This is a genomic window from Streptomyces sp. NPDC033221 (assembly GCF_055577005.1).
In genome coordinates, this window is record NZ_JBVIQN010000004.1 from 280,084 (window position 1) to 337,754 (window position 57,671).

At 71.3% G+C, this 57,671-nt stretch carries 48 protein-coding genes (2 of these 48 only partly in view); 15 read left to right on the forward strand and 33 right to left on the reverse strand.

Going from position 1 to position 57,671, the window contains the following annotated elements:
- From ACZ53K_RS07175 to ACZ53K_RS07200, 6 genes are all read right to left on the reverse strand, one after another.
- Nucleotides 1-1,075, reverse strand: partial view of an NADH-quinone oxidoreductase subunit C gene (locus tag ACZ53K_RS07175; protein WP_468832667.1) — the 5' portion only. It extends 425 nt beyond the left edge of the window; 1,075 of the gene's 1,500 nt are visible here — the first part of the coding sequence; it begins with the start codon at nt 1,073-1,075; its stop codon lies off the left edge, out of view.
- Complete coding sequence (locus tag ACZ53K_RS07180; protein WP_468832668.1) at nt 1,072-1,866, reverse strand: NADH-quinone oxidoreductase subunit B; 795 nt, start codon at nt 1,864-1,866, stop codon at nt 1,072-1,074. Before ACZ53K_RS07180 ends, ACZ53K_RS07175 begins: the two co-directional genes overlap by 4 nt.
- A complete protein-coding gene (locus tag ACZ53K_RS07185; RefSeq protein ID WP_031002969.1) occupies nt 1,857-2,258 on the reverse strand; it encodes an NADH-quinone oxidoreductase subunit A in 402 nt (133 codons plus the stop codon). Before ACZ53K_RS07185 ends, ACZ53K_RS07180 begins: the two co-directional genes overlap by 10 nt.
- Before the next feature lie 197 nt (nt 2,259-2,455).
- The gene (locus ACZ53K_RS07190; protein ID WP_468832669.1) at nt 2,456-3,439 is read right to left on the reverse strand and encodes a hypothetical protein; all 984 of its coding nucleotides are present in this window, start codon (nt 3,437-3,439) and stop codon (nt 2,456-2,458) included.
- Between the two features lie 482 nt (nt 3,440-3,921).
- Nucleotides 3,922-5,298, reverse strand: coding sequence for an EsaB/YukD family protein (locus tag ACZ53K_RS07195; protein WP_468832671.1), 1,377 nt, complete (start codon nt 5,296-5,298; stop codon nt 3,922-3,924).
- Between the two features lie 136 nt (nt 5,299-5,434).
- Complete coding sequence (locus tag ACZ53K_RS07200) at nt 5,435-6,097, reverse strand: RDD family protein (protein ID WP_468832672.1); 663 nt, start codon at nt 6,095-6,097, stop codon at nt 5,435-5,437.
- A 172-nt stretch (nt 6,098-6,269) separates the two neighbouring features.
- Between ACZ53K_RS07200 and ACZ53K_RS07205 the strand changes: the two genes are divergently transcribed.
- The 7 genes from ACZ53K_RS07205 to ACZ53K_RS07235 all read left to right on the forward strand — a co-directional run bounded on the left by ACZ53K_RS07205 (nt 6,270) and on the right by ACZ53K_RS07235 (nt 16,983).
- Nucleotides 6,270-7,673, forward strand: a complete 1,404-nt coding sequence (locus tag ACZ53K_RS07205) for a sensor histidine kinase (RefSeq protein WP_468832673.1) — start codon at nt 6,270-6,272, stop codon at nt 7,671-7,673.
- Between the two features lie 321 nt (nt 7,674-7,994).
- Nucleotides 7,995-9,314 (forward strand): sensor histidine kinase, encoded by a 1,320-nt coding sequence (locus ACZ53K_RS07210; protein ID WP_468832674.1) that lies wholly within the window; start codon nt 7,995-7,997, stop codon nt 9,312-9,314.
- A 642-nt stretch (nt 9,315-9,956) separates the two neighbouring features.
- The gene (locus tag ACZ53K_RS07215; protein ID WP_468832806.1) at nt 9,957-10,616 is read left to right on the forward strand and encodes a LuxR C-terminal-related transcriptional regulator; all 660 of its coding nucleotides are present in this window, start codon (nt 9,957-9,959) and stop codon (nt 10,614-10,616) included.
- A gap of 275 nt (nt 10,617-10,891) precedes the next feature.
- Nucleotides 10,892-12,889 carry a 2-oxoacid:acceptor oxidoreductase subunit alpha gene (locus ACZ53K_RS07220; RefSeq protein ID WP_468832676.1) on the forward strand — a complete coding sequence of 666 codons (1,998 nt, stop codon included), beginning with the start codon at nt 10,892-10,894 and terminating at the stop codon, nt 12,887-12,889.
- Nucleotides 12,882-13,976, forward strand: a complete 1,095-nt coding sequence (locus ACZ53K_RS07225) for a 2-oxoacid:ferredoxin oxidoreductase subunit beta (RefSeq protein ID WP_468832677.1) — start codon at nt 12,882-12,884, stop codon at nt 13,974-13,976. The genes ACZ53K_RS07220 and ACZ53K_RS07225 overlap by 8 nt, the downstream gene beginning before the upstream one ends.
- Nucleotides 13,977-14,310: 334 nt before the next feature.
- Nucleotides 14,311-15,450 (forward strand): EamA family transporter RarD, encoded by a 1,140-nt coding sequence (gene rarD, locus ACZ53K_RS07230; protein WP_468832678.1) that lies wholly within the window; start codon nt 14,311-14,313, stop codon nt 15,448-15,450.
- 129 nt (nt 15,451-15,579) lie between these two features.
- On the forward strand, nt 15,580-16,983 hold the full coding sequence (locus ACZ53K_RS07235; RefSeq protein ID WP_468832680.1) for a M28 family metallopeptidase: 1,404 nt from the start codon (nt 15,580-15,582) through the stop codon (nt 16,981-16,983).
- An 84-nt stretch (nt 16,984-17,067) separates the two neighbouring features.
- Here the strand turns inward: ACZ53K_RS07235 and ACZ53K_RS07240 are convergent, their stop codons facing one another.
- The 6 genes from ACZ53K_RS07240 to ACZ53K_RS07265 all read right to left on the reverse strand — a co-directional run bounded on the left by ACZ53K_RS07240 (nt 17,068) and on the right by ACZ53K_RS07265 (nt 24,558).
- Nucleotides 17,068-18,015, reverse strand: a complete 948-nt coding sequence (locus ACZ53K_RS07240; protein ID WP_468832681.1) for an ABC transporter permease — start codon at nt 18,013-18,015, stop codon at nt 17,068-17,070.
- Nucleotides 18,002-18,967: an ABC transporter ATP-binding protein gene (locus tag ACZ53K_RS07245; protein ID WP_468832682.1), complete on the reverse strand. Its 966-nt coding sequence runs from the start codon at nt 18,965-18,967 to the stop codon at nt 18,002-18,004. The genes ACZ53K_RS07240 and ACZ53K_RS07245 overlap by 14 nt, the downstream gene beginning before the upstream one ends.
- A gap of 96 nt (nt 18,968-19,063) precedes the next feature.
- Complete coding sequence (locus tag ACZ53K_RS07250; protein WP_468832684.1) at nt 19,064-20,404, reverse strand: LolA family protein; 1,341 nt, start codon at nt 20,402-20,404, stop codon at nt 19,064-19,066.
- A gap of 244 nt (nt 20,405-20,648) precedes the next feature.
- A complete protein-coding gene (locus tag ACZ53K_RS07255) occupies nt 20,649-21,662 on the reverse strand; it encodes a polyprenyl synthetase family protein (protein ID WP_468832685.1) in 1,014 nt (337 codons plus the stop codon).
- A gap of 324 nt (nt 21,663-21,986) precedes the next feature.
- The gene (locus tag ACZ53K_RS07260; RefSeq protein WP_468832686.1) at nt 21,987-23,207 is read right to left on the reverse strand and encodes an FAD-dependent oxidoreductase; all 1,221 of its coding nucleotides are present in this window, start codon (nt 23,205-23,207) and stop codon (nt 21,987-21,989) included.
- A gap of 70 nt (nt 23,208-23,277) precedes the next feature.
- Complete coding sequence (locus tag ACZ53K_RS07265; RefSeq protein WP_468832688.1) at nt 23,278-24,558, reverse strand: carboxylate--amine ligase; 1,281 nt, start codon at nt 24,556-24,558, stop codon at nt 23,278-23,280.
- Nucleotides 24,559-24,889: 331 nt separating this feature from the next.
- Between ACZ53K_RS07265 and fahA the strand changes: the two genes are divergently transcribed.
- The 4 genes from fahA (at nt 24,890) to ACZ53K_RS07285 (ending at nt 28,117) form a co-directional block, all read left to right on the forward strand.
- Nucleotides 24,890-26,089 (forward strand): fumarylacetoacetase, encoded by a 1,200-nt coding sequence (fahA, locus tag ACZ53K_RS07270; protein ID WP_468832689.1) that lies wholly within the window; start codon nt 24,890-24,892, stop codon nt 26,087-26,089.
- Nucleotides 26,086-26,793 carry a GOLPH3/VPS74 family protein gene (locus tag ACZ53K_RS07275; protein ID WP_468832691.1) on the forward strand — a complete coding sequence of 236 codons (708 nt, stop codon included), beginning with the start codon at nt 26,086-26,088 and terminating at the stop codon, nt 26,791-26,793. The genes fahA and ACZ53K_RS07275 overlap by 4 nt, the downstream gene beginning before the upstream one ends.
- 196 nt (nt 26,794-26,989) lie before the next feature.
- On the forward strand, nt 26,990-27,481 hold the full coding sequence (locus tag ACZ53K_RS07280) for a hypothetical protein (protein ID WP_468832692.1): 492 nt from the start codon (nt 26,990-26,992) through the stop codon (nt 27,479-27,481).
- A gap of 294 nt (nt 27,482-27,775) precedes the next feature.
- Nucleotides 27,776-28,117: a hypothetical protein gene (locus ACZ53K_RS07285; RefSeq protein ID WP_468832693.1), complete on the forward strand. Its 342-nt coding sequence runs from the start codon at nt 27,776-27,778 to the stop codon at nt 28,115-28,117.
- Between the two features lie 175 nt (nt 28,118-28,292).
- Here the strand turns inward: ACZ53K_RS07285 and nuoN are convergent, their stop codons facing one another.
- The 14 genes from nuoN to ACZ53K_RS07355 all read right to left on the reverse strand — a co-directional run bounded on the left by nuoN (nt 28,293) and on the right by ACZ53K_RS07355 (nt 44,475).
- On the reverse strand, nt 28,293-29,945 hold the full coding sequence (gene nuoN, locus ACZ53K_RS07290; protein ID WP_468832695.1) for an NADH-quinone oxidoreductase subunit NuoN: 1,653 nt from the start codon (nt 29,943-29,945) through the stop codon (nt 28,293-28,295).
- Complete coding sequence (locus ACZ53K_RS07295) at nt 29,942-31,558, reverse strand: NADH-quinone oxidoreductase subunit M (protein ID WP_468832696.1); 1,617 nt, start codon at nt 31,556-31,558, stop codon at nt 29,942-29,944. The genes nuoN and ACZ53K_RS07295 overlap by 4 nt, the downstream gene beginning before the upstream one ends.
- 3 nt (nt 31,559-31,561) lie before the next feature.
- Nucleotides 31,562-33,508 (reverse strand): NADH-quinone oxidoreductase subunit L, encoded by a 1,947-nt coding sequence (nuoL, locus tag ACZ53K_RS07300; protein WP_468832697.1) that lies wholly within the window; start codon nt 33,506-33,508, stop codon nt 31,562-31,564.
- 12 nt (nt 33,509-33,520) lie between these two features.
- Nucleotides 33,521-33,820 carry an NADH-quinone oxidoreductase subunit NuoK gene (nuoK, locus tag ACZ53K_RS07305; protein WP_468832699.1) on the reverse strand — a complete coding sequence of 100 codons (300 nt, stop codon included), beginning with the start codon at nt 33,818-33,820 and terminating at the stop codon, nt 33,521-33,523.
- The gene (locus tag ACZ53K_RS07310) at nt 33,817-34,626 is read right to left on the reverse strand and encodes an NADH-quinone oxidoreductase subunit J (protein WP_468832700.1); all 810 of its coding nucleotides are present in this window, start codon (nt 34,624-34,626) and stop codon (nt 33,817-33,819) included. The genes nuoK and ACZ53K_RS07310 overlap by 4 nt, the downstream gene beginning before the upstream one ends.
- The gene (gene nuoI, locus ACZ53K_RS07315) at nt 34,626-35,273 is read right to left on the reverse strand and encodes an NADH-quinone oxidoreductase subunit NuoI (RefSeq protein WP_468832701.1); all 648 of its coding nucleotides are present in this window, start codon (nt 35,271-35,273) and stop codon (nt 34,626-34,628) included. Before nuoI ends, ACZ53K_RS07310 begins: the two co-directional genes overlap by 1 nt.
- Nucleotides 35,266-36,642, reverse strand: a complete 1,377-nt coding sequence (nuoH, locus tag ACZ53K_RS07320; RefSeq protein WP_468832807.1) for an NADH-quinone oxidoreductase subunit NuoH — start codon at nt 36,640-36,642, stop codon at nt 35,266-35,268. The genes nuoI and nuoH overlap by 8 nt, the downstream gene beginning before the upstream one ends.
- Nucleotides 36,642-39,191, reverse strand: a complete 2,550-nt coding sequence (locus ACZ53K_RS07325) for an NADH-quinone oxidoreductase subunit G (protein WP_468832703.1) — start codon at nt 39,189-39,191, stop codon at nt 36,642-36,644. The genes nuoH and ACZ53K_RS07325 overlap by 1 nt, the downstream gene beginning before the upstream one ends.
- Nucleotides 39,188-40,543, reverse strand: coding sequence for an NADH-quinone oxidoreductase subunit NuoF (gene nuoF, locus ACZ53K_RS07330; protein WP_468832704.1), 1,356 nt, complete (start codon nt 40,541-40,543; stop codon nt 39,188-39,190). The genes ACZ53K_RS07325 and nuoF overlap by 4 nt, the downstream gene beginning before the upstream one ends.
- Nucleotides 40,543-41,418: an NADH-quinone oxidoreductase subunit NuoE gene (nuoE, locus tag ACZ53K_RS07335; RefSeq protein ID WP_468832705.1), complete on the reverse strand. Its 876-nt coding sequence runs from the start codon at nt 41,416-41,418 to the stop codon at nt 40,543-40,545. The genes nuoF and nuoE overlap by 1 nt, the downstream gene beginning before the upstream one ends.
- The gene (locus ACZ53K_RS07340) at nt 41,415-42,737 is read right to left on the reverse strand and encodes an NADH-quinone oxidoreductase subunit D (protein ID WP_468832706.1); all 1,323 of its coding nucleotides are present in this window, start codon (nt 42,735-42,737) and stop codon (nt 41,415-41,417) included. The genes nuoE and ACZ53K_RS07340 overlap by 4 nt, the downstream gene beginning before the upstream one ends.
- Nucleotides 42,737-43,435, reverse strand: a complete 699-nt coding sequence (locus tag ACZ53K_RS07345; RefSeq protein WP_468832809.1) for an NADH-quinone oxidoreductase subunit C — start codon at nt 43,433-43,435, stop codon at nt 42,737-42,739. The genes ACZ53K_RS07340 and ACZ53K_RS07345 overlap by 1 nt, the downstream gene beginning before the upstream one ends.
- A gap of 116 nt (nt 43,436-43,551) precedes the next feature.
- Nucleotides 43,552-44,106: a NuoB/complex I 20 kDa subunit family protein gene (locus tag ACZ53K_RS07350; protein ID WP_031002905.1), complete on the reverse strand. Its 555-nt coding sequence runs from the start codon at nt 44,104-44,106 to the stop codon at nt 43,552-43,554.
- Nucleotides 44,107-44,115: 9 nt separating this feature from the next.
- Nucleotides 44,116-44,475, reverse strand: a complete 360-nt coding sequence (locus ACZ53K_RS07355) for an NADH-quinone oxidoreductase subunit A (RefSeq protein ID WP_030022241.1) — start codon at nt 44,473-44,475, stop codon at nt 44,116-44,118.
- Between the two features lie 760 nt (nt 44,476-45,235).
- Here ACZ53K_RS07355 and ACZ53K_RS07360 point away from each other — a divergent pair.
- The 3 genes from ACZ53K_RS07360 (at nt 45,236) to ACZ53K_RS07370 (ending at nt 49,262) form a co-directional block, all read left to right on the forward strand.
- Nucleotides 45,236-46,057, forward strand: coding sequence for a C40 family peptidase (locus ACZ53K_RS07360; RefSeq protein ID WP_468832708.1), 822 nt, complete (start codon nt 45,236-45,238; stop codon nt 46,055-46,057).
- A 281-nt stretch (nt 46,058-46,338) separates the two neighbouring features.
- Nucleotides 46,339-47,652, forward strand: a complete 1,314-nt coding sequence (locus tag ACZ53K_RS07365) for a hypothetical protein (RefSeq protein WP_468832709.1) — start codon at nt 46,339-46,341, stop codon at nt 47,650-47,652.
- Nucleotides 47,653-48,050: 398 nt separating this feature from the next.
- Nucleotides 48,051-49,262, forward strand: coding sequence for a hypothetical protein (locus ACZ53K_RS07370; RefSeq protein WP_468832711.1), 1,212 nt, complete (start codon nt 48,051-48,053; stop codon nt 49,260-49,262).
- Here ACZ53K_RS07370 and ACZ53K_RS07375 read toward each other — a convergent pair.
- Nucleotides 49,183-50,406 (reverse strand): DUF418 domain-containing protein, encoded by a 1,224-nt coding sequence (locus tag ACZ53K_RS07375; protein WP_468832712.1) that lies wholly within the window; start codon nt 50,404-50,406, stop codon nt 49,183-49,185. The two genes, ACZ53K_RS07370 and ACZ53K_RS07375, sit on opposite strands and share 80 nt — an antisense overlap.
- Before the next feature lie 140 nt (nt 50,407-50,546).
- Nucleotides 50,547-51,854, reverse strand: a complete 1,308-nt coding sequence (locus ACZ53K_RS07380) for a geranylgeranyl reductase family protein (RefSeq protein WP_468832810.1) — start codon at nt 51,852-51,854, stop codon at nt 50,547-50,549.
- Between the two features lie 126 nt (nt 51,855-51,980).
- On the opposite strand from ACZ53K_RS07380, the gene ACZ53K_RS07385 reads away from it, so the two are divergent.
- Nucleotides 51,981-52,520, forward strand: coding sequence for a GNAT family N-acetyltransferase (locus tag ACZ53K_RS07385; RefSeq protein WP_468832713.1), 540 nt, complete (start codon nt 51,981-51,983; stop codon nt 52,518-52,520).
- A gap of 68 nt (nt 52,521-52,588) precedes the next feature.
- Here the strand turns inward: ACZ53K_RS07385 and ACZ53K_RS07390 are convergent, their stop codons facing one another.
- From ACZ53K_RS07390 to ACZ53K_RS07410, 5 genes are all read right to left on the reverse strand, one after another.
- Nucleotides 52,589-53,287, reverse strand: coding sequence for a demethylmenaquinone methyltransferase (locus ACZ53K_RS07390; RefSeq protein ID WP_468832715.1), 699 nt, complete (start codon nt 53,285-53,287; stop codon nt 52,589-52,591).
- Nucleotides 53,288-53,518: 231 nt separating this feature from the next.
- Complete coding sequence (locus tag ACZ53K_RS07395) at nt 53,519-54,124, reverse strand: Uma2 family endonuclease (RefSeq protein WP_468832716.1); 606 nt, start codon at nt 54,122-54,124, stop codon at nt 53,519-53,521.
- A 116-nt stretch (nt 54,125-54,240) separates the two neighbouring features.
- On the reverse strand, nt 54,241-54,786 hold the full coding sequence (locus ACZ53K_RS07400; RefSeq protein WP_468832717.1) for a hypothetical protein: 546 nt from the start codon (nt 54,784-54,786) through the stop codon (nt 54,241-54,243).
- Between the two features lie 25 nt (nt 54,787-54,811).
- Nucleotides 54,812-56,011, reverse strand: a complete 1,200-nt coding sequence (gene mqnC / locus ACZ53K_RS07405; RefSeq protein WP_468832719.1) for a cyclic dehypoxanthinyl futalosine synthase — start codon at nt 56,009-56,011, stop codon at nt 54,812-54,814.
- 119 nt (nt 56,012-56,130) lie between these two features.
- Nucleotides 56,131-57,671: the 3' portion of a serine/threonine-protein kinase gene (locus ACZ53K_RS07410; RefSeq protein ID WP_468832720.1), read on the reverse strand. It continues 310 nt past the right edge of the window; 1,541 of the gene's 1,851 nt are visible here — the last part of the coding sequence; its start codon lies beyond the right edge, outside the window — the gene reads right to left on this strand; the stop codon is at nt 56,131-56,133.

The following is a 57,671-nucleotide window of genomic DNA, read 5'->3' on the forward strand; positions in this document are numbered from 1 at the left end:
CTGCTTGGCCGGTCGCTTGCTGATCGGCCGCCGGCTGGCCGGCCGGCTGCTGACTGGCTGACTGCTGGCTGGCGGAGCCCTGGCTCGCGCTGCGCGTCCGGCGGGCGGGACGTTCCGGCCGGGTGGCCGGCGCCGCGTTCCCGGCCGAAGCCGACGCGTCCGTGGCCGGCACGTCCGTGGCCGGTGTCTGCGCGCTGTCCGCCGCGCCCTGCTGGCTGGCCGATCCCGCACCCGCCGTACGCGTACGGCGGGCAGGCCGCTCCCCCGCAGCCCCGCCGGTCGCACGGGCCCCACCGGCCGCACGTGCACCACGCGCAGGCCGGGCCGGGGCGGGCGGCAGCTGGCCCTTCAGCGGACCCCACTCGTTCGGGTCGGGCACACCGGGCGGCAGCATCTGGCGGCGCTTGGGCCCGCCGTGCTCGGACTCGCCCGGCTCCTTCGCGCCCGGCCACGCCTTGGCGACCCGCGCGGCGAGGACGAAGTCCTTGCGCAGCGGGTGGCCCTCGAAGTTCTCGGGGAGCAGCAGCGGTTCGAGGTACGGGTGGCCGGTGAAGTCCACGCCGAACATCTCGTGCGTCTCGCGCTCGTGCCAGCCCGCGCCCGCGTACACATCCGTGGCGGTGGGCAGTACGGCCGCCGCGTGCGGGACGGTGGTGCGCAGCACCAGGCGCCGTACGGGGCCGGGCCGGGAGATGTCGGCGAGGTGGGCGCAGACGCGGAAGCCGGTACCGGGCTCGTCGACCGCGCTCAGCCAGTCGAAGTAGCTGCACCCGAGGTCGTCGCGGGCGGCGGTGAGCGCCGGGATCCAGGCGTCGGCGGGCACGTCGACGGTCAGCAGCGCGTACGCCTCTTCGGCGGTCGCGCCGGGGCCGAAGAGTTCGGTCGCGGGACCGGGCAGCCAGCCGACGGGCGGCGCGGGCGCCACCTCGGCGGGCTCGGTCGCGTCGGCGGGTGTGGAAGCGTCGGCCGTTTCGGAAGCGTCGGCGGGCTCAGCCGCCTCGGCAGCCCCGGCCGCTCCTGTCGTACCGCCCGGCGTCTCCTCGGCCTTCGGGACCGGAGGCTGTTCGTCGCTCACTGGTCCCCCGCTCCCTTCGGCTTCCCGTCACCGGTATCAGCTCCGGCCCCGGACGCCTCAGCCTCACCCGACGCACCGGGCCCACTAGCCCTACCGGACCCGCCCGACGCACTGGCCGCATCAGCCTCACCCGACGCACCCGGCACAGGCGCCGTCACCAGCCCGCTGCGCAGCGCGGCAGCCGACGGCCCCGCAGGCGCGGCGCCGGTGCCCGCGGCGCCGTTGCCCGCGTCCCCGTACCGCTCCCCCAGCGACTCGCGGGCGATCTTCTCCTGGAGCTTGAGAATGCCCTGCAGCAGCGCCTCGGGCCGCGGCGGGCAGCCCGGTACGTACACATCGACGGGAATGATCTGGTCGACGCCCTTCGTGACCGCGTACGAGTCCCAGTAGGGCCCTCCGCAGTTCGAGCAGGCGCCAAAGGAGATGACGTACTTCGGTTCCGGCATCTGCTCGTAGAGCCGTTTGACCGCGGGCGCCATCTTGTCCGTCACCGTGCCGGAGACGATCATGAGGTCCGCCTGCCGAGGGCCCGGCGCGAACGGGATCACGCCCAGCCGGATGAAGTCGTGCCGCGCCATCGACGCGGCGATGAACTCGATCGCGCAGCAGGCGAGCCCGAAGTTGAAGACCCACAGGCTGTAGCGGCGGCCCCAGTTCAGGACCACCTTCATGGGTTCGGGAGCCAGGCGGGCGAGCGGGCCCAGCCGGCGTCGTTCGACGGCACCGCCGGCGGACACGACAGGCAGTTCGGTGCCCGTCGCGGTGGCCGGCTTCGGGTTCGTCACGTCCATTCCAGGACGCCCTTCTTCCATGCGTAGAGCAGGCCGACGGCGAGGAAGCCGAGGAAGATGAACATCTCCACCAGCGTGACGCCGCCGAAACCGGGGGCGGCGAAGACCGTCGCCCAGGGGAACAGGAAGATCGAGTCGACGGCGAAGATCACGTACAGGAAGGCATAGACGTAGTAGCGGACCTGGGTGTGCGCCCACCCCTCGCCCACCGGGTCCACGCCGCATTCGTAGGTGAGCAGTTTCTCCGGGGTGGGCACCACGGGCCGCAGCAGCCGCCCGGCACCGAAGGCCACGGCCACGAAGAGCACACCGATCACGGCGATGAGCCCGACGACCGAGTACCCCTGGAAATAGTCCGCGGCAAGGCTGGTGCGTACGGTCGCGTCCGGCACGTCCGCCCTCGCTCCCTGACTGCTCTTGTTCAACGACTTCGACGATCTGTACGCACGGGAGTCTAGGCCCTGGCCCGCCCCAGGTGAGCAGTCGCGTCACATGGCGGGCAGCTATGGCCCGACTTCGCCCCACCTGGCCCCCTCGCCGCGGGCCCGCACACATCCCCCACGGCCCTCGCGGATCGCCTGCGGCGGCGTCAGTCCCCGCGCGGCCTGCCCGGCCCGCGCGACACCGCGCGGTCCATCACCTCGGCGGCGAGCCGCGCCGCCGCCTCCCGGGTCCGTTCGCCCAGCAGCTCCGTACGGACGGCCCCGCCGCCGGCCAGATGCCGGTCGTACGGCAGCGGAAGCACCGCGGCGCCGCCCGCTCCCAGGTGCTCGACGGTCTTGCGTACGTCGATGCCTCCGTCGGGCGACGTGTGGTTGAGCACGACGACGGTGGTCGGCAGCAGCCCGCGGTGCACCCCGCCCATCCACTCCAGCACGGACTTGGTCGCCAGCACACCCTCCACCGTCGCCGGCGTCACCAGGACCCGCGCCTGCGTGGTGACCAGCGCGGTACGCGCCACCTCGGCCGGCAGCGTCTCGCAGTCCACGACCGTGGTCGCGAAGTGGCGGCGCAGGGAGGTCATGACGATGCGGTACGTGTCGAGGTCGAGCCGGGTGCCGATCGAGCCCTGGCTGCCGGGCAGCAGCCAGCCGCCGCCCGTGAACGGCAGGAGGTAGCCGGTCAGATCAGTGATCAGCATGGACGGGTCGACGATCTGCGCCAGATCGCTGCTCGACCAGCGCACCTCCCGCACGCCCAGCCGGTGCGGCAGGGTGCCCAGCGCCGGGTCGGCCTCCACGGCGAGCACCGGATCCGAGCGGTAGTGCGCGTACGTGAGGGCCAACAGGGCGGCGACGGTGGACTTGCCCGCGCCACCGCGGATGCTGGAGACGGCCAGCTGGCGGCCGGTGGTCACCGGCTGCTGAATGGCGTGCGCGGCGCGCGTGACGGCCTCGGTCTCGGCCGCCGCCGAGGAGGCGAACACGCGCCGCAGCGCCCGGCCCGCCCGCCGGGCGGCGGACTCGCCGTGCCGGGGCTTGCCCTGTACACCGTCGAGTTCGGGTGGGAGAACGGGGACGGAGACGGGGGTGGGGGTGAGGGCGAGGCCGGTACCGGGGGCTCGCGGGGCCACGGGGGCGGGGACCGGAGCGGGAGCCGGAGCGGGGGTGGGGACGGGTGCCGCAGCGGGAGCCGGAGCGGGTGCCTGAGCGGAAGCGGAGGGCGAGAGGTATGCCTGCTGCGTTTGCTTCTGCATATTATCTACCGAGGGCTCGACGGACCTCGGTACGGGCCCGGGGGCACCCCCGGGGACGGGCGCGCCCCCGGTCAGCGGCATGGCCCCCGCCGCAGGTGCCATCCCGGACGCCCTCGGCGCCGCCCCGCCTCCAGTCGCCCCAGGCGCGTATCCAGGCGCATATCCAGGCATCGGCGGCACCGTATGCCCCGACTGGCCCGCCTCTCCCGACCGCCCTTGCTGCCCCGCCCGGCCCGCTTGCCCCGCCTGTCCCGACATGAACCCTCCGCCGCCCCTTCTGGTCGGACTGATCGCTGTGGCCGACCGTCGCGGCCGATCATTTTCGTCGACTCGACCGACCCTTCCGGTCGGCCGACCGGTCAGAACATGTCCAGCAGACCGCCGTACACCCCGAACGCCCCGAAGGCGACCGGAACCAGCGCCACCACACTCACCGACTCGACCAGGTTCAGCAGACCCCGCAGCCGCAGCCGCGCGTGCTCCGGCAGCCGTACCGCGAGAGCCGCGAGCGGCACCGCCGTCAGCAGGCACAGTACGGTCAGCGCGGCCGCCGGGCTGCCGCCGTCGGAGGCCCACCGCAGGACGAGCCGTACGCAGACCGCCGCGCCGGCCGCCAGCAGCGCCACGACTTCCAGGACCAGCGGGTACGCCCGCGCCCGCGAGAACAGCACGATGCACAGCAGCACCGCGGCCGCCACCGCCCAGCCGTCCGCCCCGCCGGACGCGTCCGCGACCCCGCCCACGGCCAGCAGACCGGCCGCCCCGGCCGACACGGCCGTCGTGACGGCGGCCAGGGTGAGCCCGCGGTGCGTGGCACCCAGCGCCGCGGCGGCCCGGTGTTTGCTGACCGGCACGCCGCCGGAGTGGCGGTCGTCCAGTCGTGTCAGCCCGGCCGACGCCAGGGCGAGCCGCGGCAAATATCCCAGTACCAGCACCGAGAGCACGCCCACCGCGACGCCGGTACGGACCGGGTTGGCGACCGCCAGCCCCGCTTCCCACACGCCGACCGCGGCCACGACGGCCGCCGCGCCGACGAGTCCGCCGCGCCCCAGGCCCGTACAGAGCCCGAGCAGGGCGAGGACGGCCGCCACCGTCAGCCCGGCCGCGGCCAGACGCGGGGCGCCGCCCGACGTCACGCCCCAGGAGGCGAGTATGCCGAGGGCTCCGCCCATCAGGAGCAACGCCGTACCCAACGCCCTCTTGGTGAGCAGCGGGCCGGCCGCGGTCCCGGCTCCGGCCGTGACCAGCGCGGCCAGGCCGAGCCATGGTCCGGCCCGGTCGAGTCCGTACCGGCTGCCGGCGAACACGCCGATGACGACCGCGAGCAGCACGACGGCCACGACGGCCGCCCACATGCGGCTCCGCTCGTCCCACCGCCACGCGTAGCCGCCCAGGGCGCCTACCGCGTCACCTGCCGCCGTGCCGGGCGCGCCGTGCACGCCGGGCGCGGCCGGAGTCTCCGGCCTGCCGTGCTCCCGGACCAGCCGCAGCACAGCCCCATCGGCCACCTTTGCGGAAGCAAGCGTCTCGCTCTGTGCGAGTACGGCTCCGCCCGCCGTGACCAGACGGCATGTCAGGGGTTCGTCCGCCGACCGGTCGCCGATCGTCCGCAGCATCTCGGGCAGCAGTGCGCCGACCGGTTCGTGCGCGGGCAACACCAGGTCGACCCGCCGCCGTTCGCCCGCAAGCACCACGCGTCGCAACGCCATCCGCTGCCCGGTCTCTGCGTTCACCATGCCGACTCTGCCCCCGTACTGGAACCGGAACCCACCCCACCCCACCGCACCGCGACACGATACGGCTCGCCTTCTCCCACCCCTGCACCACCCGCCCCCGGGCGCTCCCCGGCTTCGCCGACGTCCTGCCGGGCGCCTACACGCGCTTGACCACCACCGTGCCGGCCACCTTGTCGTGCAGGCACTGTCGGAACGGTTCGTCCCAGCAGCACCACAGCACGTTGAGCAGCCCCAGGAACGGGACGAAGCCCATGGGGAACACCACGGCCCAACGCCCCAGCGCCTGCCCGAAGGACAGGTTCGCCCCGTCCTTCAGCCGGGCGATCCGCAGCCCGCAGATCCGCTTGCCGAACGTGGCGCCGTACTTCCAGTTCATGAACGGCTCGTAGAACAGCACCGCGACGACCAGCACGATCCCGGTCAGGGCGCTCGGAATGCCCACCCCGGCGCCGCGCGGCAGCACGGCCTGGACCAGGCCGACCACCGCGATCACGATGAAGACCGCGCCGGCCTGGAAGAGCCCGTCGAGCAGACGCGCCCCGAGCCGCGCACCCTGACCTGCCAGCATGCCTATGGGCGGGCCGCCCATCTGCGGTGTTGCGTACGGGTGGTATCCCTGCTGTCCCGGCGCCCCGTACCCTGGCGCCCCGTATCCCGGTGCCTGTCCGTTTCCGTACGCCTCGTAAGGCGGCTGCTGTCCGTAGGACGGCTGCTGACCGTACGGTGCCTGCTGCCCGTAAGGCGGCTGCTGACCGTACGGGCCCTGCTGTCCGTGCGGCCCCTGCTGGTACTCACTCATGCCCGAGATCCAAGCTGGCCGGTCCGCCTCCGCACAAGCCGCGACCGTCGCGGGCCGCTTCCGTCCGGCCCGCGACGGGGCCGGGCAAGGCGGCGGAGGTGAGGAAAACCCCACCCCCGGTCACCGACGTTCCCCATGGTCACTACGGGCGGTGACCGGCAAGCTAGGGCGTATGACCGTACGTTCCGCTCATGATCGACGCCGCGATCACCTCTCCGGACGGGCCTCGCCGGCGCCGGCCGCCGCCGGCCGCGGGGACGGCCACGGTTCCGGCGCCGCCGGGCCCCTGCCGCCCCCGCGGGCCGCGCTCGCCGGCGCGACCTGGCGGGAGGTCGTCCACCTGCTGACCAACCTGCCGCTGGGCGTCCTGGCCTTCGCCGTGCTGATGGTGTGGCTGGTGGCGGGCATCGGGCTGTCCGTCACCGTCGTCGGGCTGCCGCTGCTCGCGGTGGGGCTCCTGGTGTGCCGTCAGTACGGAAAGCTGGAGCGCGCCCGCGCGCGGCGCCTGCTGGGCGTACGGGTGGACGAGCCCACTCCGCTGCACACCGCGGGGAACGGTTTCTTCGCCTGGCTGTGGCTGCGGCTGAAGGACCCGGTCGGGTGGCGGCACGCGCTGTACGTGTTCATCCGGCTGCCGTGGTCGATCCTGACCCTCCCGCTGACGCTCGTCTCGTTCTTCCTGATCTGGCCGGCCCTGCCCTGGATCGCACGCGGGCTGGCCAACGTCGACCGGATGATGGTGCGCGGCCTGCTGTCACCCTCCGACGAGCTGGAACGGCGGATCGCCGAGCTGAAGACGGACCGCGCGACGGTCTCCGACACCGCCGCCGCCGACCTGCGCCGCATCGAACGTGACCTGCACGACGGCGCGCAGGCCCGGCTCGTCGCCCTGGCGATGGGGCTGGGCCTGGCGAAGGAGAAGCTGCTGGAGGACCCGGACGCGGCGGCGCAGATGGTCGACGAGGCGCACGGCGAGGTGAAACTCGCCCTCCAGGAACTGCGCGACCTCGCACGCGGCATCCACCCGGCGATCCTCACCGACCGCGGGCTGGGCCCGGCCCTCACCTCACTCGCGGGGCGCTGCACGGTTCCGGTGACGGTGACGGTGGACGTGGCGCAGCGACCCGCGCCCGCGATCGAGGGCATTGCGTACTTCACCGTCTCGGAACTGCTGCAGAACGTCTCCAAGCACAGTGGCGCGCGCTCGGCCCGGGTGGAGATCTGGCGCGCCGAGGACCGGCTGCTGATCCAGGTCCACGACGACGGGCGGGGCGGAGCGCGGCTGGACGGCGGCAGCGGGATGGCCGGGCTCGCGGAGCGGTTGGGGTCGGTGGACGGGGTATTCGTCCTCGACTCACCGGCCGGCGGACCGACACGGGTGACGGCCGAACTGCCGTGGCGGGACCGGGCCTGCGAAGAGGGCGGACGGACGGCCGCCGGGAAGGGCTCGGGATCGGGGGCGGGTCCCGGGGCGAGGCCGGGGGTGGCGGCAGCGGCGCGCGGTGGCGGGAAGGCGCGGAGACGGGGCCGGGAGGAGCGCGCGTCTCGGCGGAAGGGCGCGGACGCGAGCGGGTGAACGCCGGGGCGCCTGCGGAGCGGGGGCCGTGGGGTGGGAGCGGGGGCCCCGCGCGGCAGCAGACACCCCGATCTACGGGAACTGGGGGAACTGGGGGAACCCACAGACCGGAAGCACGGGGCACGGGGGTGGGGAAAACCCCAGCATGAAGACTGCGCTTTCCCTCATGGTGCGGACGGCGCCGAGCGCGGAGTCTGGAGGTAGTCGGCAGAGCCGGAGACAGCGGGTCTGACGACGACGGCAGCAGCCGGACCTTGCCGCAGGTGTGCGAACGCGCCGGCGGCATGCCGACCCGGACCTGGCAGAACGGACGACGAGACCATGGACACCGCCACCGCCTACGAACCCCACCCACCAGCCCCGCGCGTGCCCGTCGCCCTGCGCGCCCCGTTCTCGGGCCGCACCTGGCGGGAGTTCCTCTACCTCCTCCTGAGCCTGCCGGTGGCCTGCGTGATGTTCAGCTACGCCGTCACCATGGTCTCGGTGGGCGCGGGCCTGCTGATCACGTTCCTGGGCATACCGGTGCTCGCGGTCGGCCTGATCGGCTGCCGGGGGCTAGGTGCCCTGGAGCGTCTCCGAGCGCGCGCCCTGCTGGACCTGGACGTGGACCACCCGGAGCCGGTGCGCGCCGCCAAGCCGGGGCTGATGAGCTGGATCGGCGCCGTCTTCAAGAGCGGCGTCTCCTGGCGCCACCTCCTGTACTCGATACTGCACTTCCCCTGGGCGGTCTTCGCCTTCTGCTTCTCGGTGACGTTCTGGACCGTGGGCTGGTCCCTGCTCCTCTACCCGCTGTGGCAATGGGTGTTCCCCGCCTACCTTGACCAGCCGGGTATCCAGCTGTGGGGCGACGGCCGGGGTGACGGCCTCTACCTGGACTCCCCTCCCGGCATGGCGATAGCCAGCGCGGCCGGCCTGCTGACGGTGCTGGCCGGACCGTGGGTGATACGCGGGCTGACGCACGTGGACCGCGTCCTGGTGTACGGGCTGCTGGGCCCCTCCACGCTCGCCACCCGCGTCTCGGAGCTGGAGTCGGACCGCGGGGTGGTCGTGGACACCGCCGCCGCCGACCTGCGGCGCATCGAGCGCGATCTGCACGACGGCGCGCAGGCCCGGCTCGTATCGCTCGCGATGGACCTGGGCCTGGCGAAGGAGAAGCTGGCGGAGGACCCGGAAGCCGCGGCGAAGATGGTGGACGAGGCGCACGGCGAGGTGAAGACGGCCCTGCGGGAGCTGCGGGACCTCGCGCGGGGCATCCACCCGGCGATCCTCACGGACCGCGGACTGGGCCCGGCGCTCACCTCACTTGCGGGGCGCTGCACGGTCCCGGTGAAGATATCCGTGGACCTGGACCACCGCCCGGCCGCGGCCATCGAAGGCATCGCCTACTTCACCGTCTCCGAACTCCTCCAGAACGTCTCCAAGCACGCCCGGGCGACCAACGCCACCGTCGACGTGTGGCGGGTGACGGACCGGCTCATGGTGCTCGTCACGGACAACGGACAGGGAGGCGCGAACACGGAAACGGGCAGCGGCCTGGCGGGCCTGGCGGAACGGCTCAGCGCGGTGGACGGCCTCCTCGTCGTCGACTCCCCGGTGGGCGGCCCGACCACCATCACGGCAGACCTGCCTTGGCGGGGCTGAGACGGCGGGGCCGACCGGGGAGGGTGGAAGCGTCGGGACCAGCCGGGCGGAGCTGTGGCGCCCGGGCCGGGCGGAGCTGTGGCGCCCGAGCCGGCCGGGCAGGGCTGACGCGCCCGGCCCGGAAAGGCGTATCCGGCTCGCGGCGATCTGCCCCGGCTGGTTGGCCCAGGACAGGGCAGGGAGGGGAAGGGGGGAGGGACAGTCGCGCTCCAGGGGCCCAGCCCCGTCCGGCCCCGTCCGGCCCAGCCCAGCCCAGCCCAGCCCAGCCCCAGGAGCATCCGCCCCCGTCCCACACCTCCCTCCACCCCGCACTCGCCTCCCCACCCACGACCCTGCCTCCACCGCACGACCATGCCTCCACCCCACAACCACCCCTCCACCCCACAACCACTCCCCCCCTCTCACCTCCCGTCCGCCTCCCTCACCCCACCCCCACCCACAGCCGCCTCCTTCCCACCCCTTCTCACCCCTCTCCGGCCCGTCCCGGCCCGCCCCGCCCTCTCCCCTCCCCCGTCCCTGTCCGGAGTGGTGTTCGTCGATTCTTGGCAGGTGGGAGCGGTCGGGTTCGGATGCTGGGATGCTGGGGGCGCAGGGGTGGGGAAGAAACGGAACGTGGGGGCTGGAAGAGTCGTGGAGGACAGGGTGCGGGTGGTCATCGCCGAGGACTCGGTGCTGCTTCGGGAGGGCCTGACCCGGTTGCTGACCGACCGTGGGCACGACGTCGTGGCTGGGGTGGGTGACGCCGAGGCGTTGCTCAAGGTCATCGGGGAGCTGGCCGCCGAGGGGGAGCTGCCGGACGTGGTGGTGGCGGACGTACGGATGCCGCCGACGCACACGGACGAAGGGGTGCGGGCCGCGGTGCGGCTGCGACGTGATCACCCGGGGCTGGGGGTGCTGGTGCTGTCGCAGTACGTGGAGGAGCAGTACGCGACGGAATTGCTGGCGGGATCCAGTCATGGCGTCGGCTATCTCCTCAAGGACCGGGTAGCCGAAGTGCGGGAGTTCGTCGACGCGGTGGTCCGGGTCGCCGAGGGGGGCACCGCGCTGGACCCCGAAGTGGTCGCGCAGCTCCTGGGCCGCAGCCGTAAGCAGGACGTGCTGGCGAACCTCACGCCACGGGAGCGGGAGGTCCTGGGGCTGATGGCCGAGGGGCGGACGAACTCCGCGATCGCACGGCAGCTGGTGGTGAGCGACGGTGCGGTGGAGAAGCACGTCAGCAACATCTTCCTCAAGCTGGGCCTGTCGCCGAGTGACGGGGATCACCGCCGGGTGCTGGCCGTACTCACGTATCTCAACTCCTGAAAAAACCGACACGCCGTCAGTCGTGCAGGTTGGGGGCGGCCCGCGGGGCCGACCGGGACCTGAGGAGTAGAACCAATGGCCGAGGCGCGAGCGTCTTGGAGAAGGGGGCCGGGGGGCGGTTGTTCCATGACAAATTCTGACAGAACGCTGTCTCATGTCCACGTCCATCATGTGATCGGCCCAGGGAAGGCGACCCTTACCCACGTACGATGTTCGTGGGACGACCGGTCGGCACGACGAGTCCCGAGCCACCGCCCCGAGGGAGGTCCGAAGCAGTGACCAGCCAGGTCAGCAGCCAAGCCGAGCAGGCCGACGGAGCGCTCACCGGGGAGCCGCAGGCTCCCGGGACCGGCGCCGACGGCGGGAATGACGGCGGTAAAGAGGTACGTCGCCTGGACCGGGTGATCATCCGGTTCGCGGGCGACTCCGGTGACGGTATGCAGCTCACGGGTGACCGGTTCACCTCCGAGACGGCGACCTTCGGCAACGACCTCTCGACGCTGCCGAACTTCCCCGCCGAGATCCGGGCCCCCGCCGGCACCCTGCCGGGTGTCTCCAGCTTCCAGCTGCACTTCGCGGACCACGACATCCTCACCCCGGGTGACGCGCCCAACGTGCTGGTGGCGATGAATCCGGCCGCGCTGAAGGCAAACCTGGCGGATGTGCCGCGGGGCGCGGAGATCATCGTCAACACGGACGAGTTCACCAAGCGGCCGATGGCGAAGGTGGGCTACGAGGTCAGCCCGCTGGAGGACGGGACGCTGGAGGCGTACAGCGTGCATCCGGTGCCGCTGACGACGCTGACGATCGAGGCGCTCAAGGAGTACGGGCTCTCCCGCAAGGAGGCCGAGCGTTCGAAGAACATGTTCGCGCTGGGTCTGCTGTCGTGGATGTACCACCGGCCGACCGAGGGCACCGAAGCGTTTCTGCGGCAGAAGTTCGCCAAGAAGCCGGACATCGCCGAGGCGAACGTGGCGGCGTTCCGGGCGGGCTGGAACTTCGGTGAGACCACCGAGGACTTCGCGGTCTCCTACGAGGTGGCGCCGGCCACCCAGGCGTTCCCGACGGGCACGTACCGCAACATCTCCGGCAACCTGGCCCTGTCCTACGGGCTGATCGCCGCCGGGCAGCAGGCCGATCTGCCGCTGTACCTGGGCTCGTACCCGATCACGCCGGCCTCGGACATCCTGCACGAGCTGAGCAAGCACAAGAACTTCGGCGTGCGCACCTTCCAGGCCGAGGACGAGATCGCGGGCATCGGCGCGGCGCTGGGCGCGGCGTTCGGCGGCGCGCTGGCGGTGACCACCACCTCGGGCCCCGGTGTGGCGCTGAAGTCGGAGACCATCGGGCTCGCGGTCTCCCTGGAACTGCCGCTGCTGATCGTGGACATCCAGCGCGGCGGCCCGTCCACCGGCCTGCCCACCAAGACCGAGCAGGCCGACCTGCTGCAGGCGATGTACGGGCGCAACGGCGAGGCGCCGGTACCGATCGTGGCGCCGAAGACGCCCGCGGACTGTTTCGACGCGGCGCTGGACGCGGCGCGTATCGCGCTGACGTACCGTACGCCGGTCTTCCTGCTCTCCGACGGTTACCTGGCCAATGGCTCCGAGCCGTGGCGTATCCCGGAGGTCGACCAACTGCCCGATCTGCGCACTCAGTTCGCCTCCGGCCCGAACCACACGCTGGCGGACGGCACCGAGGTGTTCTGGCCGTACAAGCGCGACGAGCAGACCCTGGCCCGCCCGTGGGCGGTGCCCGGCACGCCCGGCCTGGAGCACCGGATCGGCGGCATCGAGAAGCAGGACGGCACGGGCAACATCTCCTACGACCCGGCCAACCACGACTTCATGGTGCGCACCCGCCAGGCGAAGATCGACGGCATCGAGGTCCCCGACCTGGAGGTCGACGACCCGACGGCGGACGCGGCCGTCCGCGACGGGCAGAGCGCGGCCGCCGCGCAGGGCGCCGACACCCTCGTACTGGGCTGGGGCTCGACGTACGGGCCGATCACCGCGGCGGTGCGGCGCGTACGGCGCGACGGGGGGCGCGTCGCACAGGCCCATCTGCGCCACCTCAACCCCTTCCCGCGGAATCTCGGCGCGGTGCTGGCGCGTTACGACAAGGTGGTCGTACCGGAGATGAACCTCGGCCAGCTCGCGACCCTGCTGCGGGCGAAGTACCTCGTCGACGCCCGCTCCTACACCCAGGTCAGCGGGATGCCGTTCAAGGCCGAGCAGCTTGCGGAGGTCTTTAAGGAGGCCATCAATGACTGAGACGATCGCGGAGGGGACCTCGACGATCGAGGCGCTTTCCCTGGTGCCCAAGGCCGAGGCCAAGCAGTCCATGAAGGACTTCAAGTCCGATCAGGAAGTGCGCTGGTGCCCCGGCTGCGGTGATTACGCGGTTCTCGCCGCCGTGCAGGGCTTCATGCCCGAGCTCGGTCTGGCGAAGGAGAACATCGTCTTCGTCTCGGGCATCGGCTGCTCGTCCCGGTTCCCGTACTACATGAACACCTACGGGATGCACTCCATCCACGGCCGCGCCCCGGCCATCGCCTCCGGCCTGGCCTCCTCGCGCCGTGACCTGTCGGTGTGGGTGGTCACCGGCGACGGCGACGCGCTGTCCATCGGCGGCAACCACCTGATCCACGCGCTGCGCCGCAACGTCAACCTCAAGATCCTGCTGTTCAACAACCGGATCTACGGTCTGACCAAGGGCCAGTACAGCCCCACCTCCGAGGTCGGCAAGATCACCAAGTCGACGCCGATGGGCTCACTGGACGCGCCCTTCAACCCGGTGTCGCTGGCCATCGGCGCCGAGGCGTCCTTCGTGGCCCGTACGGTCGACTCCGACCGCAAGCACCTGACCAGCGTGCTGCGCGCGGCCGCCGCCCACCCGGGCACGGCGCTGGTGGAGATCTACCAGAACTGCAACATCTTCAACGACGGCGCCTTCGAGGTCCTCAAGGACAAGCAGCAGGCCGAGGAAGCCGTGATCCGTCTGGAGCACGGGCAGCCGATCCGCTTCGGCGCGCCCGCCGAGGACGGCCTCGGCTCCAAGGGCGTGGTACGGGATCCGGCCACCGGCGACCTCAGGGTCATCGACGTGACGGCGGAGGGCGCGGACGCGGTGCTCGTCCACGACGCGCACAACCCCTCCCCGACCACCGCCTTCGCCCTGTCCCGCCTCGCCGACCCGGACACGCTGCACCACACCCCCATCGGAGTGCTGCGCAACGTGGACCGCCCGGTCTACGACACGCTCATGGGCGACCAGCTGGACACCGCCATCGAGCAGAAGGGCAAGGGCGACCTCGCCTCCCTGCTCGCCGGCAACGACACCTGGACCGTGGTCGGCTGAGCAGCAGCCGGTCACGGGCCTTCCGGTGCCCGTACGGAGCGTCTTCGGACGTCCCGTACGGGCACCGTCGCTTTTGGCCGTTGATTTCGACCGCCGTTCTCGGCCGCCCGTTTCCAGCCGCCGTTCTCGGCCGTCGAGTGCGACTGCCGGGTTCGGCCGTCTCGTCCGGCCGCGTTTTCAGCCGTCGATTTCGGCTGGTTCCTAGCGCCGCCGGGCCCCCTGTCATGACCGTATCTCGGAACGGGCATGACAGTAGGGCTGTCCGGCGTTACCTTCAGAACGCGACCCGCACCACCGCCGGCGCAGTTGGAGCACCATTCCACCGGAGGGCCCCTTGCCACCCCAGACCGACCAGCGCACCGGACTCGTCTACGGCACGGCCGCATACGTGGTGTGGGGCCTGCTCCCTCTCTACTGGCACCTGCTGGGCGACCTGGCACCCGCCGAGATCCTGGCCCACCGGATGGTGTGGTCGCTGCCGGTCGCCGTCCTCATCCTGGCCGCGCTGCGCCGCTGGTCCTGGGTACGGGAGCTGGTGCGGCAGCCCAAGCGGCTCGGCCTGATCCTGATCTGCGCCGCGGTCATCTCCGTCAACTGGTTCCTGTACATCTGGGCCGTCAACGCCGGGCACGTACTCGAAGCGTCCCTGGGCTACTTCATCAATCCGCTGGTCAGCATCGCCTTCGGTGTCCTGGTGCTGCGCGAACGGCTGCGGCCGCTGCAGTGGACCGCCGTGGGCGTCGGCGTCGCCGCGGTGATCGTGATGGCCGTGGCGTACGGCAAGGTGCCCTGGATCTCCCTCGCGCTGGCGTTCACGTTCGCCACGTACGGCCTGGTCAAGAAGGGCGTGAAGCTGGGCGGCATCGAGGGCTTCAGCGCCGAGACGGTGATGCAGTTCCTGCCCGCGCTCGGCATTCTGGTCTTTCTCGGCGCGCGCGGCGAGGCCGGGTTCCTGACCGGCGGGGTGGGGCAGATGCTGCTCCTCATGGGCTGCGGCGTGGCCACCGCGCTGCCGCTGATCGCCTTCGGGGCGGCGGCGGTGCGCCTGCCGCTGAGCGTGCTCGGGATGCTCCAGTACCTGGCGCCGACCTTCCAGTTCGTCCTCGGCCTGCTGGTCTTCCACGAGGAGATGCCGGTGGAGCGCTGGGCGGGCTTCGGCCTCGTCTGGCTGGCGCTGGTGGTGCTGACGTACGACGCGATCCGTACCGCCCGCTCCGGGCGTACGGCGCTGGCCGCGGCCCGGAAGGCGGCTGCGGGAGTGGTCGAGGAGACGGCCGCGGCGCTGGCACCGGACAACGCAGCCCAGCCCACCGCGCAGTCCACCGCCCAGAGCCGCCGCCCCGCCCCGGCGGCCACTCGGTCCGCCCCGGAAGCCGCCTCGGCATCCCCCGCAGCCCCGGAAGCCGTCCCCGCAACCGCGGCAACCCCGGCAACCCCGGAAACCACCCCGGGATCAGGCACCGCCAAGCCCTGACCCGCCGCGGAACGATATGCGGGCCGGGGTGTCCGGATTCCGCCTTGCCTCCGGAGCGTGGCGCGCCCAGCATCAGCTTCGCGCCATGCACGGTCCGTTCACTCCACGTTCGGAATCCGGAGACCCCTCATGTCATGGAACGCCGCAAGACGCAGTACGACCAGGCGTTTTCGAAGATCCGGCAGTAGCGGCGGCAGTGGTCCCGGCGGCCTCGGGCTGACCGCCGCCGGTGCCGTACTCGGCCTGATCGTTGCGATACCCGGGGCGGCCGGTGCGGCCACCGCCGCGCCCGCCGCCGCCCGCTCCACCACCCCCACCGTCAGCACCGCCGCCGCCCCCGACATACCGGTGGCCAACGTCAAAGCGCATCTGAGCCAGCTCCAGTCGATAGCCACCGCCAACGGCGGCAACCGGGCCCACGGCCGGCCCGGCTACCGGGCCTCGCTCGACTACATCAAGGGCAAGCTGGACGCCGCGGGCTTCACCACCAGCGTGCAGCAGTTCACCACCAGCGGCGCCACCGGCTACAACCTGATCGCCGACTGGCCCGGCGGCGACCCGAACCAGGTCCTGATGGCCGGCGCGCACCTGGACTCCGTCAGCGCGGGCCCCGGTATCAACGACAACGGCTCCGGCTCGGCCGCGGTCCTCGAAACCGCGCTGGCCGTCGCCCGCGCCGGCGCCAAGCCCGCCAAGCACCTGCGGTTCGGCTGGTGGGGCGCCGAAGAGCTGGGGATGCGCGGCTCGCAGTACTACGTGAGCCGGCTGGCCGCGGCGGACCGTGCGAAGTTCAGCGGCTATCTGAACTTCGACATGGTGGGCTCGCCGAACCCCGGCTATTTCGTCTACGACGACGACCGTGCCATCGAGGCCGTGTTCAAGGCCTATTACGCCTCGCTGAACGTCCCCACGGAGATCGAGACCGAGGGTGACGGCCGCAGTGACCACGCGCCGTTCAAGAATGTCGGCATTCCCGTGGGCGGCCTGTTCTCCGGCGCCGATTACACCAAGACGGCCGCCCAGGCGCAGAAGTGGGGCGGTACGGCCGGCCAGCCCTTCGACCGGTGCTACCACCGCTCCTGCGACACGTCGTCGAACATCGACGACACCGCCCTGGACCGCAGCAGCGACGCCATCGCGCACGCGGTGTGGGAGCTGGGCGTCGGCACGACAACCCCGCCCGACGGCGCCGTCTTCGAGAACACCGATGACGTGCAGATCCCGGACGCGGGCGCCGCGGTGACCTCGGCGGTGACGGTCTCCGGGCGGACCGGCAACGCGCCGGCCACGCTGAAGGCCGGTGTGGACATCAAGCACAGTTACCGCGGTGACCTGGTCATCGACCTCGTGGGGCCGAGCGGGCAGGCGTACCGGCTGAAGAACTCCAGCGGCTCGGACTCGGCACCGGACGTGAACACCACGTACACGGTCGACGCGTCCGCCGAGACCGCCAACGGCACCTGGCGGCTGCGGGTGCAGGACGTCGGCCCGCAGGACACCGGCTACATCGACAGCTGGAAGCTCACTTTCTGACGGCCGGCCGCACCGGCGGCCCATGACACGTACGGCTCACGATGCGTACGGCTCATGCCCCGTAACGGCGCGGGCGTCACGGCATCAGACCGTGATGTCCCGCGCCGTGAAGCGGGCCCAGGCGGCGGAGCCGAAGATCGCCGCGTACAGCGCCTGGAGGACGAAGTTCTTCTGGAGCTGGTCCCAGTAGACGGGCTCGCGCAGCACGTCGGCGAAGGACAGCCAGTGGTGCGAGAAGAGGTACGGCTGGATCGCGTGCAGCTGCGGGATGGTGTCCAGGATCTGGACCACGATCAGCAGCCCGACGGTGGTGGCCATGGCCGCGATGCCGCTGTTGGTGAGCGTCGAGATGAACAGGCCGATCGCCGCGACCCCCACCAGGGACAGCGCCACGACGACCGCGATGGCCAGCGCCCGCAGCAGCCCTTCGCTGAACGGCACGGTGGTCCCGGACAGCAGCGTCACCTCGCCGACCGGGAACAGCAGCGCGCCGGTCACCAGCGCCGACACGGCCACGACCAGTGTCGCCGCCAGGCAGAACGTCAGCGTCGTCGCGTACTTGACCAGCAGCAGCCTGGTCCGGCCGGCCGGCGCGACGAGCAGATAGCGCAGCGTCCCGGCGTGCGCCTCACCGGCGATGGCGTCCCCCGCGACCACGCCGACGGCCAGCGGCAGGAAGACCGGCAGGGTGACGGCCAGCGCGGTGAAGACCAGGAAGAGACCGTTGTTGGTGATCTGCGAGACGAACGCGGCGCCGCCGCCGGAGCCGCCTGATCCGCCGCCTTCACCCCCCGTCTCGATCTTTACGGCGACACCGATCAGGACCGGCACGGCGGCGAGGACGGCGAACAGCGCGAGGGTGCGCCAGCGCCGGAAGGTCGTACCGATCTCGTTGCGCAGCAGGCCGAGCGACCACAGCGGCCGCGGCGCACGGCGCACGGCCTCGCTCCCCGCCCCCGCGCCCCCGGCGCCTTCGGAAGAACCCGCGCCCCCGGAGGCCCCCGCGCCCCCGGCCGTCTCAGCCCGCGACATCGAAGCCCTCCCCGGTCAGCTGTACGAAGACGTCCTCCAGAGAGGCCCGTTCCACGCCGAAGGCCCGTACCCGCACCCCGGCCCCCACGAGAGCGGCGTTGACCTCCGCCAGGTCGGGCGGCCCGCCGGCCGGCGCCGGCAGCTCGCCGGTCACCCGCTCCTCCGCAACCACGAGGTCGGTCACCCCGTACTCCTTGAGCACCCGCACCGCGTCGGCGGTGTCGGGTGTGCCGACCGCCAGCCGCCCGCGGGTGCCGGCGGACAGCGCGGCGACCGTGCCCTGGGTGACGAGCCGGCCGCGCGCCATCACCGCGGCGTGGGTGCAGACCTGCTCGATCTCGTCGAGGAGGTGGGACGAGAGGAAGACGGTGGTGCCGTCGCCCGCCAGCTCTCTGACGAGCGCGCGGATCTCGCGCATCCCCTGCGGGTCCAGGCCGTTGGTCGGCTCGTCCAGTACGAGCAGTTCGCGGGGCTGCAGGAGCGCCGCGGCCAGTCCCAGGCGCTGCTTCATGCCCAGCGAGTAGGCGCGTGCCTTCTTGCGGGCGGCGGCGGCCAGCCCGACCCGTTCCAGCGCGTGGTCCACGCGGTGGGCGCGGGTGCGGGGGTCGGCAGCCGGGTCGGCCGCGTCGTACCGGACGAGGTTGTCGCGCCCGCTCAGAAAGCCGTACAGAGCCGGTCCCTCGATGAGGGCACCGACCCTGGGGAGCACCCGGCGGGCCGCCCGCGGCATCGGCTCGCCGAGCAGCCGGGCCCCGCCGGCGGAGGGTTCGATCAGGCCGAGCAGCATCCGGATGGTGGTGGTCTTGCCCGAGCCGTTCGGGCCGAGGAAGCCGAAGACGCTGCCGCGCGGTACGGCGAGGTCGAGACGGTCGACGGCGAGCTGCCCGCCGCGGTAGGTCTTCGTCAGGCCCCGGGTCTCGATCACCCGGTCCCCGGCGGGCGACTGCGTCATCGGCTCCCCCATGTGGTCGCGCCTGTGACCGCGGCCGGTCCTGCCGGCGGCCGGGGCGCGGGGCGGGGCCGTTCGGCCCGCCCCGCGCCGTATGCGTTACTTGGCGGACTCGGCCGCCTTGATCAGGGTCTCCTTGTCCACGGCGCCGGCGTAGACCGAGCCGTCGTCCGTCACCAGGGCGTTGACCAGGCGGGTGCTGAAGAGCCGGCCGGAGCCGAACTTTCCGTTCACCTTCTCGCCCAGGCTGTCCAGCAGCTTGGCCGCCTCACCGGACGCGCCCTTGCCGGTGGCCGAGGAGAGGCCGGAGCCGGTGCCCTTGAGGTGGGCGATCGAGGTCCAGCCGGAGCCGATGACGTCGAGGCCCTTGCCCTTGCCGGCGTTCTTGCCGTCCAGGCCGTACTGCCCCAGGATGCCCTGGAGGTCCTGGGCGGTCCGCTGCCCCTTGGCGTGCTGCTGTGCGCGGGCCTTGTCGCCGTCCACGACCTTGGCGCCCTTCGGCGGCTTGAAGTCGAAGGTGCCGGCCGCGGGCTTGGCGAAGTCGACGGAGGTGAAGCCGACGTCGATCGCGGCGGCGCCGCCGCTCTTGGGCGTGAGGGTGAACTTCAGCGGTACGCCGGTCTCGGCGTCCACCGCTATGCGGATCGCGTCGACCGTGGAGCCGGCCTGCTTGGGCTTGATGGAGAGCTGGTACGCGTCCCGGCCGGCGACCTTGGCCGTGCCGTCGACGGTCACCGAGGTGGTGTCGCCGACCGCGGCCAGCGCCTTCTTGGCCAGTTCCTGGGGGGTGGCGTTCTTCAGGTCGCCGGACTCACCGGCCGCACCACCGGACTTGTCGGCTTTGCCGGACTTGTCCGAGCCGTGCTTCCCGCCCTTGCCCGCTTCGTCCGGGACGGTGCTGTGGTAAGCGGTGTTGCTCTTGCTGTCGTAGCCCCAGATGTCCCGGCCGTTGTGCACGAGGTTGTACTCGGCGGCCTTGCCGACGACCGAGACCCGCTGCTTGTCGGGCCCGTCGGCGGCGACGCGCAGGGTGTGCGACCCGGACGCCAGGTCCTTGAGCTGGTTCTGCGGGCTGGCGGAGGAGTCCGCGTCGCCGCTCTTGTCCGCCGCGCCCTTACCGCTCTGGCCCGACGAGCCGCCGAAGGCACCGGCGCCGCTGCCCGACAGGGACGGCAGCCCCAGGTCGGTGCTCGTACGGACCGTGCCGGACAGCTGCTGCACGTCGGAGGAGGCGACCTTGGCCAGCAGGTCCTGCGCGGATATCTTCGGCAGGTCCGGGGAGCCGGAGCCGGCGAACGCCGGGACCAGCCCGATCGAGGCCGCCGTGACGCCCACGACGGCGGCCGGGATGGCGTACCGCATCGTCCTGCGGCGCTTCGCGGAGCGCCCCCCGTCCCCGTCCCATTCGTCGGTGACCTGTGTCGGTTGGTTCCGTGGCATGTGCCTTACCTCCGTCGTAAGCGGCGGTCTGCTACGCGACGCACTCGTCCCACCCCCGGGCTCATTGTGACCCGTTCCGCCGTGGCGTGGTGGTCTCAATCCCACCAAATTGGCCAGCCGTGCGCATCAGCCCCGGGGGCCAACTCCTCGTACTCCGGTGGGATGACCCCACCTCACCACAGGAGGGAAACGGTACGACCGAAGGCAGAGGGGCCCCGGAGCGGACCCTAGGGGTTACCGGAGGTCACCCCGCCCGGTGCACCACCGAGTCGCACAGCCCCTCCAGGGCCTCCTTCGCCCTGCACTCCGGCAGCGGCGCCAGCGTGGCCCGCGCCTCCTCCGCGTAGCGCACCGTGTCGCGGCGGGCCTGCTCCAGCGCCGGGTGGGCGCGCAGCCCGGCCAGCGCCTCGGCGTGCCGGGCGTCGTCGGTCAGGTCGCCGGCCAGCAGGTCGCGCAGTTCGCGGTCCTTGTCGGTGCCGTGCTCGCCGTCGGCCAGGGCGCGCAGGTGCAGGACCGGCAGCGTCGGGATGCCCTCGCGCAGGTCCGTGCCGGGCGTCTTGCCGGACTCGTGGGAGTCGCTGGCGATGTCCAGGACGTCGTCGGCGAGCTGGAAGGCGGTGCCGAGGCGTTCGCCGTACTGGGTCAGGATGTTGACGGTGGTCTCGCCGGCGCCGGACATCATCGCGCCGAAGCGGCCGGCCACGGCGATCAGCGAGCCGGTCTTGCCCGCGATGACGTCCAGGTAGTGGTCGATCGGGTCGCGTCCGTCGCGCGGGCCCGCGGTCTCCAGGATCTGGCCGGTGACGAGGCGTTCGAACGCCTCGGCCTGGATGCGTACGGCCTCCGGGCCGAGGTCGGCCAGTATGTGCGAGGCACGCGCGAAGAGGAAGTCGCCGGTCAGCACGGCCACGGAGTTGCCCCAGCGGGCGTTGGCGCTGGCCACCCCGCGGCGCACGTCCGCCTCGTCCATGACGTCGTCGTGGTACAGCGTCGCCAGGTGGGTCAGCTCCACGACGACGGCCGAGGGCACGACGCCCGGGGTGTGCGGGTCGCCGAACTGCGCGGCGAGCATCACCAGCAGCGGGCGGAACCGCTTGCCACCTGCGCGGACGAGGTGCTGCGCGGCCTCGGTGATGAACGGCACGTCGCTTTTGGTGGCCTCCAGCAGGCCCTCCTCGACAGCCGCCAACCCGGCCTGGACATCGGCCTCGAGAGCCTGGTCCCGCACGCTCAGCCCGAAGGGCCCGACGACGGTCACGAGGGGTACTCCTGTCTGCTGACGATCAAACGTATTGTCGATCTGTCGCTGTCTCCACCATTGGCCAGCGTATCCGGTCGCCGTTGGATCACCGTGAGCGCCCGCCCCTCCGGCGCACTCGAACGATGTGCGGCCCGTCCGGTGCTCCGCGCGGGCGCGGCAGGCAGCCGTACGGAATGCCCGTGATCCACCAATGATGCGGGTTTGCCGCAGCAGAAAAAGAGCGGAGCACCCGGCCGTTCCCGCGGCAGGGTGCTCCTCCCGGCCGTCCCGGCCAGGGCATCCGGTCTCAGCGCGTTCCGGCCACCGGCCAGGACCCTCGGATCAGCGCGTTCCGGCCACCGCCTCCGCCACCCGAGCCGACGCGAACTCCGTACCGCAGACGAAGCGCATCACGGGCCCGAAGGACGCCGCCGCCGGAAGGCCCGTGAAGTGCAGGCCCGGGACCGAGGAGCCGAAGCCCGCGTCCAGCCGCGGGCCGCCGCCGCTCACGGTGATGCCGGTGCGCAGGCCCTGGCCCATGAAATCCATCGCCGCCAGGTCGACCCGGTAGCCGGTGGCGGCCAGGACGTGGTCGGCGGCGAGTTCGCCGGTCCGGCCGTCGGGGCCGCGCAGCGTCAGGACGGGACGGCCGTCCTCGACGCGCGCCCGGACGATCCGCCGCCCGGCCGTGACCTGGACGCGCCCCACGAAGCGCTCCCGCAGCCACCAGGCGCCCAGCGGCCCCAGCACCCGGCGGACCAGGTAGCGCCGGGCCGGTGCGGGCAGGTGGCGGAATCCGCCCGCGTAGTACGTGAACGCGTACAGTGACCAGGCGTTGCCGAACGGCGTCACGGGCCGCAGCCTGGGCTGCCGGTCAGGCGGCGCGCCGAAGCCCACCGCCGCCCGCCCGCGCGCCACGACCCGGACGGACCGGGCGCCGGACTCGGCGAGCAGCACCGCGCTCTCCAGCGCCGACTGCCCGGCGCCGACCACCACCACGTCCCGGCCGGCGAAGGCTGACAGGTCGCTGTGCTGGGAGCTGTGCGAGACCGGTCCGGTGCGGGACGGTCCGTCCGGTACCGCCGCGGCCAGTTCACGCGGCAGTCGGGCGAACCCGGTCAGCCCGGTGGCCACGACGACAGCCCGTGCCCGGAATTGTTCGCCACTGTCCAATTTCAGCTCAAAATCGCCGGTCTGTGGCCCGGCTCCACCGGACCGCCGGTCGACCGAGACCACCCGTACCTGCTCCAGGTCGGGCACCAGCCTCTCCTGGAGCCACTCCCCGTACCGCACGAAGGTCTCGACAGGCACGATGTCCCAGTCGGACTCGTAGCGCTGCCCGCCGGTCGCGCCGCAGAAGTCCTGGAGCGTGTGTCCGGCCTGCGGGGTGTCGATGCTGGACGCCGTCGGCGTCGACTTGAGCAGCATTCCTGCGGGCATGTGCTCCCGCCAGCTCACCATCGGCCGGCCGAAGACGCGTACGGGCACCCCCCGCGCGCGCAGGTGCGCCGCCGTCGACAGGCCGTACGGACCGGCTCCGATGACTGCTACCGGAGTGTTCACGTGCGTTCCCCTCCCCAGGGTGGTGCTGAACCGGCAGTGCTGTGTGGCGCCCATGTCCGGCAGTGCTGTGTCACGGCCGCGTCCGCCTGAGCGCCCCGCCGTCCGCCGCCGTCCGCGCGCGTCGGCTCGCGCGCCGCAGCTCGACCAGGTGCCGGGCCCCCGGGCCGACGCAGCGGGCCAGCATCGTGAAGAACGGCTTGATGTCGTCGGCGGCCAGCCATGCCAGCTCGGTGCCGGTGGCGCGGTCCGGCGCGTGCGGTGTCGTGTAGCCGCTGCGGTGGTACGCAATCATCGCCGGCAGGTCGATGTTCTCCACGACGAACCGCTGCCCGGCACGCTGCTCCGCCTCCGGGACCCGGCGGCCGGTCAGGTCCAGATGCTGGGCCCGTACGACATCGATGCCCGCCTCGTTCTCGAACAGCCGGAACTGGGCGCCCATCCGCGGGTTGAAGTCCAGCAGCTTGTACTCCCCGTCCCGCCGGTCGTAGCGCCAGTCCAGGTCCACGATGCCGCTGAAGCCGATGCGCTTGACGAACTGGGCGGTCAGTTCGGCCAGTTCGGGGTTGTCGACGACGTACGCGCAGGCCGTCATGCCGGCGTGCGGTGGCCAGGAACGCACCTTGACGCCGGTGAACAGACTCAGCGCGGCGCTGTCCGCGTCGAAGTACGCGTGCACGATCCAGTCCTCGGCCTCCTCCCGCGGCAGGTATTCCTGGAGGATCACGTCCGGCCGCGGCCCCCAGTCCCGGGCCAGGCCGATCAGCTGGTCGGGGCCCGCGATCCGGGTGGTGCCGGCGACCGTGGGGTGCCGTCGCCGCTGGAACGCCTCGCGGTTCTTGGCCACGACCGGAAAACGCGCCTGCGCGGCGAAGTGCTCGATGTCCGCCAGGGACTCCGGGAAGGCCGCCGCCGGTGACGGGATGCCGTGCTCGACGCAGAGTTCGTGCAGACCCTGTTTGCTGGCCAGGCGGCGCGGTAAACCCGCCTCGGTGCGGGGGAACAGGAAGTGGTCGCGCAGGTCGTCGGCGAATTCCCCTATCAGGACGGCGGCCTCTTCATCGGTCGGTATCAGGACCGTGGGCCGGCCGATCCGTTCGCCGATGCGCAGCAGCACCTCGGCGAGCCGCTGCGGGTCCTCGCGTCCGGTGGTCGGCCAGACACAGCACCCGTGCAGATAGCGCGAGGCGGCGGCGGGCGTGAACCTGTCCTCGGTGATCGCGTACATGGGCACGCCGAGGCGCCCCAGGCTGCGGATCGCCCCCACTCCGCCATGGTGCAGCGGATAGTCGCCGATCTTCACGATGAGCCCCGGAACGGTCCGGTCCACCGCGAACGATGTGCTGCGAGCCACCTGACCCCCCAACGGCACGCGTCCCGCCCCGGCCGCGTCCCGCAAGGAAGTTAGGGGCCGGACCGACCGTTCCGGCACCGCTTTTCAGGACATTGCGAACTCTTTAGACTGCTTTGCCAACGCCTTTCGCGCGGTTCCGTACCTCCTTTGTCACCACGCCTCTTCGGTCCTCCTCCGCCCCCGCCGCGACCGCGGCGGTCCCCGGCGCCCGACTGCCCATCCCCTCGCGCCCTGTTGGGCCGTAATCTGATCGACGAGCCCGCCGGTCCACCGGCCGGGCCCGCGGTCACAGGTGATGACGCACGCGAGACGACCACGCGAGGAGCCGTACATGCCCGAGCACCACCCGCTCGACCTGCCCGAGGGCCACCCCTTCGGGCCGCACACCCTCCCCTACGGCGTCTTCAGTACGGCGGACGAGCCGGACCGGCGCCGCATCGGCGTCCGCTACGGCGACCACGTACTCGACCTGAACGCCCTCGCCGCCACCTCCGGGTCACCGCACACCGACCTGCTCGCCGCGCCCACCCTCAACCCGCTGCTCGCCGCGGGCCGCGACATCTGGCGGGCGGTGCGGGAGGCCGTCCGTACGGCCGTCACCGACCCCGCGCACCGCGACACCACCGCGTCGCTGCTGCGCCCGCTGACCACGGTGACGCTGCACCTGCCGTTCGAGGTCGCGGACTATGTCGACTTCTACGCCAGCGAGCACCACGCCACCAACGTCGGCCGGATCTTCCGCCCGAACGCCGACGCGCTCACCCCCAACTGGAAGCACCTGCCCATCGGCTACCACGGCCGGACCGGCACGGTCGTGGTCTCCGGCACCCCGGTCGTACGGCCCAGCGGCCAGCGCAAGGCCCCGGCCGACGCGGCGCCCGTCTTCGGGCCCTCCACGCGGCTGGACATCGAGGCGGAGATCGGCTTCGTCGTCGGTACGCCGTCCGCGCTCGGCGAACCGGTCGGCCTGGCCGGCTTCCGCGACCACGTCTTCGGCGTCTGCCTGGTCAACGACTGGTCGGCGCGGGACATCCAGGCATGGGAGTACGTGCCGCTCGGCCCCTTCCTCGGCAAGTCCTTCGCGACCTCCGTGTCCGCGTGGATCACGCCGCTGGACGCGCTGGACCACGCCCGTACCGCGCCACCCGCCCGTGACGTCCCCGTACTCCCCTATCTGGATGACACGGACGCCGAGCCGGGCGGTATCGACCTGCGCATCCAGGTGGACATCAACGGCGAGACGGTCGCCCGCCCGCCCTTCTCCGCCATGTACTGGACGGCCGCCCAGCAGCTCACCCACATGACCGTCAACGGCGCCTCGCTGCGCACCGGCGACCTCTACGCCTCCGGCACAGTCTCCGGACCGGAGCCGGACCAGCTCGGCTGCCTCCTCGAACTCACCCAGGGCAAGGGCCCGTTCCTGGCGGACGGCGACGAGGTCACCCTGACCGCCTGGGCGCCGGGGCCCGAGGGCTCCCGGATCGGTCTGGGCGAGGTCACCGGACGTATCCGGCCCGCGCGAACGTCATGACCGGGCACGGGGCGGGGAGCGGGCGGGGCGGCACGCCGGAAGGCCCGTACGGGTACGGGAGCGGCGCGGACCGGGGGCCCACCCTGCCCGAGGAGTTGCTGCTCCTCGCCCTGGACCCGAAGCACGGCAAGCCGCTGAACGACCCGTCCCACCTGCGGTACGGCCTGGCCGGCGCCGCCCTCGCGGAGCTGGAGCGGGCCGGCCGGGTCAGCGAGGGCCGCGGCGGACGGATCATCGTGCACAGTCCGCTGCCGCTCGGCGACCTGGTGCTGGACGCCGCACTGGCCACCCTGCCGGCCGGCGGCAAGGGCAGTGGCGAGAAGGCCCAGCGCTGGCTGCGGCGCGCGGCGCGCGGCATCGACGAGGTGTGCCGGCAGCGGCTGGAACAGCGCGGCGCGGTCCGCCGGGAGTCCCGGCGCGCGCTGGGCCTGTTCCGGTACGAGCGGCTGGCGGCCGGCCCGGCGGATCTCGCCGGACCGGCCCGCGCCCGCTTCAAGGGCGCGCTGGCCACCGGCTTCGCGGACCCCCGCGACCGGCTGTTCGCCGCCCTGGTCTCGGCCACCCACCTGGACCGCAAGCTGGAGCTGGGCCGCGACCGGCGCACCACACGCCGCGAACTGAAAGCGCTGACCCGCGAGCACTGGATCACCCGCGCGGTCGCGTCCGCGGTCTTCCAGGACGAGGCGGCGGCCGGCAGCGTGTGAGGCGCCGGGGCGGGGGACGGGAGGCCTCGGGGGCAGATCCCCGCAATTCCCCCGCCCGGCCGCCGGAAGGTCACGGCAGCGCGCCAACTTCGTAGCGGCGCTGCCGCAATCCCTCCCACCCCACCCGTTACGGGACCGGGCCGCGCCCCGCGTTGCTAGCCTCTCGGCTCCCTGTCCCACAACGGAGGAGACGTACGTGCGCAAGGCAGCGCAGATCGCCGGGACGGCCACCATCGCCGCACTGCTGCTCAGCGGCTGCGGCAGCAGCGGCAAGAGCGGCGCCGCGGGCGGGACACCGGCCGCCACCCCGTCGCAGACCGCCGGTGACCAGCCCGCCGGCGACCGGCCCGCGGACGGCGCCGGCAGTCTCGACGGCGCCTGGATCGCCAAGACCGGCGACTCCCACCTGACCCTGGTGATCTACCGGGGCACCGCGTCGATGGGCCTCGGCGCGGACGCCGGGACGGCCTGTCAGGGCAAGGTGGAGACGATGGGCACCACGGTCATCGCCCTGAAATGCATGGGCGGCCACACCACCCGCACCGTCGGCACCGTCAAGCCGGGCGCCGACGGCAAGACGCTGAAGGTGAGCTGGAAGGGCGGGCCCACCGACGCCTTCGCCAAGGCCGAGGGCAAGCTGAAGCTGCCGGGCATGCCGAGCCTGCCCGCGGACGTACCGAAATCCTGACGGCCGGGGCCGCACCGGGCCTGCGAAGAGGTCCTGGCGACCAGGCCCGCACCGGGCCCGCCGGGGTTCTGACGACCGGGCCCGCACCGGCCCCGCCGGGCGCCTGACGACCGGTCAGCCCCCGGGCCGCACCGGGGCGCCGGCCCGCGCGAACGGCCCTGAGCCGCCGCGAACGGCTCAGGGCCGCTACGCCACCAGGGGTGTTTCCGGGGCGGCGCCGGGAAAGACGTCAGACGCTGAGCCATATTCACTCCGAGTAGTTGCTCGACACCGACAACCACGAGGAGTCACGAGATGCGCCTGCGCACGTCCGTCGCCGCCGCCTTCGGAGCGGCCGTACTCGCCCTGACCACCCCCACCTCCGCCTACGCCGCCGACGGCATCTTCTCCTACGGCTTCAACACCGGCGACAAGCTGGACCAGCGCGCGGCCCTCTTCAACCCGCCGGGCAAGGAGTGCGTCACCCTCGCGCTGCCGGACGGTGCCGACTTCGCCTACGGGGCGGTGAACCGGACGAACGCCACCGTGACCCTCTTCGCCGACGACGACTGCAGCAGCGACGCCTTCTTCGTCGTCCCGCCCGGCAAGGCCGCCCCGAAGAAGGTCCTGGTCCGCTCGGTGCTGTTCTCCCGCTGACCCGGCCCGCCCCGCGCTGACCCGCGCCTTTCGCACTCCGGCCGGCCCTCCTCGCAGGTTGCTTCAGGCCGCGCCGGCCTCCTTCGCCCGAGTGGCGCAACGGCCGCCGTCCGGCACCCCCGCAAGGGCGCCGGACGGCGGCCGTGGAGCGTGCGCCGTACGCCGGCGTCGCCGCTCAGCGCACGAACACCCCCGCCTGACCCGCCAGGTCGAGGAAGTACTGCGGCGCCAGGCCCAGGACCAGCGTGACCGCGACACCGACCGCGATGGCCGTCATGGTCAGCGGGCTGGGCACCGCCACCGTCGGGCCGTCCGCCTTCGGCTCGTCGAAGAACATCAGCACGATGACGCGGATGTAGAAGAACGCGGCGATGGCGGACGAGATGACACCGACCACCACCAGCCAGCCCGCGCCGCTCTCCGCCGCCGCCTTGAACACCGCGAACTTTCCGGCGAAGCCCGAGGTCAGCGGGATGCCGGCGAAGGCGAGGAGGAAGATGGCGAAGACCGCCGCGGTCAGCGGTGAGCGCCGGCCCAGCCCTGCCCACTTCGACAGGTGGGTCGCCTCGCCGCCCGCGTCCCGTACGAGCGTGACCACCGCGAACGCGCCGAGCGTCACGAAGGAGTACGCCGCCAGGTAGAACAGGACGGAGGAGATGCCGTCCTTGTTGGTGGCGATCACACCGGCAAGGATGAAGCCGGCGTGCGCGATGGAGCTGTACGCCAGCAGCCGCTTGATGTCGGTCTGGGTGATGGCGACGATCGCGCCGCCCAGCATCGTGACGATCGCGACGCCCCACATGACCGGCCGCCAGTCCCAGCGCAGCCCCGGCAGGACGACGTACAGCAGACGCAGCAGCGCGCCGAACGCGGCGACCTTGGTGGCCGCGGCCATGAATCCGGTCACCGGGGTCGGCGCGCCCTGGTACACGTCCGGCGTCCACATGTGGAACGGCACCGCGCCGACCTTGAACAGCAGCCCCATCAGCACCAGCGCCGCGCCGATCAGCAGCAGCGCGTCGTTGCCCATGGTGTCGGCCAGCGCCGGGTTGATCTGCTTGGCGCCGTCGCTGACGACCTCGGCGATACCGGAGTACGTGACCGTGCCCGCGTAGCCGTACAGCAGGGCGATGCCGAACAGCAGGAACGCCGACGAGAACGCGCCGAGCAGGAAGTACTTCACCGCGGCCTCCTGCGACAGCAGCCGCTGGCGGCGGGCCAGCGCGCACAGGAGGTACAGCGGGAGGGAGAAGACCTCCAGCGCGACGAAGAGGGTCAGCAGGTCGTTGGCGGCGGGGAAGACCAGCATCCCGCCGACTGCGAACAGTGCGATCGGGAACACCTCGGTCGTGGTGAAACCGGCCTTGACCGCGGCCCGTTCGGCTTCCCCCCCGGGCACCGCCGCGGCCTGCGCCGCGAAGGAGTCCACCTTCCTGCCATGTGCGGCCGGGTCGAGCCGGCGTTCGGCGAAGGTGAAGGTGGCGACCAGCGCCACCAGCAGAATCGTGCCCTGGAGGAAGAGCGCCGGGCCGTCCACGGCGATGGCGCCCATCGCCGCGATCTTCGCCTTGGTGGTGCCGAAGCCGCCCGCCGCCAGGCCCACGACGGCCGCGAACCCGGCGGCCAGCGCGAGCACGGACAGCAGCAGCTGGGCGTAGTAGCGGCTGCGTCGCGGCAGGAACGCCTCCAGTACGACACCGATGACCGCGGCCCCCAGCACGATCAGCGCCGGGGCCAGCTGGGCATACTCGATCTTCGGCGCCGGGATCTTGCCCGGTGCCTCGGCCGCAATGGTCCACAGGCTGTGGACGCTCGCCACGGAACTCACTTCGCGGCCTCCGCATCTGCCTTCACGGGTACGTCGGGGCGGGGATCGTGCTGGTCGACGACGGACAGGGTGTGGTCCACCGCCGGATTGACGAGGTCCGTCAGCGGCTTCGGGTAGACGCCGAGGAAGAGCAGCAGCGCGATCAGCGGGGCGACGACCGCCAGCTCCCGCGCCTTGAGGTCGGGCATCGTCCGCACCTCGGCCTTCACCGGGCCGGTCATCGTCCGCTGGTAGAGGACCAGGACGTACAGCGCGGCGAGCACGATGCCGGCGGTGGCCACGATGCCCACGGCCGGGTAGCGGCTGAACGTGCCGACCAGCACCAGGAATTCGCTGATGAACGGCGCCAGGCCCGGCAGCGACAGGGTCGCCAGGCCGCCGACCAGGAACGTGCCGGCCAGCACCGGCGCGACCTTCTGCACCCCGCCGTAGTCGGAGATCAGCCGGGAGCCGCGCCGCGAGATCAGGAACCCGGCGACCAGCATCAGCGCCGCCGTGGAGATGCCGTGGTTGACCATGTACAGCGTCGCACCGCCCTGGCCCTGGCTCGTCATCGCGAAGATGCCCATGATGATGAAGCCGAAGTGGGAGATGGACGCGTACGCGATCAGGCGCTTGATGTCCCGCTGGCCGACCGCGAGCAGCGCGCCGTACAGGATGCTGATCAGCGCGAGGACGAGGATCACCGGCGTCGCCCAGCTGCTGGCCTCCGGGAAGAGCTGGAGGCAGAAGCGCAGCATCGCGAAGGTGCCGACCTTGTCGACCACCGCGGTGATCAGTACGGCCACGGGCGCGGTGGACTCGCCCATCGCACCCGGCAGCCAGGTGTGCAGCGGCCACAGCGGCGCCTTCACCGCGAAGGCGAAGAAGAAGCCGAGGAACAGCAGGCGTTCGGTGCCGGTGCCCAGCGTCAGCTTGCCGTCCGCCCGGGCCTGGACGATCTCCGTCAGGGAGAAGGTGCCGCTGCCGAGCTGGTCGGCGGTGGCCGCGTACAGTCCGATCACCGCGGCCAGCATGATCAGTCCGCCGGCCAGGTTGTAGAGCAGGAACTTCACGGCGGCCTGCGAGCGCAGCGTCGCACTGCGCTCCTCGCCGCCCGGCCCGGCCCGGTCCCCGAAGCCGCCGATGAGGAAGTACATCGGGATGAGCATGGCTTCGAAGAAGATGTAGAAGAGGAAGACGTCGGTGGCCTCGAAGGAGAGGACCACCATCGCCTCGACGGCGAGGATCAGCGCGAAGAAGCCCTGGGTGGGGCGCCAGCGCCGGTTCGGCTCGGCCTCTTCCATGGGGTCGGCGTCGCGCCAGCCCGCCAGGATGACGAACGGGATCAGCAGTGCGGTCAGCGCGATCAGCGCCACCGCGATGCCGTCCACGCCCAGTTCGTAACGGACGCCGAAGTCCCTGATCCAGGAGTGCGACTCGGTGAGCTGGAACGGGCCTTTCGCGCCCGTGTCGAAGCGGACCGCGACCACCGCGGCCGGCACCAGGGTGGCCAGCGAGAAGAGCAGCGCCAGCCACTTGGCGGCGGTGCGCCGGGCGGCGGGCACCGCGGCGGTGGCGATCGCGCCGATCGCCGGGACCGCCGCGGTGGCCGTCAGAAGGGGAAACGACATGGCTCAGACACCCCTCATCAGCAGGGTCGCGGCGATCAGCACGGCCGCACCGCCCAACATCTGTACCGCGTACGAGCGGGCGAAGCCGTTCTGCACCTGGCGCAGCCGGCCGGAGAGACCGCCCATCGACGCCGCCGTGCCCCGGACCGCGCCGTCCACGACGGAGTGGTCCAGCTCGGCGAGGGCGCGGGTCAGTTCCCCGCCGCCGCGTACCAGCACGGCGTGGTTGAAGTCGTCCTGGAGCAGGTCGCGGCGGGCCGCCCGGGTGAGCAGCGAGCCGCGCGGGGCGACGGCCGGTACCGGCTTGCGTCCGTACTGGAGGTAGGCGAGTGCGACGCCGAGGAGCATCACCACGATCGTGGCGGTGGTGATCGTCGAGGCGCCGATCGGCGGGTGGCCGTGGTCGAAGTCGGTGACCGGCTCCAGCCAGGTCACGAACGCCTCGTTGATGCTGAACAGTCCGCCCGCGAAGACCGACCCGACGGCCAGCAGGATCATCGGGATGGTCATGGACTTGGGCGACTCGTGGGGGTGCGGCGGGGTGTACTCGCCCCGCGTTTCCGCGGCGGGCTCCACCGAGGGTTCGGCGGGGGACGGTGTCGGCGCCTTGCGCCAGCGTTCCTCGCCGAAGAACGTCATCAGCATCACTCGCGTCATGTAGAACGCGGTGATCGCGGCGCCCAGCAGGGCCGCGCCGCCGAGGATCCAGCCCTCGGTGCCGCCCTTGGCGAACGCCGCCTCGATGATCTTGTCCTTGGAGAAGAAGCCGGACAGCCCCGGGAAGCCGATGATGGCCAGGTAGCCGAGGCCGAAGGTGATGAAGGTGACGGGCATGTATTTACGCAGACCGCCGTAGCGGCGCATGTCCACCTCGTCGTTCATCCCGTGCATCACCGAGCCGGCGCCGAGGAACAGGCCCGCCTTGAAGAAGCCGTGGGTGACCAGGTGCATGATCGCGAAGGCGTAGCCGATCGGGCCGAGCCCGGCGGCCAGGATCATGTAGCCGATCTGCGACATCGTCGAGCCCGCCAGGGCCTTCTTGATATCGTCCTTCGCGCAACCGACGATCGCACCGAACAGCAGCGTCACCGCGCCGACCACCACCACGGCGGTCTGCGCGTCCGGCGCCCCGTTGAAGATCGCCCCGGAGCGGGTGATCAGGTAGACGCCGGCGGTCACCATCGTCGCCGCGTGGATCAGGGCCGAGACCGGAGTCGGGCCCTCCATCGCGTCACCGAGCCAGGACTGGAGCGGGACCTGCGCCGACTTGCCGCAGGCGGCGAGCAGCAGCATCACGCCGATGGCGGTGAGCTTGCCTTCGGACGTCTCGCCGGCCGCGCCCAGCACCGGGCCGAACGCGAACGTCCCGAACGTGGTGAACATCAGCATGATGGCGATGGACAGTCCGACGTCACCGACGCGGTTGACCAGGAACGCCTTCTTCGCCGCGGTCGCCGCGCTGGGCTTGTGCTGCCAGAAGCCGATGAGGAGGTACGAGGCCAGGCCCACGCCCTCCCAGCCGACGTACAGCAGGAGGTAGTTGTCGGCGAGGACGAGCAGCAGCATGGCCGCGAGGAAGAGGTTGAGATAGCCGAAGAAGCGGCGGCGCCGTTCGTCGTGCTCCATGTAGCCGATCGAGTAGATGTGGATCAGCGATCCGACACCGGTGATCAGCAGAACGAAGGTCATGGACAGCTGGTCGAGCTGGAAGGCGACGTCCGCCTGGAAGCCGCCCACCGGAATCCAGCTGAACAGGTGCTGGTGCAGGGTGCGGTGCTCGGCGTCGCGGCCCAGCAGTTCCGTGAACAGGGGGACGGCCAGGGCGAAGGACGCCAGCGCGAACAGCGTGCCGAGCCAGTGGCCGGCCCGGTCCAGTCTCCGGCCGCCGCACAGCAGCAGGGCCGCGCCGACCAGGGGGGCCGCGACGAGCAGGGCGATCAGGTTCTCCACGTTTACGACCCCTTACAGCTTCATCAGGCTGGCGTCGTCGACCGAGGCCGTGTGGCGGGTGCGGAAGATGGACACGATGATCGCCAGGCCCACCACGACCTCGGCCGCGGCGACGACCATCGTGAAGAACGCGATGATCTGCCCGTCCAGATTTCCGTGCATCCGCGAGAAGGCCACGAAGGCGAGGTTGCAGGCGTTGAGCATCAGCTCGATGCACATGAACACCACGATGGCGTTCCGCCTGATCAGCACCCCGACCGCGCCGATGGTGAACAGCAGGGCGGCGAGATAGAGGTAGTTGACCGGGTTCATCGCTTCGCCTCCTCACTGCGTCCCAGCCACTCTTCGGAGCGCTGTTCCAGCGCCTTCAGCTCGTCCAGCGACTCGGCGGAGACGTCGCGGATCTGGCCGCGCTCGCGCAGGGTCGGGTTGACGGTCAGCTCGGACGGCGTGCCGTCGGGGAGCAGACCGGGGACATCGACCGCGTTGTGCCGGGCGTACACGCCCGGAGCGGGCAGCGGCGGGACTTGCTTGCCCTCGCGGATGCGGGCCTCGGACTGCTCTCGCTGCGTCTTGGCACGCTCCGTGCGCTCGCGGTGCGTGAGGACCATCGCGCCGACCGCCGCCGTGATCAGCAGCGCGCCGGTGACTTCGAAGGCGAAGACGTACTTGGTGAAGATCAGCGCGGCCAGGCCCTGCACATTGCCGCCGGCGTTGGCCTCGCCGAGGCCGTTGAAGTGCGTGAGCGAGGCGTTGCCGAGGCCGGCGATGAGCAGGATGCCGAAGCCGAGTCCGCAGGCGGCGGCCAGCCAGCGCTGGCCCTTGAGCGTCTCCTTGAGGGAGTCGGCCGCCGTGACGCCGACCAGCATCACGACGAAGAGGAACAGCATCATGATCGCGCCGGTGTAGACGACGATCTGCACGATGCCGAGGAAGTACGCGCCGTTGGCGAGGTAGAACACCGCCAGGATGATCATGGTGCCGGCGAGCGACAGGGCACTGTGCACGGCGCGCTTCAGCAGGATCGTGCACAGCGCGCCGATCACCGCGACGGTACCGAGGATCCAGAACTGCACCGCCTCGCCGGTGGACGCCGCGGCGGCCAGGGAGGTCGTCATCACCGGCTCACCTCCCGGGCGGCCGGCTCGTCGGGCCCGAAGGTGGCCGCGGCCTCCTGGGGCGCCGCGGTGTCCGCGCCGCCCTCCCCTTCGGCCGTCTCGCCCTTGGAGACGGCCACCTGCCGCTCCGTGCCCGGCGCGGCCTCCGTCACCAGGCCCCGGTAGTAGTCCTTCTCCGTCATCCCGGGATAGATGGCGTGCGGGGAGTCGACCATGGTGTCCTCCAGCCCCGCGAGCAGCTCTTCCTTGGTGTAGATGAGCGATTCGCGGGACCGGTCGGCGAGTTCGTACTCGTTGGTCATGGTCAGCGCGCGGGTGGGGCACGCCTCGACGCACAGGCCGCACAGGATGCAGCGCAGGTAGTTGATCTGGTAGACGCGGCCGTAGCGCTCGCCGGGGCTGTAGCGCTCCTCGTCGGTGTTGTCGGCGCCCTCGACGTAGATCGCGTCGGCCGGGCAGGCCCAGGCGCACAGCTCGCAGCCGACGCACTTCTCCAGCCCGTCGGGATGCCGGTTGAGCTGGTGGCGGCCGTGGAAGCGCGGCGCCGTCGGTTTCTTCTCCTCCGGATACTGCTCGGTCAGCCGCTTCTTGAACATGGCCTTGAAGGTCACGCCGAAGCCGGCCACGGGGTTCTGGAAGTCAGGCACCGTCGCCCCCCTTTCCGTCCTTGTCGATTCCGTCACTGACAGTGTCCACCCCGCCACTGACAATCAACTCCCGCTCCCGTCGCGGCTGTCGCCGCGGTACCGGTGGCAGGGTCTGTCCGGGCAGCGGCGGTACGGGGAAGCCGCCCGCCATGGGGTCGAAGGCCGGCTCCTGTTCCGGCTCCTCCTTCTCGCCCCGCCGGAAGAAGTCCGCGACGAGGGAGATCAGCAGGACGGCGATGGCCGCGCCGCCCACGAACATCACGATGCGCTGGAAGTCATAGCCCTCGTTCTTCAGGGCCCGTACGGTCGCGACCAGCATCAGCCAGACCATGGAGACCGGGATGAGGACCTTCCAGCCCAGCTTCATGAACTGGTCGTAGCGCACGCGTGGCAGCGTGCCGCGCAGCCAGATGAAGAAGAAGAGCAGCAGCTGCACCTTGATGACGAACCAGAGCAGCGGCCACCAGCCGTGGTTGGCGCCTTCCCAGAAGGTGGTGATCGGGTACGGGGCCTTCCAGCCGCCCAGGAAGAGGGTCACCGCGACCGCCGAGACGGTCACCATGTTGATGTACTCGGCGAGCATGAACATCGCGAACTTGATCGACGAGTACTCGGTGTTGAAGCCGCCGACCAGGTCACCCTCGGACTCCGGCATGTCGAACGGCGCGCGGTTGGTCTCGCCCACCATGGCGACGACGTAGATGATGAAGGAGACCGGCAGCAGCAGCACGTACCACTTGTCCTGCTGCGACTCCACGATCGTCGAGGTCGACATCGACCCGGAGTAGAGGAAGACCGCCGCGAAGGACAGGCCCATCGCGATCTCGTACGAGACCATCTGCGCGCAGGAGCGCAGGCCGCCGAGCAGCGGGTACGTCGAGCCGGAGGACCAGCCCGCCAGCACGATGCCGTAGATGCCGACGGAGGCGGTGGCCAGGATGTACAGCACGCCGATCGGCAGGTCGGTGAGCTGCATCGTCGTCCGCTGGCCGAAGATCGAGACTTCGTTGCCGGCCGGGCCGAAGGGGATCACCGCGATGGCCATGAAGGCCGGTACGGCCGCCACGATCGGCGCGAGCACGTACACCGCCTTGTCGGCCCGCTTGACGATCAGGTCTTCCTTGAGCATCAGCTTGATGCCGTCCGCGAGGGACTGGAGCATGCCCCAGGGGCCGTGCCGGTTGGGGCCGATGCGCAGCTGCATCCACGCGACGACCTTGCGTTCCCAGACGATCGAGAAGAGCACGGTCAGCATGAGGAACGCGAAGCAGAAGACCGCCTTGACCGCGATCAGCCACCACGGGTCGCGGCCGAACATCGACAGGTCTTCCTGGGCCAGCGCGCTGCCGGACAGTGCCAGGTGCTGCATCACGCGTCCACCTCCTTGACCGGACCGGACGCCGGACCGGCAGCGCCGGAAACGCCCGGCTCAGCGGCCCCGGCCACCGCCGCGACCCTCACCAGCTCCCCGGGCCGCGCCCCGGTGTCGGCGGTGACCCCGCCGCCCACCGAGTTCAGCGGCAGCCACACCACCCGGTCGGGCATCGGGGTGACCGCCAGCGGCAGCCGTACGGACCCGGCGGGCCCGGTGACCGCCAGCAGGTCGCCGTCCTTGACGCCGGTCTCCTCGGCGGTGGCCGCCGACATCCGTGCGACCGCCGCGTGCCGCGTACCGGCCAGCGCCTCGTCGCCGTCCTGCATCCGCCCTTGGTCGAGCAGCAGCTTGTGGCCCGCCAGTACGGCCTCGCCGGGTTCGGGACGCGGCAGCGCGCGCCCGGGCTCCACGGGGTCGGCGGCGTACGTGCCGCCCCACGGCCCCAGCGCGGTCATCTCCCGCCGCACCGCCCGTACATCGGGCAGCGCCAGGCGGACGTCCATCGCGTCGGCGAGCATGTGCAGGACCCGGGCGTCCGGCAGCAGGTGCCGCCGGGTCATCTGGTCCGGTTTGAGCGCGGCCTCGAACAGCCGGGCCCGGCCCTCCCAGTTGAGGAAGGTGCCGGACTTCTCGACGACCGCCGCGACCGGCAGGACGACGTCCGCGCGTTCCGTCACGGCCGAAGGCCGCTGCTCCAGGCTGACCAGGAAGCCCACCGAGTCCAGTGCCTCCAGGGCCCGCGCCGGGTCCGGCAGGTCCGCCGGGTCGACGCCCGCCACCAGGAGGGCGCTCAGCTCCCCGGCGGCAGCCGCGGCCACGATCTGGCCGGTGTCGCGGCCGTGCCGCTGCGGCAGGCCCGCGACGCCCCAGGCGGCTGCGACCTCCTCGCGGGCGCGCGGGTCGGTCGCCGGGCGCCCGCCCGGCAGCAGCCCCGGCAGCGCGCCGGCCTCGACGGCGCCGCGCTCACCGGCCCGCCGGGGAATCCACACCAGCCGGGCACCGGTCGCGGCGGCGGCCCGTACGGCCGCCGTCAGCGCGCCCGGCACCGTGGCCAGCCGCTCCCCGACGACGAGCACCGAACCGGCGGCGCGCAGCGCTTCGGCCGCACTCCGGCCCGCGCCCTCCAGCCCGACGCCACCACACAGCGCGTCCAGCCACTCCGTCTCCGTGCCGGGCGCGGCGGGCAGCAGTGTGCCGCCCGCCTTGATCAGGCCGCGCGTCGCGTACGGCGCGAGCCCGAAGGTGCGCTGGCCGTTCTTGCGGTGGGCCTTGCGCAGCCGCAGGAAGACGCCGGGCGCCTCCTCCTCCGCCTCGATTCCGGCGAGGAGGACGGCCGGTGCCTTCTCCAGTTCGGTGTACGTGGCCCCCGAGCCGTCTCCGTCCAGGTCACGGCCCCGCCCGGCGACCCGCGCCGCCAGGAAGTCGGCCTCCTCGGCGCTGTGCGCACGGGCCCGGAAGTCGATGTCGTTGGTGTCCAGCGCGACCCGCGCGAACTTGGCGTAGGCGTACGCGTCCTCGACGGTCAGCCGGCCGCCGGTCAGCACGCCGGTACGGCCCTTGGCGGCGCCCAGCCCGCGCGCCGCCGCTTCCAGGGCCTCCGGCCAGCTGGCCGTCACCAGTTGGCCGGTCTCCGCGTCCCGCACCATCGGGTGCTCCAGCCGGTCGCGCTGCTGCGCGTACCGGAAGGCGAAGCGCCCCTTGTCGCAGATCCACTCCTCGTTGACCTCGGGGTCGTCGGCGGCCAGCCGCCGCATGACCTTGCCGCGCCGGTGGTCCGTACGGGTCGCGCAGCCGCCCGCGCAGTGTTCGCAGACGCTCGGCGAGGACACCAGGTCGAAGGGGCGCGACCGGAAGCGGTACGCGGCCGAGGTCAGCGCGCCGACCGGGCAGATCTGGATGGTGTTGCCGGAGAAGTACGACTGGAACGGGTCGCCCTCGCCCGTGCCGACCTGCTGGAGCGCGCCCCGCTCGATCAGTTCGATCATCGGGTCGCCCGCGACCTGGTTGGAGAAGCGGGTGCAGCGCGCGCACAGCACGCACCGCTCACGGTCCAGCAGCACCTGCTCGGAGATCGGCACCGGCTTCTCGAAGGTGCGCTTCTTGCCCTCGAAGCGGGTGTCGGCCTGTCCGGCGGACATCGCCTGGTTCTGCAGCGGGCACTCGCCGCCCTTGTCGCAGACCGGGCAGTCCAGCGGGTGGTTGATCAGCAGCAGTTCCATCACGCCGCGCTGGGCCTTCTCGGCGACGGGCGAGGTGAGCTGCGACTTGACCACCATGCCGTCGGTGCAGGTGATGGTGCAGGAGGCCATCGGCTTGCGCTGGCCCTCCACCTCCACGATGCACTGGCGGCAGGCGCCTGCGGGGTCGAGCAGCGGGTGGTCGCAGAAGCGCGGGATCTCGATGCCGAGGAGCTCGGCGGCCCGGATGACCAGCGTCCCCTTGGGGACGGAGATCTCGATGCCGTCGATCGTCAGCGTGACGAGGTCTTCGGGCGGGATGGCCGCCCCGCCGCCCCCGGCGGGGGCGTCGCTGGTGACCGTCATGCGTTCACCCCCAGGTGAGCGTTGGTGTCGGCCCAGGCGGTCGACCTGCCGGGGTCGAAGGGGCAGCCCTTGCCGGTGATGTGCTGCTCGTACTCGGCGCGGAAGTACTTCAGCGAGGAGAAGATCGGTGACGCGGCGCCGTCGCCCAGCGCGCAGAAGGACTTGCCGTTGATGTTGTCGGCGATGTCGTTGAGCTTGTCGAGGTCGCTCATGCGGCCCTTGCCGGCCTCGATGTCGCGCAGCAGCTGGACGAGCCAGTAGGTGCCTTCGCGGCAGGGTGTGCACTTGCCGCAGGATTCGTGCGCGTAGAACTCGGTCCACCGGGTCACGGCCCGTACGACGCAGGTGGTCTCGTCGAAGCACTGGAGCGCCTTGGTGCCGAGCATCGAGCCCGCGGCGCCGACGCCTTCGTAGTCCAGCGGTACGTCGAGGTGCTCGTCGGTGAACATCGGTGTGGAGGAGCCGCCGGGCGTCCAGAACTTCAGCCGGTGACCGGGCCGGATGCCGCCGCTCATGCCGAGGAGCTGGCGCAGTGTGATGCCCAGCGGGGCTTCGTACTGGCCGGGGTTGGCGACGTGGCCGCTGAGCGAGTACAGCGTGAAGCCCGGGGACTTCTCGCTGCCCATCGTCCTGAACCAGTCCTTGCCTTTGTTCATGATGGCGGGAACCGACGCGATGGACTCGACGTTGTTCACGACAGTGGGGCAGGCGTACAGGCCCGCCACCGCCGGGAAGGGGGGACGCAGCCGGGGCTGTCCGCGACGGCCCTCCAGGGAGTCCAGCAGCGCGGTTTCCTCGCCGCAGATGTACGCGCCCGCGCCCGCGTGCACGACGACGTCCAGGTCCAGGCCCGAGCCGAGGATGTCGCGGCCGAGATAGCCCGCCTCGTACGCCTCCCGTACGGCCTCGTGCAACCGCCGCAGTACGGGCACGACTTCACCGCGCAGGTAGATGAAGGCATGGTGCGACCGGATCGCGTGACACGCGATGACGATGCCCTCGATCAGGGAGTGCGGATTGGCGAAGAGCAGCGGGATGTCCTTGCAGGTGCCCGGCTCGGACTCGTCGGCGTTGACGACGAGGTAGTGCGGCTTGCCGTCGCCCTGCGGGATGAACTGCCATTTCATCCCGGTGGGGAAGCCGGCGCCGCCGCGGCCGCGCAGTCCGGCGTCCTTGACGTACGCGATCACGTCGTCCGGCGGCATCGCGAGGGCCTTGCGCATGCCCTCGTAGCCCTCGTGCCGCAGATAGGTCTCCAGCGTCCAGGAGCCCGGCTGGTCCCAGAAGGCGGACAGGACGGGTGCGAGCAGCTTCTCCGGGTTGGCCTTGCTGACCTCGGCTGCCACGGTCATCACTCCCCCTCCTCGGCGGTGGGCCCGGCCGGATGCGAAGGGTCGGAGGCCGAGGTTTCGCGTGGTGCGTCGTGTGAGCTGGGGTGGGTGGCCGGTGCCTCGCCCGTGGCCCGTCCGGCGCGCTCGCCCTCGGCTTCGGCGGGGTCGGCGCCCCGCTGCGGTACGACGTGGTCGGCGGAGCCCGCGCCCGGTACGGCTTCGCCCTTGGCCAGCCGCAGCCCCACCAGCGAGGCGGGCCCGGCGCCGCCGGTGGCCTCGACCGCGCCCGGCCGCTGATCCGGGAACCCGGCGAGGATGCGGGCCGTTTCCTTGTAGGTGCACATCGGCGCGCCGCGGGTCGGCTCGACGGTCCGGCCGTCGCGCAGGTCGTCCACCAGCCGTTTCGCGCTGTCCGGCGTCTGGTTGTCGAAGAACTCCCAGTTGACCATCACGACGGGTGCGAAGTCGCAGGCCGCGTTGCACTCGATGTGCTCCAGCGTGACCTTGCCGTCCTCGGTGGTCCCGCCGTTGCCGACGCCCAGGTGCTTCTGCAGCGTCTCGAAGATCGCGTCGCCGCCCATCACGGCGCACAGGGTGTTGGTGCACACCCCGACCTGGTAATCGCCCCCGGGCCCGCGCCGGTACATGGAGTAGAAGGTGGAGACCGCCGTGACCTCCGCCGTCGTCAGGTCCAGCAGCTCGGCGCAGAAGCGGACGCCGGTGCGGGTGACGTGCCCCTCCTCCGCCTGGACGAGATGCAGCAGGGGCAGCAGCGCGGAGCGCGCGCCGGGGTAGCGGGCGATCACCTCCTTGGCGTCCGCTTCGAGCCGGGCCCTGACCTCGGCGGGATAGTCGGGGGCGGGGAGCTGCGGCATCCCCAAACTGACGTCTGTCACCGGTCGACGCCTCCCATCACGGGGTCGATGGACGCGACGGCGACGATGACGTCGGCCACCTGGCCGCCCTCGCACATCGCCGCCATGGCCTGGAGGTTGGTGAAGGACGGGTCCCGGAAGTGCACCCGGTAGGGGCGGGTGCCGCCGTCGCTGACGGCGTGCACGCCCAGCTCGCCCTTGGGGGACTCCACCGCCGCGTACGTCTGGCCGGGCGGCACCCGGAAGCCCTCCGTCACCAGCTTGAAGTGGTGGATCAGGGCCTCCATCGAGGTACCCATGATCTTCTTGATGTGGTCGAGCGAGTTGCCGAGTCCGTCCGGGCCCATGGCCAGCTGGGCGGGCCAGGCGATCTTCTTGTCGCCGACCATCACCGGCCCCGGTGCCAGCCGGTCCAGGCACTGTTCGACGATGCGCAGCGACTGGCGCATCTCCTCCAGGCGGATCAGGAAGCGTCCGTAGGAGTCGCAGGTGTCGGTGGTCGGCACCTCGAAGTCGTAGTGCTCGTAGCCGCAGTACGGCTGGGCCTTGCGCAGGTCGTGCGGGAGTCCGGCGGAGCGCAGCACCGGCCCGGTGGCGCCGGTGGCCAGGCAGCCGGCCAGGTCGAGGTAGCCGATGTCCTGCATGCGGCCCTTGAAGACCGGGTTGCCGGTGGCGAGCTTGTCGTACTCGCCCAGGTTCTTGCGCATCTTCTTCACGAACTCGCGCACCTGGTCGACCGCGCCCGGCGGCAGGTCCTGGGCGAGGCCGCCGGGCCGGACGTACGCGTGGTTCATCCGCAGCCCGGTGATCAGCTCGTAGATGTCCAGGATCAGTTCGCGGTCCCGGAACCCGTAGATCATGATCGTGGTGGCGCCCAGCTCCATGCCGCCGGTGGCGATGGCCACCAGGTGGGAGGAGAGCCGGTTGAGTTCCATCAGCATCACGCGGATGACGGACGCCCGGTCCGGCACGTCGTCGGTGATGCCGAGCAGCTTTTCCACGGCCAGGCAGTACGCCGTCTCGTTGAAGAACGGCGTGAGGTAGTCCATCCGGGTGACGAAGGTGGTGCCCTGCGTCCACGTACGGAATTCGAGGTTCTTCTCGATGCCGGTGTGCAGGTAGCCGATGCCGCAGCGGGCCTCGGTGACGGTCTCGCCGTCGATCTCCAGGATCAGCCGCAGCACGCCGTGGGTGGAGGGGTGCTGGGGGCCCATGTTGACGACGATCCGCTCGTCGTCGGTACGGGCCGCGGCGGCCGCGATCTCGTCCCAGTCGCCGCCGGTGACCGTGTAGACGGTGCCCTCGGTGGTCTCCCGAGGGGTCGCATGGCTGGTGGACATCAGGTGTACGACCTCCGCTGGTCGGGAGCCGGGATCTGGGCGCCCTTGTACTCGACGGGAATGCCGCCGAGCGGGTAGTCCTTGCGCTGCGGGAAGCCCTGCCAGTCGTCCGGCATCATGATCCGGGTGAGCGCCGGGTGGCCGTCGAAGATCAGTCCGAAGAAGTCGTACGCCTCGCGCTCGTGCCAGTCGTTGGTCGGGTAGACGCTCACCAGGGACGGGACGTGCGGGTCGGCGTCCGGCGCGGACACCTCCAGGCGGATCAGCCGGTTGTGGGTGATCGAGCGCAGGTGGTAGACGGCGTGCAGCTCCCGGCCCTGGTCGCCGGGGAAGTGCACGGCGCTGACGCCGGTGCACAGCTCGAAGCGGAGCGCCGGGTCGTCGCGGAGGGTCTTCGCGACGGTCGGCAGGTACTCCCGCTCGATGTGGAAGGTCAGCTCGTCGCGGTCGACGACCGTCTTCCCGATGACGTTCTCGGGGACCAGCCCCTGCTCGTCCAGCGCGCCTTCCAGCTCGTCGGCCACCTCGTCGAACCAGCCGCCGTACGGGCGGGACGTGGCGCCCGGCATCCGTACGGACCGTACGAGCCCGCCGTACCCGGAGGTGTCGCCGCCGCCGCTTGCGCCGAACATGCCGCGGCGGGTGCCGATGACCTCACCGTGGTCGCCGCGCTGGCCGGGGAGGTTCTGCGCGTTCAGGTCCTGGTCGGGGTTGACCCCGTCGGGCCCCTTGGCCGCTCCGGGCCCGCCGTTCCCGTTGACGCCGCCAGTGCCGTTGGCGCCACCGTTCCCGTTGGTCCCCTTGGTGCCGTCGCTCACCGCAGCAGCCCCTTCATCTCGATCGTCGGGAGCGCCTTGAGCGCCGCTTCCTCCGCCTCGCGGGCCGCCTGCTGCTGGTTGACCCCGAGCTTGGTGCCCTGGATCTTCTGGTGCAGCTTGAGAATGGCGTCCATGAGCATTTCGGGGCGCGGCGGGCAGCCGGGCAGGTAGATGTCCACCGGGACGATGTGGTCGACGCCCTGGACGATCGCGTAGTTGTTGAACATCCCGCCCGACGAGGCGCACACGCCCATCGAGATGACCCACTTCGGGTTCGGCATCTGGTCGTAGACCTGCCGCAGCACGGGCGCCATCTTCTGGCTCACCCGGCCGGCCACGATCATCAGGTCCGCCTGGCGCGGCGACCCGCGGAAGACCTCCATGCCGAAGCGGGCGAGGTCGTAGCGCCCGGCGCCGGTCGTCATCATCTCGATGGCGCAGCAGGCGAGGCCGAAGGTGGCGGGGAAGACCGATGACTTGCGCACCCAGCCCGCGGCCTGTTCGACGGTGGAAAGCAGAAAGCCGCTCGGCAGCTTCTCTTCAAGTCCCATTGATGGCCCCTAGTCCCATTCCAGGCCGCCACGACGCCATACGTAGGCGTAGGCGACGAAGACGGTGAGCGCGAAGAGGAGCATCTCCACGAGCCCGAAAAGCCCGAGGGCGTCGAAGGTGACGGCCCAGGGGTAGAGGAAAACGATCTCGATATCGAAAATGATGAAGAGCATCGCCGTGAGGTAGTACTTGATCGGAAATCGACCGCCGCCGGCCGGCTGCGGCGTGGGCTCGATTCCGCATTCGTACGCCTCTAGCTTCGCCCGGTTGTAGCGCTTGGGTCCGACGAGCGTGGCCATCACGACAGAGAAGATCGCAAAGCCTGCCCCGAGGGCTCCCAGTACGAGGATGGGCGCGTAAGCGTTCACCGTCCTCGCTCCCTTCAGTCGACGATGACTGGATGGCGGTCCGCCCGGTCCCGCTCACCGGCCCCACGAAGATCGCGCCTATGTGAGGCAGTTCACAAGCCCGAGCCGCCTGCATCTTATGCCCGCTGGTCTGTGATCTGCGACACGGGGTGCGCCAACGTCTTTGTGATCTCCACCACCTGACGGCCGGTCATCTGGTCCGACGAACGCCGATCTTCGTACGGGAAGCACGCGAATGATCACCGGAGGTGACATTCTGCGGCGTTGCCCCTGGTCAGCGTGGGGTTGCCACTATCAAGAGGTGGGGGATGCAAGCAAATTGGCGCTACGCCGGGCCAACTGCTAGGGCCAGCCGGGCCGCAGGCGCGGGCCGACCCGACCCGGCTCGCCGTGACCGTCCCGAGACCGCCGTGACCGTCCCGTGATCATCGGTACGTGCTCACGTTCACGAGCACACCCACCACGCGGACATCACGGGAACATAACGGGCACTCACGAGTGACCTATCCCACGCGGCTTGCGCCCTTGAATGCTTGACCTTCGGGAAGCCTTGGCGTGGCGGATCAGTAGGTGATAAGTGCCCTCGGGGCGCGCATCGGCCCGTAAACGCCATGCGTAAGAACATGATCACGAAATCCGGACGGGCCGCCGCCCGGTCGACGACCGGCGAAAAGTCCCTTTTATTCATCGCGTACGCGTCAAGTGTGGTGCACGCCACCTTTGTTGGCAGCAACCTGTGGCTCCTGATAGCCGTGGTGCCATGTCCCCGAACGCAGTCATACCCAGCCACCGGAAGCCCCGCCGTTCCGCGTCCTCGCGGGCACTGCGCGCAGGGGTCACCGGTGGCATCCTCACCCTGGCGGTGACCGGCGCGAGCATGCCCGCCGGCGCCGCGGAGAAGCCCGTCTCCGAAACCCAGGAGATGCCGACCATCACCTCGGCACTGGCCACCAGCCTGGCCAAGAGCGCGGACACCGCCCAGCGGATGGCGCTGGACTACGAGCTCCAGGCCGCGCAGGACACCGCCACCACCCAGGCCACCGAAGCCGCCACGAAGGACAAGGCCGAGGCGGACAAGAAGGCGGAGGCCGAGAAGAAGGCCGAGGAGGCCCGCAAGGAGGCCGCCGAGAAGAAGGCCGCCCAGGAGCGCGCCTCCCGCTCCTCCGAGCGCACCTCGCTGCGCTCCCTCTCCGCCCCGTCCGCCGACTCCCCCGTCTCCGGCGCGACCGGCAGCAGCGCCTCCCTGATCGGCTTCCTGCGCGCCCAGCTCGGCAAGTCCTACGTGCTCGGCGCCTCCGGCCCGTCCGCGTACGACTGCTCCAGCCTGGTCCAGGCCGCGTACCGCACCATCGGCATCGACCTGCCGCGCACCTCGCAGCCGCAGTCCACCGCCGGTTCGCAGGTGAGCCTGAGCAACCTCCAGGTCGGCGACATCCTGTACTGGGGCAGCGCGGGCAGCGCGTACCACGTCGGCGTCTACGTCGGTAACGGCAACTTCATCGGCGCCCAGAACTCCAGCACCGGCATCGTCGAGAAGCCGCTGAGCTACAGCCAGCCGACCGGCGCGGTCCGCGTCCTGTAGGGCACCCGCACACACGGCCGAGGGCCGCCGTTCCCACCGCTCGGGAACGGCGGCCCTCGCGCGTTGCAGGGGCAAAGCGACACCTGGCCCGATTTATTGACTTATCATCACATAAGCCCGAATCGGCCATTCGACAAAGCAACGCCCGTTCGGCACAACTACCGTAACGACTCTGTCCCAGTTGTACCTCTCGCCGTACTCATCCCTTCCGCCCCGTAATGCCCGCACCCCCTTTTTCGTGGCATCGGACCCGCGGCTGACGAGAGGAAGCACTTTCTTACATGAGAATCCATCGTGCCCATACTTTTCGGGCCGTCGCCTGGGCGGTGACGGCGACCGCACTTGCCTCCACTCTCAGCCTGGGACCGGTCCATGCCACCGAGCCCGTCTGCCCGCCGGCCGAACCGAAGCAGAAGCCCGCCGATACCTGTCCCGCGCCCTCCGCCAAGAAGCCCCCGGCCAAGAAGCAGACCGCGAATAAGCAGACCGCAGCACAGAAGCAAGCCGCGAAACAGCAGGCGGCGCGGAAGCAGGCGGCCAAGAAGGAAGCTGCCAGGAAACAGGCCGCGCGGAAGGAAGCCGCCAGGAAACAGGCGGCCAAGAAGGAGGCCGCGCGCAAGCAGGCGGCGAAGAAGGAAGCCGCCAGGAAGCAAGCGGCCCGTAAGGAAGCCGCGCGCAAGCAGGCGGCGAAGAAGCAGGCCGCCAAGAAGAAGCAGGCTCCCTCGGCGGCCTGCCGCCCGCCCAAGCCGAGGCCGTCCACCACCTGCAAGCCCGCGCCCAAGAAGCAGCCTGCCAGGAAACAGCCCGCTGCCAAGAAGCCCGCCACGAAGAAGCCGTCGTCGCAGACGCCGACGGCCCAGCGGCCCCCGAGGAAGCGGCCACCGGCCAAGCGCCCGCCCACCAAGAAGCCCCCGGCCCAGAAGAAGCAGCTGAAGCAGGACCACGGCTGGCAATGGGAAGGGCTCTACATCGACGCCGCCGACCTGCGGAAGGTCAATGTCTTCCTCGCCCGCGCCAGAAAGGCCGAACGCACCATCAGCCCCCAGGTCCGCAGCGTCGCCCGCCGGACCAAGGCCACCGTGGTCGGCTTCGAGGACCGGCGCAGATCCCCGGAATCGGTCAAGCGCGCGGTCGCCCGCACCATGCAGGGCAATCCGACCGTGACCGCGGACGAGGCCCTGAGCCGCATCAACGATTCCGTCCGCTACATCCTCCAGTGGCCGGACAAGTCCTACGTCAAGGGCGTCCAGGACACCACCAAACTGCTGCAAGGGTGGAAGAACGACAATCTCCGCTGGTCCAACACCTGGGCCCGGCCGCGTGGATACAAGGGCATCAACACCGCCTGGCGGGCGAACGACTCGGGCCACCCGTACGAACTGCAATTCCACACCCCGAAAAGCCGCGCCGCCCAACGGCAGAGCCGGGCTCTTTACGAGGAAGCCCACCGCCCCAGGACCACCTCCCAGCGCCGGGCCCAGATCCAGGGTCAGATGAACCGGATCTACGCCACGGTCCCCTGTCCCGCAGGCTCCCAGCTCCTCAACGGCCCCCGCCGCCGCTCCGCGGAACGCAGGACGGGAACCACGACATAGGCGCTGCCCATTCCGGCTTTTCCGCGCGCGGTCCGGGTGCCCGTTCCGTAGGCCCCGGACCGTGCGCGGACGGCAGTTCAGATAATGCCTGAGCAGAGATCACCGGGCCCCCGGGACGGGTTTTTGCGGGTACTGACGCCGTTCACCGGGCCGCGGGTTTCCACGAGCCGGTGAGTGATGTCCCGGTGCCCCCCGAGCTCCTTATAAGAACCAGGGAAAGAACCAACCAACCTCCCCCACCTGCCCCCGAATCGCGTTTGTCACCTGATCAGGTGACGGGCTCGCTCATCGGGGTCCGGAAGCTGTACGTTCGCGCCACAACCCAAAAATGAACGGCCCCCGACGGGACTGCCATCCCATGTGTCGAGGGCCTATCAAGAGGAAGAAACCGCTTCCCCATGACTCATCGCGAGTCTAACGCGCGCGACCGCGCCGACACTGCCGTTCCGCCCTCCGGAGTGGTCCACGTACGGCACCACCACACGGCCCACTTCACCGTCGTCGGCAACCACCTCGCCCTCGACCCGGCGCTCTCCGCCACCGCCCTCGGCTACGCCGTACGCATCCAGGCCATGGCCGACGGCGCCAACATCACCATCCGGGCGCTCGCCCACCGGTACACCGAGTCGGAGTACCGGATCGCCAAGGCGCTCAACGAGCTGGAGGCGGCGGGCTACCTGGTACGGCAGCGGGAGCGCACCGCAGCCCAGCGCATCATCACCCGAACCACGTACTACGAGCACCCCGACGACCGGCCACTCCCGCACCAGCCGGAGCCGTCGCCGCCCGCGTGTCATGCACAGCCTGTGGACACCGCCGGGGACGAGGAACCGCCGCCACCGATCGCCCTCCCGCACCCCGCCCCGGGTCCGGACCCCGGTCTGGACCCCGACCCGGACCCGGACCCATCGCCGGCGTCAGGCCCGGCCCCCGACCCGGCTCCTGCTCCCGTCGCGGACTCGGCCTCTGCCCCCTCCGATGCCTACGCCGCCCCCGAAGCCCCCGCCATCCCCATCCCCATCGCCCCCGCCGCCTCCACCACCTCCACCGCCTCCGCTCCTCCCCCGCCGCCCGCCCTCATCCCCTCCCCCGTCACCGATCTCCTCTCCGGGCTGCGGCTCGTCGACGCCCGGCTGACGCTCTCCGTACGGGACGTGATCCGGCTGGCCCCGGCCGTGTCGGCCTGGCTCGACCGGGGTGTTCCGGCGGCGCATGTCGTCCGTACGCTCACCTCGACGCTCCCCGCCGGGCCCATCTTCCGCCCGGCCGCCCTCCTGGGGCACCGCCTCACCGAGTGGCTGCCGCCGCCGCTTCCCCTGCGGCCCGCCGAGACGCCGGGGCGCGTGCGGGAGACCACCCAGGAGTGCCTGTTCTGCGGCCTCCCCTTCGAGTCCACGCCCGAGCCCACGTCCGCGTCTTCGGCCTCGCCCGCGCCCCTGGCCCGCTGCCCCCGCTGCCGTTCGGCCGAGGCGTGGACAGCTGCGGCGCCCCGGCCGGCCGCGCTGCGCAATCTGCAAGCGCCCTCCCATCTCAGGACCGGAGCAGCCGCTTCTGGACGGATTCCAGCGGCCCGTACGCGAAGCGCCGCAGCCAGAGCCTCGACGCCGTGAACAGCACCCCGCACACCGCCAGCCACAGGCCCACCACCCACCACGGGCCCTGGTCCGCCCACCGTTCGGCCAGGCCCAGGCCGATGCCGTAACAGGCCAGTACGCACAGCACGTTCTGCAGGACGTAGCAGGACAGTGCCGTACGGCCGATCGCAGTGAGCCCGGCGGTCAGCGGGCCCGGCCGGCGTACGCGGTCGAGGAGCAGGCCGATGAGGCCCATGTAGCCGACGGCGACGACGGGGGCCGCACCGTACCGGGCCACCATGGCCAGTTCCGGACCGGCGGCCACCGTGGCGATGTTGAGCGGGATGCCGACACCCAGGCCCCAGCCGCACATCCGCCACCGGATGCGCCGTCCGTGCGCGTCCGGGCGGAAGGCGCCCGCCCGGAACAGCCGTACGCCGAGGTGGAAGAGGAAGACGAGCAGCGCGAAGGAGATGACCGGCTCCATGCGGAGTGCGATCGCGTTCTGCAGCCGGAAGCTGATCTGCTCCAGGTAGCTTCCGTCGGCGTACAGGCCGACAACTCGCCGGCTGGTGCCCGTACTTGCGCCGGACGAGGCACCGGCGCCGGTCACCGCCGCCGTCAGCAGCCCCAGCACCACCAGGTGCACCCCGGCCGCCACCCACATCAGCACCCGCTGCGTGCGCGCGGTCCGCGTCAGCTGCCAGGCGACCAGGAGGGCGACGACCGCGTACCCCATCAGCACGTCCCACGCGAAGACGAGGACGAAGTGCACGGTTCCCTCGGCGAAGAGGAACAGGGCGCGCCACTTGTACCGGCCGGGCCACGTACGGCCGCGCTTCGCGGCGGACTGGAACTGGATGGCCAGGCCGACGCCGAAGAGGATCGTCAGCATCGAGAGGAACTTGCCGTCCGCGAGGAAACGGAAGATCTCCTGCACCGTCCCGGACCCCGATGTGCCGAACGCCGACGCGGCGGCGCTCCCGCTCAGGATGCCCCACTCCGCGCCGGGCGACGCGAAGATCCAGACGTTGGTCATCAACGTCCCCAGGATCGCCACCCCGCGCAGCACGTCCGGCAACGGCAGCCGCCCGGACCGCCCCGGCGCCCGGTCCGCCGCCGCGCCCGCAGCCCCCGGCGCACCCGCCGTACCGGGCGCGTTCTCCACCGTCTCCGTCACGCCGCCTCCCTCCCCCGGTGTTCGCTGTCACACCCATCGTCGGGGCGGGAAGATCCCGTTTCTTCGTCCGCGACGACGAGAACCCGCTACATCCTTCGATGCAGCGGGTTCTCGTCGGGGCGCATCTTCGGCGCGGCCCCCTAAGCCTTCGGCGCCACCTTGCTCAGCCCGTTGATGATGCGGTCCATCGCGTCGCCCCCCGTGGGGTCGGTGAGGTTGGCGAGCATCTTGAGGGTGAAGCGCATCAGCATCGGGTGGGTGAGGCCGCGCTGGGTGGCGATCTTCATGACCCTCGGGTTGCCGATGAGCTTCACGAAGGCGCGGCCCAGGGAGTAGTAGCCGCCGTAGGTGTCCTTGAGGATCTTCGGGTAGCGCTGGAGGGCCAGCTCGCGCTGGGCGTACGTGGCGCGGGCGTGCGCCTGGACGATCACCTCGGCGGCGATGGAGCCGGACTCCATGGCGTACGCGATGCCCTCGCCGTTGAACGGGTTGACCAGGCCGCCCGCGTCACCGACGAGCAGCAGGCCCTTGGTGTAGTGCGGCTGGCGGTTGAAGGCCATGGGGAGGGCGGCGCCGCGGATCGGGCCGGTCATGTTCTCCGGCGTGTAACCCCAGTCGGCGGGCATGGACGCGCACCACGCCTTGAGGATCTCGCGCCAGTCCAGTTCCTTGAAGGAGGAGGACGTGTTGAGGACGCCGAGGCCGACGTTGCTCGTACCGTCGCCCATGCCGAAGATCCAGCCGTAACCGGGCAGCAGGCGGTCCTCGGCGCCGCGGCGGTCCCACAGCTCCAGCCAGGATTCGAGGTAATCGTCATCGTGGCGGGGCGAGGTGAAGTACGTACGGACCGCGACGCCCATCGGGCGGTCCTCGCGGCGGTGCAGGCCCATCGCCAGGGAGAGGCGGGTGGAGTTGCCGTCCGCCGCGACCACGAGCGGGGCGTGGAAGGTGACCGGCGTCTTCTCCTCGCCCAGCTTCGCCTGGACGCCCTCGATGCGGCCGGTCAGGTCGTTGATGATCGGCGCGCCCACGTTGCAGCGCTCGTACAGGCGCGCGCCGGCCTTCTGCGCCTGGCGTGCGAGCTGCTCGTCGAAGTCGTCGCGCTTGCGGACCAGACCGTAGTCCGGGTACGAGGCCAGGTCCGGCCAGTCGAGCTGGAGGCGGTTGCCGCCGCCGATGATGCGCAGGCCCTTGTTGCGCAGCCAGCCCGCCTCTTCGGAGACGTCGATCCCCATGGAGATCAGCTGCTTGGTGGCCCGGGGCGTGAGGCCGTCGCCGCAGACCTTCTCGCGCGGGAAGGCGGTCTTCTCCAGGAGGAGGACGTCCAGTCCGGACTTGGCGAGGTGGTACGCGGTCGCCGAACCGGCGGGACCGGCCCCGACCACGATGACATCCGCGCTGTACTCGGAGCGGGGGGTGTTCACGGACTCGCTCACGGACTCGCTCACGGCATCAGTCGCGGACTCGGTCACGGCGGGATCTCCCCGGAAGTCGATATCTGGGTGCCGACCGGCACTGGGCCCCGTCAGTCTATGGGGGCACCGGTGATCAGGATCTGAAGGGTTGGTCGGTCCATGTACGAGCCATCTGAGTCACCGCGGACGCCGTCCGTACCGGGGTTCACGCTGCGCGTTCCCGTCGAGGAAGACGCGTGGCACTGGCACCGGGTGTTCGCGCACCCCGACGTGATGGAGTTCCACGGCGGCGCCCCGGCCGAACTGTCCGAGTATCAGGAGCTGACCGCACGGCAGCGCCGCCACCACGCGGAGCACGGATTCTGCATGTACTCGATGATCGGTGCGGCGGAGGAGGAGACCGGCGCCGTCCTGGGCTTCACGGGCGCGCAGCCCTGGCCGTACGACTGGGGCCCGGTGGGCGAGATCGAGATCGGCTGGCGGCTGGGGCGGGCGTACTGGGGCAAGGGGTACGCGACACAGGCGGCCCGGGCCGCGCTGGAGGCGGTACGGGCCGCGGGGGTACGGAACGTGGTCGCGATGGTGGCGGCCGGGAACGAGCGGTCCGTCGCGGTGACCCGACGGCTCGGGATGCGGCACGCGGAAACGTTCCGTACGCCGTCCGGGCGGCAGGGGTACTGCTTCCGGCTGGAGCTGTGAGGACGATGTACGGGTGAGAAGGACGTACGGGCGAGGGGGCCGCGGCCGGGCCGGGGCCCCCTCCGCCGTCACGCGCCCGGCTTCGTCCCCCGGTGCAGGGCGACGATGCCGCCCGTCAGGTTGCGCCAGGCCACCTTCGACCAGCCCGCCCCCTGGAGCCGCGCCGCCAGCGCCGGCTGGTTGGGCCAGGAGCGGATGGACTCGGCGAGGTACACGTACGCGTCCGGATTGCTGCTCACCGCGCGCGCGACCGGCGGCAGGGCCCGCATCAGGTACTCGGTGTAGACCGTACGGAACGGCCCCCACGTCGGCTCGCTGAACTCGCAGATGACGACCCGGCCACCGGGCTTGGTGACCCGGTACAGCTCGCGCAGCGCGGCGTCCGTGTCCTGCACGTTGCGCAGCCCGAAGGAGATGGTGACGGCGTCGAAGACACCGTCGGCCAAGGGAAGCCGCATCCCGTCACCGGCCACGAACGGCATCCACGGGCGGCGCTTCTTGCCCTCGCCCAGCATGCCGACGGAGAAGTCGCAGGGAACGACGTAGGCGCCGGTGCGGGTGAAGGGCAGCGAGGAGGTGCCCGTACCGGCGGCGAGGTCGAGCACGCGCTCGGCGGGGCGCGCCGCGACGGCCCGCTCCACCTCCTTGCGCCACAACCGCGCCTGCCCGAGGGAGAGCACGTCGTTGGTCAGGTCGTAGCGCGCCGCCACGTCGTCGAACATCGCGGCGACGTCCTGCGGCTGCTTGTCCAGAGAGGCTCGGGTCACCCGGCCATTGTTCCCTACGGCTCCGGAAGGCTTTGGTCGGGGACGGCCCGATGCCCCCCTCAGAACATCCGGGCGGTCCAGCGGTGCTGCGTCGTGTGCATGGCATCGTGAGCGACCGAATGGGCCGTCCCCGCGGGAAAGATCCTGCCGGGTGGAAGGGCCGACTCCGGTTTCGTTGACGGTGTCCTGACGCAGGACGCGTCGGCCTTCACGGATCGTTGACGCCCGGACTCACAGCTCCAGCAGACTCGCCAGGTCGATGCCGATGGGGAAGGGCCGGTCCGTCTCCAGTTTCTCGGTGTGGCGAGGGTGCTCGGGGGCGGGAACGTACTCACCCACGTCACGGCGCAGCCAGAACTCGTGCACTACCGGCCTGTCGTCCGCACCGTGCTCCACACGCCAGAAGTACGGGATGCCCGCCTCGGCATACAGGAAGGGCTTGCTGCTCCGGTCCCGGACCTGGGAACCCGGCGACACCACTTCCACCGCGAGCTTCACGATGCTGGCCGGCGTGGCCGCCAACGAGGCGACGTCGATCCCGCTCTTGTCGAAGACGACGATGACGGGCTTGACGGAGTTGTAAGCGTCGAGCACCAGACACCGCTCGGCATTGACGCCGTACAGGTCGGGTTTCACCTGCTTGATGCGGAAGAACAGCTCGTCCCGGACTTGGTCGTGCCACCATTCCGCCATCCCCCGGACCACGATCACTCCGTCCATGAGTTCCCAGTCGAAGGGCAGCTCCAAATCCTTGACCTGATCGAACGTCCACTGCCCACCAGGCGGGTTCATCCAGGTTTCCGGAGTCGCCTTCTCCAGCCGCCGGTCAGTGCTCATCACTGCTCCCATGGACGCGAGTGTGGACGCAAGTGTGGACGCGAGTGCGGATCACGGTCCTGGATACGACAGTACCGTCACACGAAGTGACGGGAGCGCTTCTCGACGTTGACGCCTCAGCATCCCCGGTACACCAACCGGCCGCCCAGCACCGTCACCAGACACTCACCGTCCTCCGCGAATACGGCGAAGTCGGCGGGGACACCGGGGGCGAGAGGCTGCGGTCCGGGCCGGTCCCGGAGGCCGGAGCGGGCGACTGCCGTCCGGACGGCGGGGTAGGTGAACGGGCCCGCGATCGATGTCGTGCCGATGGCGAGCAGCCGCTGCACGCCCCGGCGGGCGCTCGCGCCCCAGCGGGTGTCGGTCATGCCGAGGGCAGTGAGGGCGTCGCCGGTGAGTGGGGCCGTGCCCAGCTCGTCGGCCTCGCGCGGGTCGGGGTGGTAGGCGGATTCGAGCAGCGCGGCGCCGCCGGGCTCGTGGCGTCCCGGGGTCAGGACGCCGTCCCAGTCGCGTACGCGGGCGCGTTCGCCGTACCGCTCGTACAGCTCCTCGTACGGGCCGATGGCCTCGATGCGGTCGCCGGAGACGACGACCGCGTGCCCGGGGTCCGGGGCGCCGTCAGGGGCGCGTCGGACTCCGGGCACGCGGTGGATCGTCAGCACGGCTGTCTCAGTTCTCTCAGTCGGCTCAGTTGGCGTCGACGAGCTTCAGCTCGGGGTGCGCCGTGCCGCCCTCGATGGCCGTCGAGGAGATGTGCGAGGCCACGCGCTCGTCGACCGGGTCGTTGGCCGGGTCGTCGTGCACGACCAGGTGCTCGTACGTGGTCGCGCGCTGCGCCGGGACGCGGCCCGACTTGCGGATCAGGTCGATGATCTCCTGGCGGTTGGAGCGGTGCTTGGCACCGGCGGAGGAGACCACGTTCTCCTCCAGCATGATCGAACCGAGGTCGTCCGCGCCGTAGTGCAGGGAGAGCTGGCCGATCTCCTTGCCGGTGGTCAGCCAGGAGCCCTGGATGTGGGCGACGTTGTCGAGGAAGATCCGGGCGATGGCGATCATGCGCAGGTACTCGAAGATCGTCGCCTGGGTGCGGCCCTTGAGGTGGTTGTTCTCGGGCTGGTAGGTGTACGGGATGAAGGCGCGGAAGCCGCCCGTACGGTCCTGGACGTCACGGATCATGCGCAGGTGCTCGATGCGCTCGGCGTTGGTCTCGCCGGTGCCCATGAGCATCGTCGAGGTGGACTCGACGCCCAGCTTGTGCGCCGTCTCCATGATCTCCAGCCAGCGCTCGCCGGACTCCTTCAGCGGGGCGATGGCCTTGCGCGGGCGCTCCGGCAGCAGCTCGGCGCCGGCGCCCGCGAAGGAGTCCAGGCCCGCGGCGTGGATGCGGCGGATGGCGTCCTCGACGGTGGTCTTGGAGATCCGGGCCATGTGCTCGACCTCGGAGGCGCCGAGGGAGTGGATGACCAGCTGCGGGAAGGCCTTCTTGATGGCGGAGAAGTGCTCTTCGTAGTACTCGACGCCGTAGTCCGGGTGGTGGCCGCCCTGGAACATGATCTGGGTGCCGCCCAGCTCGACGGTCTCGGCGCAGCGGCGCAGGATGTCGTCGAGGTCGCGGGTCCAGCCCTTGGCGGTGTCCTTGGGCGCGGCGTAGAAGGCGCAGAACTTGCAGGCCGTCACGCACACGTTGGTGTAGTTGATGTTGCGCTCGATGATGTACGTCGCGATGTGCTCCGTACCCGCGTAACGGCGGCGGCGCACGGCGTCGGCGGCGGCGCCCAGTGCGTGCAGCGGCGCGGAGCGGTACAGGTCCAGCGCTTCCTCGGGCGTGATCCGCCCGCCTGCCGCGGCGCGGTCGAGTACGGACTGAAGGTCGGCGTTCTCGGTCACCGGGCGTCCCTTCGGAGGCGGGCATAACGACCGAACCAGCGTACGCCAGCGGTACGGCAGGCCTGGCGGCGGCCGGGGCGGACGCCGGTCGGCGGGCGGTACTGCGGGCCTCCGGCGGGTCAGCCGCCGGTCTTCTTCATCGTGGCGCGGGGCCGCCCGCCCGCCTCGTCGTCGGAGGTGAAGGAGAGCGTGCCGTCCTTGCCGAGCGTGTACGTGACGGCCGCCTTGGCACCCGTACAGCCCGGGCCGGGCTTGCCGTCCGTGCGCTCCTGGAGGGTCAGCGTGGTGGCGGTGGCGGACACCAGCTTTGCCTTGGCCCGGCACTGGGCGATCAGGAAGTCGTACGAGGTGTGGACGACATAGTCGCCCTTGGCGCCGGGGGCGATGGTGGTGGTGATGGTGCCGTTGGGGATGTTGTGGCGGGTGACGACCGTGCCGGTCCAGGTGCCGAGGAAGGCCTTCGGAACGGCCGACTCCCCGGGCCGGGAGTCCCCGGGCGACGGCGTCTGACCGCTGCCGGGCGGCTTCGCGGCGGCGCCGCCCTTGCCACCGCTGTCCCCCTGCCCGGGCAGCAGCTGGAAGACGAACGCGGCGGTCGTCGCAGCGGCAAGCGCACCTGCCACGGAGAGGACCAGCGTGCAGCTCACCCGGCGGCGGCCGTCGGCGCCGCCGAGGGCACCTTTAAGGGTCAGGCGGCGTTCTTTGGAGGGGGGTGCGGAGGGGGTGATCGGTGGGGCCGGTGGCTGTGTAGGAACGCCGGCGGTCGGCCAGGACGGGTGGGGCTGGGGCTGGGGCTGGGGCTGGGGCGGGATGTAGGTCGGCTGCTGCCCGGAGGCGGCGGGACCGGCCGTGCCTGCCGGGGCGTCCGCCGGAATGCCTGGCGGGGCGTCCGTCAGGGCGTCGAACGGTACGAGGCCGGAGGGCGCACCGTGCGAGGGGGTGGCGGGACCCGAGCCGTACGAAGCACCGAGCCCCGCACCGTACGCCGCCCCGGCTCCAGCTCCGGCCCCCGCCCCGTACGTGGGATCAGGCGGCCCGAAGCCCCCCGCCGCATCCCCGGACCGGGCGTCCAGGTTGAGCAGTTCCACCGCCTGCCTGCTGACGCGTTCGACCAGCGGCGCCGGGAGCCAGCCCGCGCGAGCCGGGCCGTCGCCGGCCGCTTCCGCCGCGCTGCCCAGCCGCCGGGCGATCTCCTCCGGCTTCGGCCGGTCTTCGGGGCGCTTGGCCAGGCAGGCCGTGGTGATCTCGCGCAGTTCGCCGGTGAGGGCGGTGCCGAGGTCCGGTTCGCCATGGACGACCTTGTAGAGGAGGGCCGCCGAGCTGTCCCCGGTGAAAGGGCCGGCGCCGGTGGCCGCGTAGGCCAGTACCGCGCCGAGCGAGAAGACGTCGCAGGCGCCGGTGGCGTCCTGGCCGAGGATCTGCTCGGGCGCCATGTAGCCGGGTGAGCCGACGGAGACGCCGGTCGCGGTCAGCGCGGCGCTGCCGTCCAGGGCGCGGGCGATGCCGAAGTCGATCAGCAGCGGGCCGTCGAGGGTGAGCATGACGTTGGACGGTTTGACGTCGCGGTGGACCAGGCCGTGGGTGTGTACGGCGGCCAGCGCCCCGGCGAGTCCGGCGCCCAGCGTCCGTACGGCGGTCCCGTCCAGCGGGCCGAAGTCCT

What these genes read in the sequence shown, in the direction of transcription:
- ACZ53K_RS07325 (WP_468832703.1), bottom strand. Translation starts at nt 39,191, where the DNA reads ATGACGGTCACCAGCGACGCCCCCGCCGGGGGCGGCGGGGCGGCCATC.
- ACZ53K_RS07235 (WP_468832680.1), top strand. Translation starts at nt 15,580, where the DNA reads ATGTCATGGAACGCCGCAAGACGCAGTACGACCAGGCGTTTTCGAAGA.
- ACZ53K_RS07275 (WP_468832691.1), top strand. Translation starts at nt 26,086, where the DNA reads ATGACCGGGCACGGGGCGGGGAGCGGGCGGGGCGGCACGCCGGAAGGC.
- fahA (WP_468832689.1), top strand. Translation starts at nt 24,890, where the DNA reads ATGCCCGAGCACCACCCGCTCGACCTGCCCGAGGGCCACCCCTTCGGG.
- ACZ53K_RS07395 (WP_468832716.1), bottom strand. Translation starts at nt 54,124, where the DNA reads ATGAGCACTGACCGGCGGCTGGAGAAGGCGACTCCGGAAACCTGGATG.
- ACZ53K_RS07385 (WP_468832713.1), top strand. Translation starts at nt 51,981, where the DNA reads ATGTACGAGCCATCTGAGTCACCGCGGACGCCGTCCGTACCGGGGTTC.
- ACZ53K_RS07245 (WP_468832682.1), bottom strand. Translation starts at nt 18,967, where the DNA reads ATGACGCAGTCGCCCGCCGGGGACCGGGTGATCGAGACCCGGGGCCTG.
- ACZ53K_RS07340 (WP_468832706.1), bottom strand. Translation starts at nt 42,737, where the DNA reads ATGTCCACCAGCCATGCGACCCCTCGGGAGACCACCGAGGGCACCGTC.
- ACZ53K_RS07295 (WP_468832696.1), bottom strand. Translation starts at nt 31,558, where the DNA reads ATGTCGTTTCCCCTTCTGACGGCCACCGCGGCGGTCCCGGCGATCGGC.
- ACZ53K_RS07225 (WP_468832677.1), top strand. Translation starts at nt 12,882, where the DNA reads ATGACTGAGACGATCGCGGAGGGGACCTCGACGATCGAGGCGCTTTCC.
- nuoH (WP_468832807.1), bottom strand. Translation starts at nt 36,642, where the DNA reads ATGCAGCACCTGGCACTGTCCGGCAGCGCGCTGGCCCAGGAAGACCTG.
- ACZ53K_RS07240 (WP_468832681.1), bottom strand. Translation starts at nt 18,015, where the DNA reads ATGTCGCGGGCTGAGACGGCCGGGGGCGCGGGGGCCTCCGGGGGCGCG.
- nuoF (WP_468832704.1), bottom strand. Translation starts at nt 40,543, where the DNA reads ATGACCGTGGCAGCCGAGGTCAGCAAGGCCAACCCGGAGAAGCTGCTC.
- ACZ53K_RS07210 (WP_468832674.1), top strand. Translation starts at nt 7,995, where the DNA reads ATGGACACCGCCACCGCCTACGAACCCCACCCACCAGCCCCGCGCGTG.
- ACZ53K_RS07180 (WP_468832668.1), bottom strand. Translation starts at nt 1,866, where the DNA reads ATGGACGTGACGAACCCGAAGCCGGCCACCGCGACGGGCACCGAACTG.
- ACZ53K_RS07350 (WP_031002905.1), bottom strand. Translation starts at nt 44,106, where the DNA reads ATGGGACTTGAAGAGAAGCTGCCGAGCGGCTTTCTGCTTTCCACCGTC.
- ACZ53K_RS07365 (WP_468832709.1), top strand. Translation starts at nt 46,339, where the DNA reads ATGAGAATCCATCGTGCCCATACTTTTCGGGCCGTCGCCTGGGCGGTG.
- nuoK (WP_468832699.1), bottom strand. Translation starts at nt 33,820, where the DNA reads ATGAACCCGGTCAACTACCTCTATCTCGCCGCCCTGCTGTTCACCATC.
- ACZ53K_RS07370 (WP_468832711.1), top strand. Translation starts at nt 48,051, where the DNA reads ATGACTCATCGCGAGTCTAACGCGCGCGACCGCGCCGACACTGCCGTT.
- ACZ53K_RS07200 (WP_468832672.1), bottom strand. Translation starts at nt 6,097, where the DNA reads ATGAGTGAGTACCAGCAGGGGCCGCACGGACAGCAGGGCCCGTACGGT.
- ACZ53K_RS07195 (WP_468832671.1), bottom strand. Translation starts at nt 5,298, where the DNA reads ATGGTGAACGCAGAGACCGGGCAGCGGATGGCGTTGCGACGCGTGGTG.
- ACZ53K_RS07250 (WP_468832684.1), bottom strand. Translation starts at nt 20,404, where the DNA reads ATGCCACGGAACCAACCGACACAGGTCACCGACGAATGGGACGGGGAC.
- ACZ53K_RS07360 (WP_468832708.1), top strand. Translation starts at nt 45,236, where the DNA reads ATGTCCCCGAACGCAGTCATACCCAGCCACCGGAAGCCCCGCCGTTCC.
- ACZ53K_RS07310 (WP_468832700.1), bottom strand. Translation starts at nt 34,626, where the DNA reads ATGACGACCTCCCTGGCCGCCGCGGCGTCCACCGGCGAGGCGGTGCAG.
- ACZ53K_RS07285 (WP_468832693.1), top strand. Translation starts at nt 27,776, where the DNA reads ATGCGCCTGCGCACGTCCGTCGCCGCCGCCTTCGGAGCGGCCGTACTC.
- ACZ53K_RS07205 (WP_468832673.1), top strand. Translation starts at nt 6,270, where the DNA reads ATGACCGTACGTTCCGCTCATGATCGACGCCGCGATCACCTCTCCGGA.